At 71.9% G+C, this 56,629-nt stretch carries 49 protein-coding genes and 2 pseudogenes (2 of these 51 cut by a window edge); 24 read left to right on the forward strand and 27 right to left on the reverse strand.

From position 1 onward, the window contains the following. The 5 genes and pseudogenes from ACLU3S_RS01310 to ACLU3S_RS01330 form a co-directional block, all read right to left on the reverse strand. Positions 1 to 1,458, reverse strand: partial view of a sugar ABC transporter ATP-binding protein gene (locus ACLU3S_RS01310; RefSeq protein WP_413949797.1) — the 5' portion only. Its footprint begins 63 nt before the window's first position; only the first 1,458 of its 1,521 coding nucleotides appear in the window; it begins with the start codon at positions 1,456 to 1,458; the stop codon falls past the left edge of the window. Beyond that, a complete protein-coding gene (locus ACLU3S_RS01315) occupies positions 1,455 to 2,471 on the reverse strand; it encodes a LacI family DNA-binding transcriptional regulator (protein ID WP_413949798.1) in 1,017 nt (338 codons plus the stop codon). The genes ACLU3S_RS01310 and ACLU3S_RS01315 overlap by 4 nt, the downstream gene beginning before the upstream one ends. Positions 2,472 to 2,646: 175 nt before the next feature. After that, positions 2,647 to 2,838 (reverse strand): annotated as a pseudogene (gene narY, locus ACLU3S_RS01320) (nitrate reductase subunit beta); the annotation flags it as partial. 150 nt (positions 2,839 to 2,988) lie between these two features. Continuing rightward, a pseudogene (locus ACLU3S_RS01325) lies at positions 2,989 to 3,177 on the reverse strand (hypothetical protein); the annotation flags it as partial. Between the two features lie 54 nt (positions 3,178 to 3,231). Next, a complete protein-coding gene (locus ACLU3S_RS01330) occupies positions 3,232 to 3,972 on the reverse strand; it encodes a DUF2249 domain-containing protein (protein ID WP_413949799.1) in 741 nt (246 codons plus the stop codon). 109 nt (positions 3,973 to 4,081) lie between these two features. On the opposite strand from ACLU3S_RS01330, the gene fdxA reads away from it, so the two are divergent. From fdxA to ACLU3S_RS01345, 3 genes are read left to right on the forward strand one after another with little or no spacing between them, the layout of a single operon-like run. After that, entirely contained in the window at positions 4,082 to 4,408 is a 327-nt protein-coding gene (gene fdxA, locus ACLU3S_RS01335; RefSeq protein ID WP_413949800.1) for a ferredoxin, read from the forward strand. Positions 4,409 to 4,422: 14 nt separating this feature from the next. Continuing rightward, positions 4,423 to 5,073, forward strand: a complete 651-nt coding sequence (locus ACLU3S_RS01340; RefSeq protein WP_413949801.1) for a helix-turn-helix transcriptional regulator — start codon at positions 4,423 to 4,425, stop codon at positions 5,071 to 5,073. A 52-nt stretch (positions 5,074 to 5,125) separates the two neighbouring features. Then, positions 5,126 to 5,494 (forward strand): cupin domain-containing protein, encoded by a 369-nt coding sequence (locus ACLU3S_RS01345; protein WP_413949802.1) that lies wholly within the window; start codon positions 5,126 to 5,128, stop codon positions 5,492 to 5,494. Here ACLU3S_RS01345 and ACLU3S_RS01350 read toward each other — a convergent pair. From ACLU3S_RS01350 to ACLU3S_RS01380, 7 genes are all read right to left on the reverse strand, one after another. Further along, positions 5,475 to 5,768 carry a hypothetical protein gene (locus tag ACLU3S_RS01350; protein ID WP_413949803.1) on the reverse strand — a complete coding sequence of 98 codons (294 nt, stop codon included), beginning with the start codon at positions 5,766 to 5,768 and terminating at the stop codon, positions 5,475 to 5,477. The two genes, ACLU3S_RS01345 and ACLU3S_RS01350, sit on opposite strands and share 20 nt — an antisense overlap. A gap of 23 nt (positions 5,769 to 5,791) precedes the next feature. Further along, positions 5,792 to 6,535, reverse strand: coding sequence for a respiratory nitrate reductase subunit gamma (narI, locus tag ACLU3S_RS01355; protein WP_413949804.1), 744 nt, complete (start codon positions 6,533 to 6,535; stop codon positions 5,792 to 5,794). After that, positions 6,532 to 7,251, reverse strand: coding sequence for a nitrate reductase molybdenum cofactor assembly chaperone (gene narJ, locus ACLU3S_RS01360; RefSeq protein WP_413949805.1), 720 nt, complete (start codon positions 7,249 to 7,251; stop codon positions 6,532 to 6,534). Before narJ ends, narI begins: the two co-directional genes overlap by 4 nt. Then, the gene (narH, locus tag ACLU3S_RS01365) at positions 7,248 to 8,882 is read right to left on the reverse strand and encodes a nitrate reductase subunit beta (protein WP_413949806.1); all 1,635 of its coding nucleotides are present in this window, start codon (positions 8,880 to 8,882) and stop codon (positions 7,248 to 7,250) included. The genes narJ and narH overlap by 4 nt, the downstream gene beginning before the upstream one ends. Further along, positions 8,882 to 12,547: a nitrate reductase subunit alpha gene (locus tag ACLU3S_RS01370; protein ID WP_413949863.1), complete on the reverse strand. Its 3,666-nt coding sequence runs from the start codon at positions 12,545 to 12,547 to the stop codon at positions 8,882 to 8,884. The genes narH and ACLU3S_RS01370 overlap by 1 nt, the downstream gene beginning before the upstream one ends. A gap of 381 nt (positions 12,548 to 12,928) precedes the next feature. Next, positions 12,929 to 13,291, reverse strand: coding sequence for a hypothetical protein (locus tag ACLU3S_RS01375; RefSeq protein ID WP_413949807.1), 363 nt, complete (start codon positions 13,289 to 13,291; stop codon positions 12,929 to 12,931). 113 nt (positions 13,292 to 13,404) lie between these two features. After that, positions 13,405 to 14,619: a PP2C family protein-serine/threonine phosphatase gene (locus ACLU3S_RS01380; protein ID WP_413949808.1), complete on the reverse strand. Its 1,215-nt coding sequence runs from the start codon at positions 14,617 to 14,619 to the stop codon at positions 13,405 to 13,407. Between the two features lie 203 nt (positions 14,620 to 14,822). On the opposite strand from ACLU3S_RS01380, the gene ACLU3S_RS01385 reads away from it, so the two are divergent. Then, positions 14,823 to 15,230 carry an STAS domain-containing protein gene (locus ACLU3S_RS01385; RefSeq protein WP_413949809.1) on the forward strand — a complete coding sequence of 136 codons (408 nt, stop codon included), beginning with the start codon at positions 14,823 to 14,825 and terminating at the stop codon, positions 15,228 to 15,230. Here the strand turns inward: ACLU3S_RS01385 and ACLU3S_RS01390 are convergent. Then, a complete protein-coding gene (locus ACLU3S_RS01390; RefSeq protein ID WP_413949810.1) occupies positions 15,203 to 16,555 on the reverse strand; it encodes a PP2C family protein-serine/threonine phosphatase in 1,353 nt (450 codons plus the stop codon). The genes ACLU3S_RS01385 and ACLU3S_RS01390 overlap by 28 nt on opposite strands. A 378-nt stretch (positions 16,556 to 16,933) precedes the next feature. Between ACLU3S_RS01390 and ACLU3S_RS01395 the strand changes: the two genes are divergently transcribed. Beyond that, complete coding sequence (locus ACLU3S_RS01395; RefSeq protein WP_413949811.1) at positions 16,934 to 19,249, forward strand: PAS domain S-box protein; 2,316 nt, start codon at positions 16,934 to 16,936, stop codon at positions 19,247 to 19,249. Positions 19,250 to 19,521: 272 nt separating this feature from the next. Then, positions 19,522 to 20,169 carry a hypothetical protein gene (locus tag ACLU3S_RS01400; RefSeq protein ID WP_413949812.1) on the forward strand — a complete coding sequence of 216 codons (648 nt, stop codon included), beginning with the start codon at positions 19,522 to 19,524 and terminating at the stop codon, positions 20,167 to 20,169. Between the two features lie 19 nt (positions 20,170 to 20,188). Here ACLU3S_RS01400 and ACLU3S_RS01405 read toward each other — a convergent pair whose 3' ends face one another. The 3 genes from ACLU3S_RS01405 to ACLU3S_RS01415 form a co-directional block, all read right to left on the reverse strand. Then, positions 20,189 to 22,252 (reverse strand): prolyl oligopeptidase family serine peptidase, encoded by a 2,064-nt coding sequence (locus tag ACLU3S_RS01405; RefSeq protein ID WP_413949813.1) that lies wholly within the window; start codon positions 22,250 to 22,252, stop codon positions 20,189 to 20,191. A 200-nt stretch (positions 22,253 to 22,452) separates the two neighbouring features. Beyond that, complete coding sequence (gene lysA, locus ACLU3S_RS01410; RefSeq protein WP_413949814.1) at positions 22,453 to 23,841, reverse strand: diaminopimelate decarboxylase; 1,389 nt, start codon at positions 23,839 to 23,841, stop codon at positions 22,453 to 22,455. Positions 23,842 to 23,845: 4 nt separating this feature from the next. Next, on the reverse strand, positions 23,846 to 24,568 hold the full coding sequence (locus tag ACLU3S_RS01415; protein WP_413949815.1) for a helix-turn-helix domain-containing protein: 723 nt from the start codon (positions 24,566 to 24,568) through the stop codon (positions 23,846 to 23,848). A 128-nt stretch (positions 24,569 to 24,696) separates the two neighbouring features. On the opposite strand from ACLU3S_RS01415, the gene ACLU3S_RS01420 reads away from it, so the two are divergent. From ACLU3S_RS01420 to ACLU3S_RS01490, 15 genes are all read left to right on the forward strand, one after another. Next, the gene (locus ACLU3S_RS01420) at positions 24,697 to 25,665 is read left to right on the forward strand and encodes a MurR/RpiR family transcriptional regulator (RefSeq protein WP_413949816.1); all 969 of its coding nucleotides are present in this window, start codon (positions 24,697 to 24,699) and stop codon (positions 25,663 to 25,665) included. Between the two features lie 188 nt (positions 25,666 to 25,853). Then, positions 25,854 to 27,227 carry a M20/M25/M40 family metallo-hydrolase gene (locus ACLU3S_RS01425; protein ID WP_413949817.1) on the forward strand — a complete coding sequence of 458 codons (1,374 nt, stop codon included), beginning with the start codon at positions 25,854 to 25,856 and terminating at the stop codon, positions 27,225 to 27,227. Positions 27,228 to 27,704: 477 nt separating this feature from the next. After that, positions 27,705 to 29,549, forward strand: coding sequence for an ABC transporter substrate-binding protein (locus tag ACLU3S_RS01430; RefSeq protein ID WP_413949818.1), 1,845 nt, complete (start codon positions 27,705 to 27,707; stop codon positions 29,547 to 29,549). A 3-nt stretch (positions 29,550 to 29,552) separates the two neighbouring features. After that, complete coding sequence (locus ACLU3S_RS01435) at positions 29,553 to 30,611, forward strand: ABC transporter permease (RefSeq protein ID WP_413949819.1); 1,059 nt, start codon at positions 29,553 to 29,555, stop codon at positions 30,609 to 30,611. Beyond that, positions 30,608 to 31,573 (forward strand): ABC transporter permease, encoded by a 966-nt coding sequence (locus ACLU3S_RS01440; protein ID WP_413949820.1) that lies wholly within the window; start codon positions 30,608 to 30,610, stop codon positions 31,571 to 31,573. Before ACLU3S_RS01435 ends, ACLU3S_RS01440 begins: the two co-directional genes overlap by 4 nt. A 5-nt stretch (positions 31,574 to 31,578) precedes the next feature. Continuing rightward, on the forward strand, positions 31,579 to 32,619 hold the full coding sequence (locus ACLU3S_RS01445) for an ABC transporter ATP-binding protein (protein ID WP_413949821.1): 1,041 nt from the start codon (positions 31,579 to 31,581) through the stop codon (positions 32,617 to 32,619). Further along, the gene (locus ACLU3S_RS01450) at positions 32,616 to 33,644 is read left to right on the forward strand and encodes an ABC transporter ATP-binding protein (protein WP_413949822.1); all 1,029 of its coding nucleotides are present in this window, start codon (positions 32,616 to 32,618) and stop codon (positions 33,642 to 33,644) included. Before ACLU3S_RS01445 ends, ACLU3S_RS01450 begins: the two co-directional genes overlap by 4 nt. Further along, a complete protein-coding gene (locus tag ACLU3S_RS01455) occupies positions 33,641 to 34,495 on the forward strand; it encodes a hypothetical protein (protein WP_413949823.1) in 855 nt (284 codons plus the stop codon). Before ACLU3S_RS01450 ends, ACLU3S_RS01455 begins: the two co-directional genes overlap by 4 nt. Positions 34,496 to 34,525: 30 nt before the next feature. Then, positions 34,526 to 35,683, forward strand: a complete 1,158-nt coding sequence (gene menC / locus ACLU3S_RS01460) for an o-succinylbenzoate synthase (RefSeq protein ID WP_413949824.1) — start codon at positions 34,526 to 34,528, stop codon at positions 35,681 to 35,683. Next, positions 35,680 to 36,519, forward strand: a complete 840-nt coding sequence (locus ACLU3S_RS01465; RefSeq protein ID WP_413949825.1) for a M55 family metallopeptidase — start codon at positions 35,680 to 35,682, stop codon at positions 36,517 to 36,519. The genes menC and ACLU3S_RS01465 overlap by 4 nt, the downstream gene beginning before the upstream one ends. Continuing rightward, positions 36,512 to 37,681, forward strand: coding sequence for a M20/M25/M40 family metallo-hydrolase (locus tag ACLU3S_RS01470; protein WP_413949826.1), 1,170 nt, complete (start codon positions 36,512 to 36,514; stop codon positions 37,679 to 37,681). Before ACLU3S_RS01465 ends, ACLU3S_RS01470 begins: the two co-directional genes overlap by 8 nt. 98 nt (positions 37,682 to 37,779) lie before the next feature. Beyond that, on the forward strand, positions 37,780 to 38,709 hold the full coding sequence (locus tag ACLU3S_RS01475) for a S66 peptidase family protein (protein ID WP_413949827.1): 930 nt from the start codon (positions 37,780 to 37,782) through the stop codon (positions 38,707 to 38,709). 236 nt (positions 38,710 to 38,945) lie between these two features. After that, positions 38,946 to 39,209: a hypothetical protein gene (locus ACLU3S_RS01480; protein WP_413949828.1), complete on the forward strand. Its 264-nt coding sequence runs from the start codon at positions 38,946 to 38,948 to the stop codon at positions 39,207 to 39,209. Between the two features lie 301 nt (positions 39,210 to 39,510). After that, positions 39,511 to 40,140 carry a hypothetical protein gene (locus ACLU3S_RS01485; protein ID WP_413949829.1) on the forward strand — a complete coding sequence of 210 codons (630 nt, stop codon included), beginning with the start codon at positions 39,511 to 39,513 and terminating at the stop codon, positions 40,138 to 40,140. A 418-nt stretch (positions 40,141 to 40,558) separates the two neighbouring features. Beyond that, positions 40,559 to 42,721: a SpoIIE family protein phosphatase gene (locus tag ACLU3S_RS01490; protein WP_413949830.1), complete on the forward strand. Its 2,163-nt coding sequence runs from the start codon at positions 40,559 to 40,561 to the stop codon at positions 42,719 to 42,721. Between the two features lie 22 nt (positions 42,722 to 42,743). On the opposite strand, the gene ACLU3S_RS01495 is transcribed toward ACLU3S_RS01490, so the two are convergent. The 5 genes from ACLU3S_RS01495 to ACLU3S_RS01515 form a co-directional block, all read right to left on the reverse strand. Beyond that, positions 42,744 to 43,928, reverse strand: coding sequence for a type III polyketide synthase (locus ACLU3S_RS01495; RefSeq protein WP_413949831.1), 1,185 nt, complete (start codon positions 43,926 to 43,928; stop codon positions 42,744 to 42,746). A gap of 431 nt (positions 43,929 to 44,359) precedes the next feature. Beyond that, the gene (locus ACLU3S_RS01500) at positions 44,360 to 45,277 is read right to left on the reverse strand and encodes a DUF6891 domain-containing protein (protein WP_413949832.1); all 918 of its coding nucleotides are present in this window, start codon (positions 45,275 to 45,277) and stop codon (positions 44,360 to 44,362) included. Between the two features lie 142 nt (positions 45,278 to 45,419). Continuing rightward, positions 45,420 to 46,247 carry an SAM-dependent methyltransferase gene (locus ACLU3S_RS01505; protein ID WP_413949833.1) on the reverse strand — a complete coding sequence of 276 codons (828 nt, stop codon included), beginning with the start codon at positions 46,245 to 46,247 and terminating at the stop codon, positions 45,420 to 45,422. Positions 46,248 to 46,329: 82 nt separating this feature from the next. Next, entirely contained in the window at positions 46,330 to 46,578 is a 249-nt protein-coding gene (locus ACLU3S_RS01510; protein ID WP_413949834.1) for a DUF397 domain-containing protein, read from the reverse strand. Further along, positions 46,575 to 47,447 carry a helix-turn-helix domain-containing protein gene (locus ACLU3S_RS01515; RefSeq protein WP_413949835.1) on the reverse strand — a complete coding sequence of 291 codons (873 nt, stop codon included), beginning with the start codon at positions 47,445 to 47,447 and terminating at the stop codon, positions 46,575 to 46,577. Before ACLU3S_RS01515 ends, ACLU3S_RS01510 begins: the two co-directional genes overlap by 4 nt. A gap of 310 nt (positions 47,448 to 47,757) precedes the next feature. On the opposite strand from ACLU3S_RS01515, the gene ACLU3S_RS01520 reads away from it, so the two are divergent. Further along, complete coding sequence (locus tag ACLU3S_RS01520) at positions 47,758 to 48,084, forward strand: hypothetical protein (protein ID WP_413949836.1); 327 nt, start codon at positions 47,758 to 47,760, stop codon at positions 48,082 to 48,084. A gap of 266 nt (positions 48,085 to 48,350) precedes the next feature. Further along, positions 48,351 to 48,899 (forward strand): DUF4142 domain-containing protein, encoded by a 549-nt coding sequence (locus tag ACLU3S_RS01525; RefSeq protein ID WP_413949837.1) that lies wholly within the window; start codon positions 48,351 to 48,353, stop codon positions 48,897 to 48,899. Between the two features lie 8 nt (positions 48,900 to 48,907). On the opposite strand, the gene ACLU3S_RS01530 is transcribed toward ACLU3S_RS01525, so the two are convergent. Continuing rightward, positions 48,908 to 49,735: a ZIP family metal transporter gene (locus ACLU3S_RS01530; protein WP_413949838.1), complete on the reverse strand. Its 828-nt coding sequence runs from the start codon at positions 49,733 to 49,735 to the stop codon at positions 48,908 to 48,910. A 141-nt stretch (positions 49,736 to 49,876) separates the two neighbouring features. Then, positions 49,877 to 52,090 carry a SpoIIE family protein phosphatase gene (locus ACLU3S_RS01535; protein ID WP_413949839.1) on the reverse strand — a complete coding sequence of 738 codons (2,214 nt, stop codon included), beginning with the start codon at positions 52,088 to 52,090 and terminating at the stop codon, positions 49,877 to 49,879. Positions 52,091 to 52,599: 509 nt separating this feature from the next. Here ACLU3S_RS01535 and ACLU3S_RS01540 point away from each other — a divergent pair. Next, the gene (locus ACLU3S_RS01540) at positions 52,600 to 53,286 is read left to right on the forward strand and encodes a phosphatase PAP2 family protein (protein WP_413949840.1); all 687 of its coding nucleotides are present in this window, start codon (positions 52,600 to 52,602) and stop codon (positions 53,284 to 53,286) included. Between the two features lie 7 nt (positions 53,287 to 53,293). Here the strand turns inward: ACLU3S_RS01540 and ACLU3S_RS01545 are convergent, their stop codons facing one another. The 4 genes in view from ACLU3S_RS01545 to ACLU3S_RS01560 are tightly spaced (at most 6 nt apart) and all read right to left on the reverse strand, a layout consistent with a single transcriptional unit that may run on beyond the window. Continuing rightward, entirely contained in the window at positions 53,294 to 54,637 is a 1,344-nt protein-coding gene (locus ACLU3S_RS01545; protein ID WP_413949841.1) for a glutamate-1-semialdehyde 2,1-aminomutase, read from the reverse strand. A gap of 6 nt (positions 54,638 to 54,643) precedes the next feature. Further along, positions 54,644 to 55,195: a dTDP-4-dehydrorhamnose 3,5-epimerase gene (gene rfbC / locus ACLU3S_RS01550; protein ID WP_413949842.1), complete on the reverse strand. Its 552-nt coding sequence runs from the start codon at positions 55,193 to 55,195 to the stop codon at positions 54,644 to 54,646. Continuing rightward, positions 55,192 to 56,418 carry a polysaccharide pyruvyl transferase family protein gene (locus tag ACLU3S_RS01555; protein WP_413949843.1) on the reverse strand — a complete coding sequence of 409 codons (1,227 nt, stop codon included), beginning with the start codon at positions 56,416 to 56,418 and terminating at the stop codon, positions 55,192 to 55,194. Before ACLU3S_RS01555 ends, rfbC begins: the two co-directional genes overlap by 4 nt. Beyond that, a protein-coding gene (locus ACLU3S_RS01560; RefSeq protein ID WP_413949844.1) for a glycosyltransferase family 2 protein crosses the window boundary here: on the reverse strand, positions 56,415 to 56,629 show its 3' end. 733 nt of this gene lie beyond the right edge of the window; the window shows 215 of its 948 coding nt (coding positions 734–948); its start codon lies beyond the right edge, outside the window; its stop codon occupies positions 56,415 to 56,417. The genes ACLU3S_RS01555 and ACLU3S_RS01560 overlap by 4 nt, the downstream gene beginning before the upstream one ends.

Genomic DNA, 56,629 nt, shown 5'->3' on the forward strand with positions numbered 1-56,629 from the left:
GTCCTGGGTGGCCTCGTCCGCGTCGAGTTCGCCCGCGATGCGGCCCTGGGCCATCACCAGCACCCGGTCGCTCATGCCGAGCACCTCGGGCAGGTCGCTGGAGATCATCAGGACGGCGGCGCCCGCGGCCGTCAGTTCGTTGATGAGCTGGTAGATCTCGACCTTGGCGCCGACGTCGATCCCGCGCGTCGGCTCGTCGAGGATGAGGACCTTGGTGTCGGCGAGCAGCCACTTGCCGATGACGACTTTCTGCTGATTGCCTCCGGACAGGGTGCGCACCTGCTGGGCGAGCCCTGCCATGCGCACGCCCAGCTGTCCGGCGATCCGCTCGGCGGCCGCGCGCTGGCTCCTGCGGTCGACCAGCCCGGCACGGGTCGCCCTCCGCAGGGTCACCAGGCCGAGGTTCTCCTCCACCGACGCGTCCAGCACCAGCCCCTGACCCTTGCGGTCCTCGGGCACGAGCCCGATGCCGGCCGCCATGGCCGCGTTGACGTCGTGCCGGCGCAGCACGGTGCCGGCGACCTTGACGGTTCCCGCGTCGTAGGGGTCCGCGCCGAACACGGCCCGCACCACCTCCGTACGGCCCGCGCCGACCAGACCGGCGATGCCGACGACCTCGCCGGCGTGCACCTCGAAGCCGATGTCGTGGAAGACCCCGTCACGCGCCAGCCCCTCCACCGTCAGCAGGGCGGGGCCTGCGGCGGCCCGCTCACGGGGGTACTGCTGCTCGATGGAGCGGCCCACCATGAGCCGTACGAGCTCCTCCTGCGGCGTGCTCGCCGGGACCTGCCCGACGCTCCTGCCGTCACGGATCACGGTGACGCGGTCGCCCAACGCGGCGATCTCGTCGAGGTGATGGGTGATGAACACGATGCCCACGCCGTCCTCGCGCAGGGTGCGCACGATCGCGAAGAGCTTGTCGACCTCCTCGGAGGTGAGCACGGCGGTCGGCTCGTCCATGATGAGCACACGCGCGTTCAGGCTGAGGGCCTTCGCGATCTCCACCATCTGCAGGCGCGCGATGCCCAGATCACGCACCCGCGCGCGGGGCGACACCGGCACACCGACGCGCTCGAGCAGGACGGCCGCCTCCGCCTCCATGGTCCGGCGGTCGATCATGCCGAAGCGGCGCGGCTGACGGCCCAGGAAGATGTTCTCCGCGACCGTCAGATCGGGGACGAGGTTGAACTCCTGGTAGATCGTGGCTATTCCGAGACGCTCGGCGTCCTGCGCACCGTGGATGCGGACCTCTTCGCCGCCGACGAGGATGCGCCCGGCGTCCGGTGTGTGCGCGCCCGACAGCATCTTGATGAGCGTGCTCTTGCCGGCACCGTTCTCACCGAGCAGCGCATGCACCTCGCCCCGGCGCAGGTCGAAGTCGACGCCGTCGAGCGCGACCACCCCGGGGAAGGACTTGCTGATGCCCTCGATGCGCAGCAACTCCTCCGAATTGCTCACGACTGACTCCTGTTCGTTGCGGGGGACTCGCCGCACGAGCGGCGTACGACGAGCCGGGCGGGGAGGGTGACGGACTCGGGGGTGCGCCCCTCGATGCGGTCGACCAGTGCGCGCACGGCTGCGCGGCCCAGCTCGCCCGTGGGCTGGGCTATCGCGGTGATCGGCGGATCGGTGTGCACGAACCACGGGATGTCGTCGAACGCGACGAGCGCGATGTCGTCGGGCACGCGCAGTCCGCGCGCCCGTACGGCGTCCAGCGCGCCCAGCGCCATCAGGTTGTCGGCGGCGAACACGGCCTCGGGCGGCTCGGGCAGGTCCAGGAACGCCTCGGTGACCCGCCGGCCGCTTCCGGCCTGGAAGTCGCCCTGCCCGATGTACGCGTCGGGCAGATCCAGCCCGTGCTCGGCCAGCGCCTCGCGGAAGGCCTCGATCCGCTCCCGTCCGGTGGTGGTCGCCGCGGGCCCCGCGATGATGGCCAGCCTGCGGTGCCCGAGCCCGTACAGATGCGCGACGAGATCCCGTACGGCGCCGCGTCCGTCGGAACGCACCACCGGCACGTCCGTGCCCGCGATCCAGCGGTCCACGAAGACCATCGGCGTGCCCGCCCGTGCCGCGTCCGCCATCAGCGGGGAGCAGCCGTCGGTCGGAGAGACCAGCAGCCCGTCGATCCGGCGGTCCAGCAGCGTCCGTACGTGGTGGTCCTGGAGGTCGGGCCGCTCGTCGGCGTTGCCGATGATGACGCTGTAGCCCAGCAGACGGGCCTCCACCTCGACGGACCGGGCCAGCTCGGTGAAGTAGGGGTTGAGCACGTCGCTGATGACCAGGCCGAGCGTGCGGGTCTGGTCGGTGCGCAGCGAGCGGGCGACCGCGTTCGGGCGGTAGCCCAGCTTCTCGACGGCGGCCAGCACCCGCTCACGTGCGCGCGCGCTGACCGACGGATGGTCGTTCAGCACGCGCGAGACGGTGGCGACGGACACGTCCGCCGCGGCGGCCACGTCCTTGATGCTCGCCATCGCCGCTCCACCTCCTCGTGGATGTCGTGTAATCGATTACTCGATTGCGTAGAAAGGATTGGAATCGATTACAGGATTCGGAACAAGGTGTTCCGATGGTGACGTCCGTCACGTCATGAGCCTGCCGCGAACGCGGCGTCCGGTGCCGGGCCTCTGACGGCAACGGCCGGTGTGGCATGGCGGCGAGGCGCCGCAGCGCCCTGTCGACGGGAGCGGGGTCGCCGGCGGTGAAGAGCTGGGCGAGGTAGTCGACGGGGATGCGCAGGGCGTCGACGGCGGCGAAGAGGTTGCGGTGGTCCTCGGCGTCCTGGCCGGTGTCGCGGACGCAGTCGACGACCGGGGACAGGGGCGGGATGTACCAGACGATGGTCGCCGAGGTCGTCGTCCCAGCTCGCCGACCACGAGATCTTCATGTCCTTGCCGGTGACGAGGGACTGGGGACGGGCCACCGGGATGTGTTCCTGCAGCGTCGCGTTGGTCGGCGTCGCGTAGTCGTGGGTCCAGGGCTCGTAGCCACCACCTGGTCGGTACGGCGGCGCACGACGGTGACCTCGTCGCGCTGGTTGCCGGTCGGCCCCAGGCGGTGGAAGGCGTACGACAACTACGCGTATCCACCGATCAGACGGCTCGGTTTGATCAGCAGGCGGGTCAGCGAGTTGTGGATCCCGCCGCGTCGGCCGGTCGTCTCGGTGCGCGGCACGTCGATGAGCCCGCGTCGCCTCTCGGTGTTTCGCCCGTATCGGCGGTGGTGTTTTGTGCGTCAGTCATCCGTCGTCCGTCCGATGCGGATCTGCCATCGTTGCGGGCCGGTTTCCAGGTATTCCCAGGTGAAGTCGCCAGGGTAGGTGGCTTCGAACTCGCGGCGCAGCGGCTTGGGGTCGTGGTTGTTGATCAGGGTGAAGGCTTCGCCGGGTGCCAGGCGGGCGTAGCGGGCGAAGATGCGCGGGTGGCGCCGGCCGTGCGGGAGTTCGGTGGCGTTGATGACGGCGGGCTGATCGAGGTGGCCACCGTTGAGCAGGGTTGTCAAGTCCGCGGCCAGGGTGGGGAGGTCGGCGCCGGGTAGGGCGGCGAGTGCGGGCAGCAGCACCGTCTCTTCCACGGCGAGGTGGGTGGCCAGGACTGCTTCGATGCTCTGCGCGAGGGCGGCGGACGCGTCGGTGTCATCGGTTCGGGACAGGGCATCGATCCGGTCGTGGAGGGTGACTGCGGTGGTCCGCAGGGCCCTGATGAGGAGGCGGGTTTCGGGCGCGCCTGCCGCCGGGGCGTACAGGGCCTGGTCGGAGGCGGCCAGATGGCGGCGCACCTCGCCGGTGCAGAACTCCGTCACCGCCACCTGAGCCGCCTCGCGCGCACCGGCGCCCAGGTGCAACTCGGCCAGCAGCGCGACTTTCGCCCTGAGCGCGGCGAGCAACCGGTGGTGGCCGGCCCGGATCGCGGCTTGAGCCTGAACGGCGGGGTCGGTCTCGGTGGCATGGATGTAGATCTCGGTCGACGGCGTCACGGCTCTTTCCCTTCCGGCGTCCCACACCGACGGCCACCATTATTACATGTAGTATTTGTAAAAACCTTGCTGTGAGGGTGTACCGCCCGGTGCTGATGGGAGGCGGGCCGTGACGTATGTGATCGCGCAGCCGTGTGTCGATGTGAAGGACAAGGCGTGCATCGAGGAATGCCCGGTGGACTGCATCTACGAGGGGCAGCGCTCGCTGTACATCCACCCGGACGAGTGCGTGGACTGCGGGGCGTGCGAGCCGGTGTGTCCGGTGGAGGCGATCTTCTACGAGGACGACGTGCCATCCGAGTGGTCGGAGTACACGAAGGCGAACGTGGAGTTCTTCGATGAGCTCGGCTCGCCCGGCGGCGCGGCGAAGCTGGGCTTGATCGCGCGCGACCATCCGCTGGTCGCCGCGCTGCCGCCCCAGCAGGGAGACGGGTGATCGCGGTGGGCAGCATGCCGGAGCGTTCCCGCCGACGGGAGATCGCGCGTCTGCTGCGTGAGGCGGGAGGGCCGGTGGGCGTGGCTGAGGTGGCCGAGCGGCTCGGCGTTCATGCCAACACCGCGCGCTTCCACCTGGACGCTCTGGTCGCACAGGGGGCGGCCGAGCGGAGACTGGACGAGTCGTCGGGTCCAGGGCGCCCGCGCACCGTCTACACCCCGCGTCCGGGGATGGACCGTGGGGGCGTACGCCGCTACCGCCTGCTGGCTCAGATGTTGCTCAGCCGCCTGGTCTCGGCCGGGCCGGGTGCGGGCGAGGACGCCCGGGAGGCGGGCCGTACCTGGGGTCGCCATCTGGCTGAACCGCCGCCCCCATACCGGCGCCTGAGTATTGAGGAGGCGACGGCACGCCTCACCGCCCTCCTGGACGAACTGGGCTTCGCCCCCGAACCGGTCGGCGACGCGGTACCGGAGGCGATCCGGCTGCGGCACTGCCCGTTCCTGGAGCTGGCCGAGGAGTACGGGCCGATCGTCTGCCCGCTGCATCTGGGCCTGATGCAAGGCGCGTTGGAAGAACTCGGCGCACCTCTTGCCGCTGCCCGGTTGGAGCCGTTCGCCGAGCCTGACGCCTGTCTGGCCCACCTGCAACGCGCGGACGCCGCATAACCCCAGCCGTGCCCGCGAGCCACGCGCACGCACATCCCGAAGGGAGAACCTGATGCACATCGCCGAGATCGCCACCGCACCCCGCCACCGCGCCCCCGTCCCTGGCGGGCCGACGGCAGCACTGCTCACGACGCCCGGTACATCCGACCAGCTCGCCGTTCTGCACGTGGAGATTCCTGCGGGAGGCGGCATGCCCGAACACGACCATGGCTCCTCCCAGATCGTGCTCATCCCGCTGGCCGGATCGGTTGAGGTCCACCATGACGGGCAGGTGCGGACGCTGTCGGCCGGCATGGCCGCTCATATCGGTACCGGCGAGCGGGTCCGCTTGGCCAACCCGGGAAGCGAGCCGGCCTCTCTCATGGTCGTGGCCGGCCCGCCGGAGTTCGCCGGGCGCGTGACTACCTGGCCCGCCGCCTGATGACCTGCAGCCGGCTGGTCGCGGTCGGCGGCCGGCGCGCAGAAAGGTGATGCGGGCGATGAACCCGATCGGTGCCGCGATCTCGGCCGCCGTCATCTTTCGACCCCGCCGCACTGCTGACGGTCGCCAAGGTACCGGCGCGCAGGGCGATGAGTGTCTGGCCCAGGGTGTGTTCCTGGCCGCCGTAGACGGTCTCGGCGCCGCGGCCGGTGGAGGAAGCGGCGGCTCGTTCCAGAAGTTCGCGGGCGCGGACGTCGAGGGAGAGCTTCTGCATGGATGGTGTGCCGCTTCCTCTTGTCAGTAGCGGACGCCGATGCGGCGCCAGCGGCGTCCGCTGGCACCAGGTTCGGTGGGATGGGCCGCTGTACGGGAGCGGTAGAGGACGAACGGGCGCCACAGGTACCACAGCGGGATGCTCCAGGCGTGCACCAGCCGGGTGAAGGGCCACACGGCGAGGATGGCCCAGGCGGCGGTAGCGTGGATCTGGTAGATGAGCGGGGCGTGGGAGATCACGTCGACGTCCGGATCGCCGGCGAACAGGCCTCGGAACCACAGCCCGACGCTCTGCCGGTAGTCGTAACCGGATCCCAGGAGGTTGACGCCCATCGTGGGGATGATGCCCAGCACGATCACGATCGCCAGCAGGATCAGCGCGAGCCAGTCGACCGGGCTCGTGGTGGCCCGCACCCGGGGCACCGTGGTGCGGCGGAAGGCGAGGATCACCACCCCGAAAATGACGGCGAGCGCGGCGACGGTGCCGCCGATCGAGGAGAACCAGCGGTAGGTGTCCTCCGGGATGCCCAGCCATCGGGTGAACGATTCGGGGACGAGGATGCCCAACACGTGTCCGGCAATGGCGGCGAAGGTGCCGTAGTGGAAGAGCGGCCCGCCCCATTTCAGCAGGCGGCGCTCCTGGAGCTGGCTGGAGCGGCTGGTCCAGCCGAACTGGTCGTAGCGCCAGCGCCAGACGTGGCCGACGACGAAGACGGCGAGGGCGAGGTAGGGCAGGATGACCCACCACCACAGGTCCCAGGAGCTCATCGGCTCTCCTTGGCGCTCAGGAATGCTCTCGTGGTCGGGTAAGGGAGCAACACCGGTTGCCGGGGCGCGGGGTGGGGATCCAGTCCGGTCTGTTCTGGTGGGCCGAAGGGTTGCAGGCCGACCTGTTCGCCTGGTGGTCCCTGGACGGCCAGCCGGTGCCAGGCGTCGCGCTCGCGCCGGGTTGGTCCGGGCAGGCGTCCGCAGAGCGTGTCGAGGACACCGGCGTACCAAGTGGAGTGCTCGTGGAGGGCCTGGCGGAGCAGTTCGAGGCCGGCCTGGCACTGCAGCAGGATGCGGCGGCCGGGTGCGGGGGCGAGGGCGGCGAATTCCAGGATCAGTGGCAGGAAGTCCGGCAGCTCCGCTTCGGGCGGTTCGTGGCCGGCCTGTCGGTAGGCGTGTTTGAGGGCGAGCAGGGCCATGCCGCGGGCACGGGTGTCGCCGTGCCGGTAGTAGGTCAGGTGCAGGCTGCGGCGGCGGGTGTGATCGAAGGTGTCCACGTACTGCTGGGCGGCCTCGGTGGGGGGCAGGCGTCGCAGGTGGTCGCAGGCGGCGGTGAGCCGGTTGCGGTCGGCGGAGTTGGCAAGGGCGGGCAGTGCGGCGGCGACGTCGTCGAGGCAGGCGAGCATCCGCTCGTCCGGGTAGCGCAGCAGGACCGAGGCGATGCGGTGCACCAGCGGTGTGTCGGCCGCCGTCTGTCGGATACCGCGGGGGCTCACCGGCTGCCCCCGTCGCCGCCGAAGAGGCCGGGGGCGGGGCCATTGCCGTTCCAGCCGAGGAGGTTGAAACGCACCTGCCCGTCGCTGTCGCGGAACTGGCTGCCGCCACCTGGTGGGGCCAGACCCGGCAGGGGTGGCGGAGCGGCCGTTCGCCGGTCCTCGCTATGGGCGGCGAGATCGGCTACCCCGCCGGGGTAGTCGAGAGAGCAGTGCTGGGCCATCAGGGCGCCGGATCCCTCGGCATGCACCCTGGGGATGACGTAGCGGTCGTCGTACTTGGCGATGGCCAGCAGCCGGTACAGGTCCTCGATGTCGGCGGCGCTCGCACCGACCGAGTCGAGCAGTACCTGGTCGGGCTGGTCGCCGAGCTGCTGAGCGCGCATGTGGGCGCGCATGGTGGTCAGCTTGCGCAGCACTCCTTCGACGATCGTGGTGTCCCCGGCCGTGAAGAGGTTGGCCAGGTACTCCACGGGGATACGCAGGGCGTCGATGGCGGCGAACACGCGGTCGGGGTCGTCGTCGTGGTAACCGGTGGCGTGCACCGCGTCGGTGACCGGGGAGAGCGGCGGGACGTACCAGACCATGGGCATGGTGCGGTACTCCGGGTGCAGCGGCAGCGCCACCCGATGCTTCTTGATCAGCGCGTACACCGGGGACCGCCGGGCGGCCACGATCCAGTCGTGAGCGATGCCGACACGTTCGGCCGCCGCTTGCACCTCGGGGTCCTCTGGGTCGAGGAAGACGGACAGCTGGGCCTCGTACAGGTCCTTGTCGTCCTTGACCGAGGCGGCCTGAAGGACGGCGTCGGCGTCGTAGAGCATGACGCCGAGGTGGCGCAGTCGGCCCACGCAGGTCTCGGAGCAGATCGTGGGCTGCCCGGCCTCGATGCGCGGGTAGCAGAAGGTGCACTTCTCGGCCTTGCCTGTGCGGTGGTTGAAGTAGACCTTCTTGTAGGGGCAGCCGGAGACGCAGAATCGCCAGCCGCGGCAGCGGTCCTGGTCGACCAGGACGATGCCGTCCTCCTCCCGCTTGTACATGGCCCCCGAGGGGCAGGAGGCGACGCACGAGGGGTTGAGGCAGTGCTCGCAGATTCGGGGCAGGTAGAACATGAACGTGTGCTCGAACTCCATCCGCACCCGCTCCGAAAGGCCCTCCAGGTTGGGGTCAGTGGTGGCGTACTCGGCGGCTCCGGCGAGGTCGTCGTCCCAGTTCGGGCCGTGCACGGGCCGCATGTCCCGGCCGGTCAGCTGGGACTTGGGCCGGGCGCTGGTGAAGCTGTCGGACAGCGGTGCGGTGGTCAGGCTCTGGTAGTCGTAGGTCCACGGTTCGTAGAAGTCGTCGAGCGAGGGCAGGTCGGGGTTGTAGAAGATGGTGGCCAGTTTGCGCAGCCGGCCGCCGGCCTTGAGCTTCAGCCTGCCCCGGCGGTTGAGGGTCCAGCCGCCCTTCCACTTCTCCTGGTCCTCGTAGCGGCGCGGGTAGCCGGCGCCCGGCTTGGTCTCGACGTTGTTGAACCAGACGTACTCCGATCCGGGCCGGTTGGTCCAGGTCTGCTTGCAGGTGACCGAGCAGGTGTGGCAGCCGATGCACTTGTCGAGGTTCATCACCATCGCCACCTGCGCCATGACCCTCATCAGAAGTCCACCTCCTGGCTGCGCCGCCGGATGACGGTGATCTCGTCACGTTGGTTGCCGGTGGGGCCGATGTAGTTGAAGCCGTAGGAGAACTGGGCGTAGCCGCCGATGAGATGAGTCGGTTTGATCAGCAGGCGGGTGAGGGAGTTGTCGCCGCCGCCGTGCAGCCCGGAGGTCTCCGTCTTCGGCACGTTCAGGTGCCGGTCCATGGTGTGGTACATGTACACCGTGCCTTCCGGCATGCGGTGGGTGACCACCGCGCGGCAGGCGACCACGCCGTTGCGGTTGTACGCCTCGATCCAGTCGTTGTCCGCCACGCCGATCTTCTCCGCGTCCTTCGGGCTCATCCAGATCACCGGCCCGCCGCGGAAGAGGGTCAGCATGTGCAGGTTCTCCTGGTACTCGGAGTGGATCGACCACTTCGAGTGCGGGGTCAGGTAACGCACCACGAGTTCAGGGTGACCATCCGGTGAGCGGATCGGGTCGCCGAAGTGCGCCAGCATGTTCAGCGGCGGCCGGTAGACGGGGAGCTGTTCGCCGAACTCGGCCATCCAGTCGTGGTCGAGGAAGAAGTGCTGGCGGCCGGTGAGGGTGTGCCAGGGCTTGAGGCGTTCGACGTTGACGGTGAACGGGGAGTAGCGGCGGCCGCCGGACTCGGTACCCGACCACTCCGCGGAGGTGATCACCGCGCGGGGCTGGGTGCGGGTGTCCTCGAAGGTGATCCGGTCGCCGGAGCGTTCCTCGGCCAGGTCGGCCAGGTCCACGCCGGTGCGCTCCTCCAGCGCGCGCAACGATCGAACGGCCAGGCGGCCGTTGGTGGTCCCGGACAGGGCGAGGATCGCCTCGCAGAACTGGTCGTCGCGGGCGATCGAGGGACGCCCGTCGGCGATGCCGCCGCGGACGGTGCCGTTGCGGGAGCGCAGGTAGTCGATCTCCTGGTCGGGTTTCCAGGTGAGGCCCTTGGTGGTGGTGCCAAGCGTGTCGAGCAGTGGTCCGACGGCGGCCATCTTCTCGGCGACCTTGGTGTAGTCCCGATCCACCACGATCAGTTTCGGCATGGTGCGGCCAGGTACCGGCTCGCACTCGCCGGCCTTCCAGTCGAGGAATCGGCCGTGCGGCTGCGCCATCTCGTCCGCCGTGTCGTGAGCGAGCGGGGCCGCGATGACGTCCCGGCGCACCCCGAGGTGGGTTTCGGCCAGGCGGGAGAACTCGGCGGCGACGGTGTGGAAGATGTCGAAGTCGGTGCGGGTCTGCCACGGGGGTGCGATGGCCGGGTTGAAGGCGTGCACGAAGGGGTGCATGTCGGTGGAGGACAGGTCGTACTTCTCGTACCAGGTCGCCGCAGGCAGCACGACGTCGGAGAACAGGCAGGTGCTGGTCATGCGGAAGTCGACCGCAACCGACAGGTCGAGCTTGCCGACTGGGGCCTGCTCGCGCCAGGTGACGTCCCTGGGCCGCAGTTCCGGCGGGGTCTCGGCGGCGGTCACCGCGTCGTCGGTGCCGAGCAGGTGCCGCAGCATGTACTCGTGGCCCTTCATCGACGAGGCGAACAGGTTCGCCCGCCAGATGAGCAGGACGCGGGGGAAGTTCGCGGGATCGTCGGGGTCCTCGGCGGCGAACCTGAGCCGTCCTGCCTTCAGTTCGTCGACGACGTGGTCGGAGACCTCCTTTCCCGCACGTTCGGCTTCGTCGCACACGTCCAGCGGGTTGCGGTCGAACGCCGGGTGGGAGGGCATCCAGCCCAGCCGGGCGGCCAGCGCGTTGCAGTCCGGCAGGGTGCGTCCCGCCAGCCGGCCCTGCCCGAGGGGGCTGGCCAGGGTGTCGGCGGGGAACGCCTCGTAGCGCCACTGGTCGGTGGCCAGCCAGAACAGCGGGGTGCCCACCATGTGTCGGGTGGGCCGCTGCCAGTCCAGGCCGAACGCGAGATGGGACCAGCCCGTCAGTGGGCGCACCTTCTCCTGGCCGACGTAGTGCGCCCAGCCGCCGCCGTTGACGCCCTGGCTGCCCGTCAGCATCACCAGGGAGAGGAAGGCCCGGTAGATCTGGTCCGAGTGGAACCAGTGGTTGGTGCCCGCTCCCATCGCGATCATCGAACGGCCGCCGGTGCGCTCGGCGTTGCGCGCGAACTCCCGCGCCACCCGGGCGGCTGCCTTCGCCGGCACAGAGGTGATCGCCTCCTGCCAGGCCGGTGTGTACGGGCTGTCCGCGTCGTCGTAACCGCTCGGCCACCGGCCGGGCAGGCCCGCGCGGGCCACCCCGTACTGGGCGAGCACCAGATCGAACACGGTGGTCACCAGATGGCCTGCGACCCGGGCCGCCGGCACGCCGCGCCGTAGCACTCCCCCCGACTCGCCGGGGCCGGCGTCGAAGCGGGGCAGGTCCACCGCCACCGCCTCGCCGCCGGGGCGCTGGTGCAGGGACAACAACGGGTCGACGCCGTCCAGGCGCAGGTTCCACCGCGGCTCCTGGGCATCCTCCGGGAACGCCCAACGAAAGCCCAGCGAGCCGTTCGGCACGACGGGTTCACCGGTACGCGCGTCCAGCAGCACGGTCTTGAACTCGGCCGCCTCCGTCTCCTGGCCGGGCAGGTCGGCGGCGGTGAGGAACTTGTCCGGGACGTACGCCCTCCCGTTCTCCCCGTCGCGTTCGCGCAGCCGCACCAGGAACGGCAGGTCCGTGTAGGTCTTGGCGTACTCGGTGAAGTACGGCACCTGCCGATCGCGGTAGAACTCGCTCAGGATCACGTGGCCCATGGCCATCGCCAGCGCGCCGTCGGTACCGGGGACCGCTGCGAGCCAGTCGTCGGCGAACTTGGTGTGATCCCCGTAGTCCGGGGAGACCACTACCACCTTCTGCCCCCTGTAACGGGCCTCGGTCATGAAGTGCGCGTCCGGAGTCCGGGTGATCGGCAGATTCGTGCCCCACACGATCAGGTAGCCGGCGTTCCACCAGTCGCCGGACTCCGGCACGTCCGTCTGGTCACCGAACACCTGGGGTGAGGCCATGGGCAGGTCGGCGTACCAGTCGTAGAAGGAGGAGATCGTGCCGCCGATCATCGACAGGTAGCGGGTACCCGCCCCGTACGAGGCCATCGACATCGCCGGGATCGGGGAGAAACCCACGATGCGGTCGGGACCGAACCGCTTGACCGTGTGCACCTGCGCCGCCGCAACCAGTTCCGTGACCTCGCGCCAGGTGCACCGCACGAAGCCGCCCTTGCCGCGCGCCCGCTTGTACGCCGTGCACCGCTCGGGATCCGAGGTCAGCCACTCCCACGCCTCCACCGGGTCGGGGTGTTGCTCCTTCGCCCGCCGCCACAACTGGAGGAGCGGACCGCGCACATACGGGTAGCGGATGCGAGTGGGCGAGTAGGTGTACCAGGAGAACGACGCCCCGCGCGGGCAGCCCCGCGGCTCATACTCCGGCGAGTCCGGGCCGACCGAGGGGTAGTCGGTCGCTTGCGTCTCCCAGGTGATCAGGCCGTCCTTGACGAACACCCGCCACGAGCACGACCCGGTGCAGTTCACGCCGTGCGTGGAGCGCACCTCCCGGTCGTGGCGCCACCGCTCGCGGTAGAACTCCTCCGCCTCCCGGCCGCCCTCGCGGTACAGCATCCTCCGGTCGGGTGACTGCGTACCGGGGAAGAAGTACTGCGCGGTACGCATCAGCCGTTCCGCCGCGGCATCGGCCCGGTCGGTGCTCACACCATTCGCCTCCTCGGATGCTGCAGTTGCCTACTGGTGCCCTGCATCCCCCGGTGCCTCGCGTGGCCGGCCGTGGGGGCGGTGGGCACCATGCTCTGCCGACGGCCGAGCCGAACGGGTCCGACACGCCGTCAGCCCATATACATGGCAGGCCAGAAGCCCGACGGGCCGAAGTGCGGTGGCCGGTGTGCAGGCCAGGCGTCGGGGCGGCGCGCTCGCGGCCTTGCCGGTGGGCTGGACCGCCGCCGTGGCCACCGAGCCACCCCCTTCTCACGCCAGCCTGCACACCTGCGGGCCCCGCTGCGGACGGGGTACAGGGTTCACGTCGGGATCCGGACACGGTCAGTCTTGGGGGCGACTGCCTGGACCACAACCGGCCAATCGCACAAACTGTCTCACGTACATGGCGTCACTCGGCTCCTGGCCCCTGGGTGCGTCGAGCGCGGTGAAGGGTGCGGCGAGCATCCCGGCGAAGACCGTCGCCCACACCGCCTGCGCCGCCCGCGCCTCGTCGGCGCCGGCCGCGGTCATCCAGCGCCAGCCTGCCGCCTCGCCCAGTTCCCGGGCCGCCACCCCGTACATGCCGACCGGGAAGACCATGCTCCACAGGCTCGTCTCGTAGTGCGGCGGTACGCGGTGCAGCACGTGCCGCCACACGCCCAGGGCGAGCAGGAGCGGGATCAGCCAGGTGCAGAACGACCACACGACGGCCGAAAACGGGGTGCCTCGATCGGCGATCCGGCGGCTCGGGACCTCGGTCGCCGCTCCCGTCGGGGGCCTCGGCCCGCACCTCTTCGACGCGTCGGCGCAGTGCCGCGTCACTGGTACTGCGGGCGCCATTCGAAGAGCACGATGGTCGCGTCGTCCCGCAGCCGGTCGCACTGGTATTCGAGGACCGCTTCGATGAGGAGCCGCAGCACCTCGGCCGGGCGCTGTCCGGCGGCGTTCGAGCGGATGATGAAGTCGGTGAACCGGTCGAGACCGAACTCGGCTCCGTCCGCGCCGCGCGCCTCCACGACACCGTCGGTGTACAGCAGGACGCAGTCACCCGGTTCCAGTTTCGACTCGTGGACCTTCCGGGCCCCCGGGGCGAATGGGCCGGCCAGGCCGAGCGGCGGCTGCGGGGGGCTGTCCAGCGCCCCGGCGAGCACCCGCTCGGCACGGATCAGCAGCGGCGGCGGGTGTCCGCAGTTGACCCAGCGCAGCACCCCGGCCTCGGCGTCGAGCAGGCACAGCACGCCGGTGCAGAACTGGTCGGGCAGCCACTGGGCGAGCGCCTCGTCGACGGCGCTGACTGCGTCGGCCAGCCCCCCTCCGCCGCGGCGCGCGTTGCGCGCCGCCGCCATGGCGACCGACGTGGTCAGACCGGCGGTCAGATCGTGCCCCATGGAGTCGAGGATCATGGTGTGCAGCACGTTCTTGACCACCGAGTGGTCGAAGGCGTCCCCGGCGACGTCGTACGCCGGTTCCAGGACCGCGGTCGACACGCACCGGGTGCTGCCGACGGTGTGGGGCGGCAGGAAGGCCCGCAGCATCTCGGCGGGCAGCCGCATGGTCGCGGTGCGGGTGCGCGCGGCGAGCCAGTCGCTGTAGGCGCGCTTGGAGGTGATCAGCATGGCGAGCAGGTGGGCCAGTATCCGGCTGCGGCGCATCCGCACCACGTCGAGCGAGGCGGTTCGCACGGCCAGCACGCCCAGCCGCTCCGAACCGTCGACCAGCGGCATCCAGACGATCAGGCCGTCCTCGGCCTCGGCCACCCGCGGGGCGACCGTGCGGTACGCCCAGCCGGCCGACGAGCGGTTCACCACAAGCGGCTCCAGGCTCTCGTCGAGCGGGACGAGCAGTCGCTGTTGCAGGTCGACGAGGTAGATCGCCACGGCATCCAGACCGAGCACCGAGGCGCACCGGTTCGCCAGGGCCGGCAGCTCCACGGGCAGGGCCGTCTGGGCCTCGATGATGAGATCCTCCAGCCCGTGCTCGTCGACGGCGGTGTCCGGACCGGGGAACTGGTGCGGCGCGTCCGACACGGGCATCACCCCTTCCGTGCCCAGTCTCACACCGCACCTGTGCTCCCTCATGTCAGGCACGAACGCGACGGGGGTCGGGACGGCGGCCGGCCGGCCGGGCGGGATCGGGCAGACGCGCTGCCGGGGATCCGGCTGGATAAAATGAATGCGCCACTGGCACACGCCGGCGCCGCAACACGGCAGGCCCGTACTCGTGAAGAGGGTTGGCCATGCGAACGAACATCATCCGGCACGAGAGCATGATGGCCAGCTACTACGTGGTGAACGGCTGGACCGTTGTCGAGGTCGACGGGGATCTGGACGCCCACACGGCCCCCATGGTCCGTGACGCGGTGATCAGGCTTCTCCACGAGGGACACCGCCACTTCGTCCTCGACCTCGGCTTCGTCCCCTTCATGGATTCCATGGGCCTGGGCGTGATCGTGGCGGTCACGAAGCGCATCCGTGAACACGACGGCTCGCTGCGCATCGCGTGCGTCTCCCCCCGGATGCTCAAGATCTTCGACCTCAGCGGCATGCGAGAGAGCTACGACATCTACCCGTCGGTGGAGGAGGCGACCCGAACCGCTCCCGCGCTCGGCGGCCTCGCTCACTGGCCGCACCCCGCGCCCGGCTGAGGAGCGTCCAGGGCGCGGAGGGCGAGGACGGCGACATCGTCCTCGGACACCTGCCGGCTGTGGGTGATCAGGGCGTCGCACAGCTCCTCCAGCGGAGCCCCGGCCAGGGAACCCGCCTGCGCGGCCAGCTGCGCCAGGCCGGTGTCGATGTCCTGGCCGCGGCGCTCGACCAGCCCGTCGGTGAAGAGCAGCAGCGTGGCACCGGGCGGGATGGGATGCGTGTGGCTGAAGCGTGGGACGGAGGGGTCGATGCCCACGGGGATCCCGTGGCGGGCGGGGGCCAGGTAGCCGGTGGTGCCGTCCGCCCCGATGAGCAGCGGGGGCGGGTGCCCGGCGTTGCTCCAGCAGAAGGCGTGTCCGTCACCGGTCCGTTCGAGGCGGCCGAGCACGAGGGTGGCGGTCGGCGGGTCCTCGAACATCGTCAGGGCGTGGTCCAGGCGCGACACGACCACGCCGGGCGGCTCGCACCGGTCGAAGGCGAGTGCCCGGAGCATGTTGCGGATCTGGCTCATCAGCGGGGCGGCCTCGACGTCGTGGCCGGTCACGTCGCCCACCACCACGCAGGTCGCACCGTCGGGCAGGACCATGGCGTCGTACCAGTCCCCGCCCAGCCGGAGCAGCTCGGACGCGGGCTCGTAGCGGGCCTCGGCCAGCAACGGCGCCAGGTCCGGGAGCACGGGCAGCATGCGGCGCTGGAAGTGCTCGGCGGCGCGAGTTGCGTGTGCGTACAGTCGGGCGTTCTCGATGCTGACGCTCGCGGCACTGGCCAGCGCGGTCAGCAGCTGCTGGTCGTCGTCGTCGAACGGCGTACCGTCCGTCTTGTCGGCGAGGTAGAGATCGCCGTACACGGTCCCGCGCACCATCAGCGGAACGCCGAGCAGGGTGCGCATGACCGGGTGCCCGGGCGGAAACCCGGCGGACCGAGGGTGCCGGGCCACGTCCGCCACCCGCAGCGGCCGCCGGTCGTCCACCAGGCTGTGCAGCAGGCCGTGGCCCTGGGGCAGGCCCATGGCAGCGCACAGCTGCGGATCGTCGATGCCCACGGTGAGCAGGTCCATCACCTCGCCGCTCTCCGAGAGCACGCCCAGGGCCCCGTAGCGGGCGCCGACGAGGTCGGCGGCCGCCTCCACGATGTGGTGCAGCACGCTGCGGGTGTCCGTGTCCCGGCTCATCGCCGCGACCGTGCCGAGCAGCTGCCGCAGCCGTCGGGGGTCGAGAACCAGCGGCGACACATGGGCGGTCACTCCGTCCCGGGTCGCGTGCCACGCCTCGCCGACCGGACGGGATTCCGATCGCGGGCCATCGTTGGACGGATCGTGCACCATGGCGAGATTCCTCCCGGCGCCTCCCGACGCCGTCATCATCGCGCGTTCCCTGTCACCCTACGCGCTCGGCCGGTCATGGGCAGGCCCCCGCGCCAGGGCGTACGGCGCGGCGGTCAGCGTGTCCGAGCCGGCCGGGCCGGCCGTGGCCGCCGTGGACCGGCCCGCGGCACCACCCCACGAGGCCGCCCACCACCAGGCGCGATCACATGACGTGACCAAGCACGACCAGGCGGACGCGGGCAGGGAACGGTCACCGGCGTCGTCGTGTGCGGACAACTTCGGGCACTGGGGGTCCACTACACGACTTGTCGCGGCGGGACCGCGAGCCGTGCGTTGGGATGACCTGTCTCAACGTGAGCCCGGGGGGCGATGACGAGCATGAACGACCTGATCGAACCGGCACCGTCCAATCCCGTCGGCACGGTGGATCCGGGCCCGTGCCCGTGCGGCGCGCGGGCCCTCGGTGGCGTTCCCGGTGCCGCCGAGGAGAGGTTCCGGGGGCTGCTGGAGGCGGCGCCGGACGCCATGGTCATCGTCGACGACACCGGCACCATCCGCCTCGTCAACGCCCAGACCGAAGCCCTCTTCGGCTACCAGCGCGAAGAACTCCTCGGCCACCCCGTCGAACTCCTCGTCCCCGGCCGCTTCCGCGCCCACCACACCCACCACCGCAACGGCTACGCCCACAACCAGCAGGTCCGCCCCATGGGCGCCGGACTCGACCTGTACGGACTACGCAAAGACGGCACCGAGTTCCCCGTCGAAATCAGCCTCAGCCCCCTGGAGACCACCGACGGCCTCCTCGTCTCCGCCGCCGTACGCGACGTCAGCGAACGCAAAGCCGCCGAGGAGAGGTTCCGGGGGCTGCTGGAGGCGGCGCCGGACGCCATGGTCATCGTCGACGACACCGGCACCATCCGCCTCGTCAACGCCCAGACCGAAGCCCTCTTCGGCTACCAGCGCGAAGAACTCCTCGGCCACCCCGTCGAACTCCTCGTCCCCGGCCGCTTCCGCGCCCACCACACCCACCACCGCAACGGCTACGCCCACAACCAGCAGGTCCGCCCCATGGGCGCCGGACTCGACCTGTACGGACTACGCAAAGACGGCACCGAGTTCCCCGTCGAAATCAGCCTCAGCCCCCTGGAGACCACCGACGGCCTCCTCGTCTCCGCCGCCGTACGCGACGTCAGCGAACGCAAAGCCGCCGAGGAGCGCATCACCGAACTCGCCGCGCTGGTCGAGTCCTCGCAGGACGCGATCCTCGCGAAGACCCTCGACGGCCGCATCACGTACTGGAACGCGGCGGCGCAGCGGCTGTACGGGTTCACGGCGGAGGAGGTCCTGGGACAGCACGTCTCCGTGCTGGCACCCGCCCCCAGGAAGCACGAGATCACCGCGCTCCTGGAGCGGCTGCGCCAGGGCGAGAAGGTCGAGCACTTCGAGACGTTGCGGCTCACCCGCTCGGGGGACTTGCTGGACGTCGACGTCACCCTGTGGCCGACCCGCGCGGCGGACGGGGCGGTCGTCGGGGCGTGCGCGATCGTCCGGGACATCAGCGACCGCAAGCGCGCCGAGGCGGAGCTGACGGAACTGTACGAGCAGCAGCGGCACATCGCCCTGACCCTGCAGCGCAGTCTGATGGGCACGCCGCCCGCCATCCCCGGCCTCGCCACCGCCAGCCGCTACCGGCCCGCGACCCAGGGGGCCGGAGTCGGCGGCGACTGGTTCGACCTCGTCCCGCTGGGCGCCGGCCGGGTGGGTGTGCTGATCGGTGATGTGATGGGCCGGGGTCTCGAGGCCGCGGCCGTGATGGGACAACTCCGGTCAGCCGCACACGCGTTGGCCAAGACCGGGCTCCCGCCGCGGCAGCTGATGCAGGCGATGGACACCGTCGTCGCCGACCTCGATGTCCCCGACCAGCTGGTCACCTGCTGCTATCTGGTCATCGCCGCCGACACGGGCGAGGTGACCGTGTGTTCCGCCGGCCACCTGCCGGTCCTCGTCGCCGTCCCCGGCACACGCACCCGGACGCTTCCGGCACCCGTGAACGCCCCCCTCGGTGTCGGAGGGGTGATCTACGAGCAGTGCTGCAGCACCCTCGAGCCCGGCGCCACCCTCGTGCTCTACACCGACGGCCTGATAGAGACCCCCGGAACCGACATCGAGGACCAGCTCGCTCAGCTCGTCGCCACCCTGGACGAGCTGCCGACCACGGCTCCCGAGCTGGAGGCGGCCGCCGATCATGTCCTGTCGGCGCTGCTGCCCGACGCGGACGGCCACGACGATGTCACGTTGCTGCTGACACAACTGCCCGCCGCCCCGCTGGACACGGCCACCACACACCTGCCCTCCGCGCCGGCGTCCGTGCCGGCCGGCCGCGAGTTCCTCGCCAAGTCACTGAGCTCGTGGGGCTGTGCGGGTGCGGCGGACGACGCGCTCCTCCTGCTCTCCGAGGTCCTCACCAACGCCGTGCAGCACGCCCAGGGCCCCATCGGCGTACACGTGTGCCGCACGGACACGGATCTCACCGTGGAGATCAGCGACCGCAGCCCCACCCTGCCCCAGCCGCGCCTCGCGGCGGAGGACGAGGAGTCCGGGCGCGGCCTGCTCCTCGTGCGGGCCCTCGCCGACGACTGGGGTGTACGGCCGATGGACCAGGGCAAGACGACGTGGTTCAGCCTCAAGCTGTGAGCCACGCCGGGAGCCGGCGAGGTCGGTGAGCGCACCGGCCCGCACCGTCACCCGGCTGTTGTGCGGCATGTCCGCCGAGACCTGACGGCCTCACCACCGCTTCGTCGTGAAGCAGTTGCGAACCCGAAAGGGTCGCAGGAGGAGCAATAAGGGCCGCGGTCTCCGTACTATGCCTACTCTGAAGCCTGATAGCAGCTGCAATCGGCTGTCGCACAACCCTGTCGCAGACGGCGCCTTCCCACGCCGGCGCACATCGAGGAAGAGTGAGTTCCATGCCCGAGAACACCGTCTCCACCTCCGAGCTCGCCTCGCAGTACATCGCGCAGGTGAGCAGTGACCTCGAGAGCAACGTCAAGGAACAGGACCGCCTCCGCGAGGAAATCAGCGCGCTGGAAGCGCAGTTGGCCGCCCTGCAGCGCGACCACGCGGTGCTGGTGAACGTGCAGCAGGCGCTCGGCACAGCCGCGGCGCCCGCTCGGCCCACGGCCGGCGCCGACAGCGTCGCCGTGCCTTCTCCCCGCAAGCCCGCGGCCAAGTCGAAGGCGGCGAAGCAGGCGCGTGCCCGCAAGTCCCCCGCCGCGCCGAGCCGCACCACGGCCAAGAAGGCCGCGGCCGGTTCCCCCCAGGCCAAGGACACCGCCGCGAAGGCCGCGGCCAAGCCCACCCTCGTCGAACTCGTCCGCAGCCACCTCGCCGAGCAGAACGAGCCCCGCTCCGCGGCAGAAGTCACCAGCGCACTCGGCAAGTCCCACCCCGAACGCGGCATCAAGACCACCGTGGTGCGGACCGCCCTCGAAGGACTCGTGGCCAGGAACCTCGCCCAGCGCACCAAGCAGGGCTCCTCGGTCTTCTACACCTCCCCCGACGCGCCCGGGCAGAGCGCCAGGGGAGAAGAGAAGCAGCCCTCCCCCGCGGAGTAACACACCGGGGCGCCCGGCATCACAGGGCGTCGGCGTCCACAAGGACGTCGGGGGCGATGTGGGCGCCGAAGACTTCGCGGTAGAGGGCGACCTCGGCCAGCAGGGAGCGGCGGACGCTGTCGGCCCGGCGGAAGCCGTGGCCCTCGCCCTCGAAGAGCAGGAAGCGGTGCCACACTCCGCGTGCGGCCAGGTTGTCGACGATGCGCGTGGCCTGGTCCGGGCGGCAGATGAAATCGTCCGCGCCCTGGAGCATCACCAGCGGCGCGGTGATGCGGTCGGCGTTCGCGGCGGGTGAGACCTTGTCGAATCGGGCCCGGTCCTGCGGGAGGACGCCGACGAGGGTGTCCACGTAGCGGGACTCGAAGTCGTGGGTCTGCTCGGCCCGCCACTGTGCCGGTTCGCTGATCGGGTACAGGACCGTGCCCGCGCAGAAGACGTCGGTGTGGGTCAGGCAGGCCAGGGTGGTCCAGCCGCCGGCCGAGCCGCCGCGCACTGCCGTACGGGCGGGATCGGCCAGGCCCTCGGCGGCCAGTGCGCGCGCGACGGTGACGCAGTCGTCGACGTCCACCACCCCCCACTGGCCGCGCAGCCGGTCGCGGTAGGCCCTGCCGTAGCCGGTGGAGCCGCCGTAGTCGACGTCCGCGACGGTGAAGCCGCGGCTCGTGAAGAAGGAGTACTCCAAGTCGGCGGTGACGCCGGTGGAACTCGTCGGGCCGCCGTGCACCTGGACCAGCAGCGGCGGCAGTTCGCCCTCCGGTGCGGTGGCGGTGGGGTGGGTGGGCCGGTGCAGCACGAAGTGCACGGGCCGGCCCTGCGCGTCGTACACGGTGCGGCGCTCGGGCCGGGGATGCCAGGCGGCCAGCGGATCCTCGGACGTGGGCCTGGTGCGCCGGGCCGGGCCGGAGCCGGGTGCCAGGGGCACCGACAGCAGGGCCGAGCCGAGGGCCGGGTCGGCGGCCCGGACCAGGATGCGTGCGCCGTCGGACCAGAGGTCGCCCTGGAACCTGCTCCAGCCCTCGGCGAGTTCGGTCAGTGCGCCGTCCTCGGGCGACCAGCAGGACAGCCGCTGCGGGCCGTTGCCGTGCGGCAGCACCACGCCGTACGGCGTGACGGCGAACCAGCTCGCGCCGACCCGCCAGATGGCGCCGGCGCACTCCTCCTGGAGGGGAAGGACGTTGGTGATCGCGGCGGCCGTCGGCCGGTCGGTGGCCAGGTCGACGCGGTGCAGGTTCCACCAGCCGTCCGGGTCGGCCATTGCGTAGAGGGTGTCGGGGTCCGCCCACGCGGCCTGGGAGACGGAGACCTCGGTGCCGTCGTGGCTGCCGCCGAGCAGGCGGACGGGCTCGACCGCGACGCCGTCGTGAAGGTCGGCGACCATCAATTCCGAGCTGTCCCACGGCATATGGGGGTGATCCCAGCCGATCCAGGCGAGCCGCCGGCCGTCCGGGGACAGACGGTGCCCGCAGAGGAAGTGGTGCGAGCGGGCCACCACGCGCAGCGCGCCGGGGTCGTCAGCGGCGGCACCGGACAGCGGTACGGCGACGATCTCGCGCACGGTGCGGACGGCAGGGTCGGCGTCGTGCGGTCCGGTGGCGGTCCGGGTGGTCTCCCGTACGCACCACACCTCGGTCCCGTCGGGGCCGGTCACCGGGTCGGCCCAGCAGGTCTCCCGGCCTTGCGGGTCGGCGGGGGTGAGCGGAACGGGTACCGGGAACGCGCCCTCCTCGGCGGCCCCGAGGGGGGACACCTCGGCGCGGTACAGCCGCTGGTCGCGGTGGTCGGTGAAGACCAGCAGGTGCCCGGCGCCGGCCGAGTCGGCCGGGCGTACCCAGTACGGTTTGCCGCCGTAGCCGAGGGAGCGGTTGCGCACGGAGACGCCGGGGGCGAGCACCGCGACGGGCTCCTCGTGTCCGGGGGCGTTGCGCAGCAGCCGTACGGTCGCGGTGGCCGGGTCGGAGGCGCACCACCAGTTCTCGTCGCCGGCTCCGGAGGGCCAGGAGGTGGATCCGGAGGCGTCGGCGACCGCTTCGGCCGTGATCGGGGACGGCCAGGTGCCGTAGGGCAGGTGAGCCGCGGTGGACATGGGCTGACTCCGAGTGCGAGAGGGTGGGGTGGGCGGCGGTGCGGGCGGGGGTTCGGCGCGGGATGGCACCGCCCCTGGGTGGACGGTCCCGGGTCCGGCGTGCCCGCTCGCGGGTCATCGCGCGGGCACGCCGTGAGGGACAGGTGTCCCCGGATCGGGCTCGTGGGCGGCGGACGCCCGGCGGACGGGTACGGCCGGGGTCACGCGGCGGCCAGCTGCACCGGCTCGCCGTGGGCGTCGCGGCGGCGCAGGTCGGCCGGGGTCTCCCGGCGGACCATGAGGCGGGCGCGGCCGTCGCGCACGGCGACGACGGCGGGCCGGGGCTGGGCGTTGTAGTTGCTGGCCATGGCGTGGTGGTAGGCGCCGGTGGCCGGGACGGCCAGCAGGTCTCCCGTGGTCACGCCGGCCGGCAGGGCGATGTCGGGCACGACCACGTCGCCGCTCTCGCAGTGGCGGCCGACGACCACGGCGTGCACCGGACTGCCCTCGGCCGGGCGGTTGGCGGTCCACGCGGTGTAGCGGGCGAGGTAGAGGGAGGGTCGCAGGGCGTCGCTCATGCCGCCGTCGACGGAGACGAACCGGCGGCGCAGCCCGTCCTTCACGGCGCCGATGCGGTAGAGCGTCACCCCGGCGGTGCCGATCATCGACCGGCCGGGCTCGACGGCGAGCCGTATCGCCGTGCCCGGCAGCACCCGGTCCAGGCCGGCTCGCAGGGCGGCCGTGAACGCGGCCGGGTCCAGGCGGGGCTGGCCCGGCAGGTAGGGGATGCCGGCGCCGCCGCCGAGGTCGATCTCGGACACCGTGATGCCGTGCCGCTCGGCGAGCAGGGCGACGAAGGCGGCGACCCGTTCGGCGGCGAGGGTCAGCCCCTCGGTGGCGGTGATCTGGGAGCCTATGTGGGAGTGCACTCCCGCGAGCCGCAGCGAGGGACGCGCCGCGACGGCCAGCACGGCCCGCTCGGCGTGGCCGCCGCGGACCGGGAAGCCGAACTTGACGTCGTCGCCGCCGGTGGCCATGTAGTCGTGGGTCTCGGCGGCGACGCCGGGGGCGATGCGGACGTAGACGTCCTGCACCCGGTCGGCCGCGGCCGCCGCGTCCGCCAGCCGGTCGATCTCCTCCAGGCAGTCGACGACCACGACGCCGACGCCGTGCGCGACGGCCGCCTCCAGTTCGGCGACGGACTTGTTGTTGCCGTGGAAGACGATCCGGGCGGCGTCGAAGCCGGTGTCCACGGCGAGCTGGAGTTCGCCGCCGCTGCACACGTCCAGGTGCAGGCCCTCGGAGTCGACCCAGCGGACCATCTCCGCGCACAGGAAGGCCTTGGAGGCATAGTGCACCCGGTCCGCGCCGGACTCGCGCCACAGCCGGGCACGGTGGCGGAAGTCGGCCTCGTCCACCACGTACAGCGCCGTGCCGCAGGCGTCGGCCAGGTCGTCCAGGGCGACACCTCCGACGTGCAGCCGGCCCTCGACGGTGCGGGCGGTCAGCGGCCACACCTCGGGGGCCGTCTCGGGTGAGGCGGCCGCGGCCAGACCGTCGGGCAGCGGGGTCCCTGCGCACGGTGCGGGCAGGGAGGGAGCGGTGGACACGGGGCTACTCCTCGGTGAGGACGACGAGCATGAGCAGGTCGTCGCCGGCGTCGGTGAAATGGTGTTCGTCCATGGCGGCGAAGTGGCAGCTGTCGCCGGGGCGCAGCAGCCGTACGGTGCCCGCCACCGCCACCCGGCAGGAGCCGGCGAGGACGATCGCGAACTCCTCGCCCGGGTGGCTGGTCGGGTGGTCGTGGTCGCCGAGGTCGGCGTGGAGCAGTCGGGCGCCGAGGCGCCGCGCGCCCGGGGCCGTCAGGTCCCATATGCCGTGGTGGCCGTCGGCCTGCGCGAGCAGCGGGGCCGGGGCGAACCGCGGCGGAAAGCCCGGGGCGGCGACGGTGCCCGGCCGGGTGCCGCCGAGGAGTTCGGCGGGTGTGGAACCGAGGGCGTCGGCGATCTGGCAGAGGGTGCGGACCGTGGGGTTGGCGGCGCCCGACTCCATCTGCGAGACGTACGCCGGTGAGACGCCGGCCCGCGCGGCCACCGCGCTGAGGGTGAGGCCGGCGGCCCGGCGCACCCGGGCGACGGAGGCCGCGAGCAGGTCCCCGGTGTCGGGGCTGCCGTGGGCCGCGGCGGGGCCGGATCCGGTGGAGTCGCCCTTTCCTGCCCCTCCGCCCGGTTCGGCGCCCTGTTGTCCGGGATCGTCCCGGGAACGACGCGAAATCTCTTCTGGGGCGGGGGAATCCGCCGGAGAGTTTTCCGCTCCGGTGACTCTTGACGAGGTCATGCGGCGACAGTAAGACTCACGCATCGCTTAGATCAAGCAATCTGACACCGCCGTTTAACTGTCAGCAGAGACGCAGTTCATCACCCGGACTCCCGGGTGTGGGCTGCCCTGAGTGGGAGGGGTGAGCAGTGACCGGTCCGCTGGCGCCGACGCCGACCCTCGAGCTGCTGCGTGCGGCGGCCGAGCTGTGCGGGCCCGCCGCGCAGCGCTTGTTCGCGGTGCTGGCGCAGGACTATCCGGCCTCGCTGGAGCGCCGTCCCGGTCAGTTGTTGCGCGCGGCCGACGCGAGCGCCGCGGACCTGGACGGACTGCTGGCGGCGGCGGGGGTGGCCTCCACCGACGACCTGCGTCAACTGGCGGCGCGGGAGGTCGGTCTGCGGCTGGCCGAGCCGGATCTGCGGTTCACCAGCCGTGAGCCTCAGTCCGAGCCGCGCGAGCGGTCGGCCCTGCGCCGGATGATCACTGCGGAGGAGGGCAACCTCCGCCGTACGCTGGCGGACCTGCAGGCCAACGGGGCCCTGGAGGTGGCGGCCGCGGCCCTGTTGCGGGCGCGGCGGCGATGGGTGCTGGGCGACCTGAAGTCGGCCGGGTACGCCTCGCTGCTGACCAGCGACCTCACCAGCAGCATGCGGGACGTGTTCCTGGTGCAGCCGGCGACGGGCGCGGCGGTCAACGCCATCAGCGACGCGCACGCGGACGACGCCCTGGTCGTGTTCAGCTTCCGCAACTACAGCCGCCTGACGGTGGACGTGGCCCGCGAGTTCCACGCACTGGGCGCCTCGGTGATCGCGCTGACCGACAGCTACACCAGCCCGGTGTGCTCCTTCGCCTCGCACGTCCTGGCGGTGGACACGCGCAGCGAGTCGCCCCACCACTCGCCGACGGCGGTGGCGGCGGCGGCCCATGTGCTGGCGGCCCTGGCCGCCGCCGGGGCGAAGGGCGCCGCCCGCCGCAGCCGGCGCCGCGCGGAGCTCTTCCGCTCCCTGGGCAGTTACGGCCTCGGCCGTCCGGCGTCCGGCGCGACCGCCGGAACCTTAGGAGACGTCGGCGCTGACCCCGGCCTCCCGGGACCCGCCGGCGACGCCCCAGGCACGTGAACCCCGGACCCCGCCGACTCCCCCACCTCCTCGGCGACGGCACCCTCCCCCCGCGGTGACCGTCCACCTGCCTTGTCCTTGTCCCGTCCCACCCGTTCCCCGCCTCCGCGAGTCCGTCTCACGGAGCCATCGGCCGCAGAGGGCTCGCCTCGCCCCCTGCTGCCGGGAAGGCACCTGGTCCCCTCCGCATGAACGATCCCTCCCACCGTCAGGGCAGCGTCGCTCTCTCCGCCGCCGAGGACACCGCCCTGACCTCCGAAGTCACCGAGCTGTGCGCCCGGTTGATCCGTTTCGACACCAGCAACTACGGCGCAGGCGACTCGCGCGGCGAGCGGGAGGCGGCCGAGTGGACCGCCGAACTGCTCTCCGACTCCGGTTACGAGCCGGTCGTGCTGGAGTCGGCCCCGCGCCGGGCCAGCACGGTGGTCCGTATCCCCGGCGAGGACCGCGGCGCCCCCGCCCTGCTGGTCCACGGCCATCTGGACGTGGTCCCGGCCGAGCCGGCCGACTGGAGCTTCGACCCGTTCTGCGGGGAGATCCGCGACGGGGCCGTCCTCGGCCGCGGGGCGCTGGACATGAAGGACATGGACGCGATGATGCTGGCGATCGCCCGCTCGTGGGCGCGCCGGGGCGTGCGTCCGCCGCGCGACGTCGTGATGGCGTTCGTCGCCGACGAGGAGGACACGGGAGAGCTGGGCGCGGGCTTCCTGGTCGAAAAGCATCCGGAGCTCTTCGAGGGGGTGGCCACCGCGATCGGCGAGTCCGGGGGCTACTCGCTCCACCTGCCCGACGCGAGCAGGCTCTACCCGATCGCCGTCGGGGAGCGCGGCAGCGCCTGGATGGACCTGACCGCGCGCGGCGCGGCGGGCCACGGCTCCCGTCCCGGTCCCGACAACGCTGTCGCCACCCTGGCGGCGACGCTCGCGGCGCTCGCCGCGCACCGCTGGCCGGTCAGGATCGTGCCGGCGGTGGCCGCCCTGCTGGAGGGGCTCTCGGCCCATCTGGGCGTCACGGTCGACCCGGCGGATCCCGCGTCGCTGGCGCAGCTGGGCGAGGCGGCGAAGCTGGTCGAGGCCACGGTCGCCAACACGCTCAACCCGACCATGCTGAAGGCGGGTTACAAGCACAACGTCATCCCGAGCGAGGCGACCGCCTCAGTGGACGGCCGTATCCTGCCCGGCACGGAGGAGGACTTCTTCGCGACCGTGGACGCGCTGCTCGGCGAGAAGGTCTCCCGCTCCTTCCACAGCTTCGCCGCCCCGGTCTTCGCCGACCACGAATCCCGTGAGTTCGCGGCGATGGCGGCGGCGCTGCGGCGGGCCGACCCGGAGGCGCTGGTGCTGCCGTTCATCATGTCCGGCGGCACCGACGCCAAGGCGTTCGCCCGGCTCGGCATCCAGTGCTACGGCTTCGGCCCGGGCCTGACCCCGCCCGGCTTCGACGCCTGGCGGTATGTGCACGGCGTCGACGAGCAGGTCCTGGTGAGCAGCCTGGAGTTCGGCGTGCGGGTCCTGGAGGACTTCCTGCGCACCGACCCGCTCGCCGTTCGCCCGGACCGGTGAACGCTCGCCGTTCGCCCGGACCGGTGAACGCTCGCCGTTCGCCCGGACCGGTGAACGCTCGCCGTTCGCCCGGACCGGTGACCCGGCGCCGTTCGCACGGACCCGTCGCCGCCGGCCGTTCGCACGGGCCCGGGACCGGGCGTCAGGGCATCGCTCGACGACCTGTCCCTGCCGCCTGAACCACCCGCCGCATCACCACTCGGCCAACACCCACCGCCCTCCTCCCCTCGGACAAACCGCCGCACGTCCACGCCACCCACCGCCTCGGACGGCCTTCACCACCGCCTCCGCGCCGACTCCCCACCGCACCGCTCACCGCAGCCCATCCGTCCACCCACTCACGCGCACCAATAGCTGCGTCATGCATCGATCCACCGCCCGCACGGACCGCACCCGGGTCCGCAGCGCAGCGGCACTCGTATCCCCCGCTCGTCCCTTCGCGGCCCCGACCGCCGACACCTCTTGGAGAAGTCCACGATGACCACGTCCACCCCCGTGCGCAGAACCGGCCGCAAGGCCGCCGCACTGGCCGCGTCCCTGCTGATCGGCACCGCCGCGGGCCTCGCCGCCGCGCCGGCCGCCTCCGCCGACGACGGCAGCGGGACGCTGCGGATGCCGATCACGGGCATCGGCATCGACTCCCTCAACCCGTTCCTCGCCTACTTCGCGGGCAGCCTGGACGTGTTCTCGGGCATCTACCCCGCCCTGGACCGGGTGCAGCAGGACGGCACCGTCAAGCCGTACCTCGCCGACTCCTGGACGACCTCCAGCGACAAGCTGACCTGGACCTTCAAGATCCACAAGGGTCTGAAGTGGAGTGACGGCAAGCCGATCACCGCCGAGGACGCCGCCTGGACGTTCAACCTGATCATGACGAACTCCACCGCGGCGACCGCCAACGGCTCGCTGGTGAGCAACTTCGCCTCGGTCAGCGCGCCGGACGACACCACACTGGTCGTCAAGACCAAGAAGCCGCAGGCCACGATGCTCTCGGTCAGCATCCCGGTGTCGGGCATCCCGATCGTGCCGAAGCACATATGGGAATCGCACGTCAAGGACCTGAAGAACTACAAGAACGACAGCTTCCCGATCGTCGGGTACGGCCCGTGGACGCTGACGGACTACAAGCCCGAGCAGTACGCCAAGTTCGACGCGAACAAGCACTTCCTGCTGGGCGCGCCCAAGTACGACCACATGATCCAGCAGGCGTTCAAGAACACGGACGCCGCCGTGGCCGCCCTGCGTTCGGGCCAGCTCGACTACGTCAGCGGCCTCAACCCCACCCAGTTCCAGGCGCTCAAGGGCCAGCCCGGCATCAAGGCCTACGAGCAGGTCGGCAACCGCTGGAACGGCATCGAGGTCAACGGCGGCGCCCGCACCCGTGACGGCAAGAAGATCGGCACGGGCCACCCGGCGCTCGGCGATGCCAAGCTGCGCGAGGCGCTGGCGCTCGCCATCGACCGGCCGACGATCGTGAAGAAGGTCCGCGACGGCCTGGCGCAGGTCGGCGCCAGCTACCTGCCGCCGTCGCTGCCGCAGTTCGCGTGGCAGCCCTCGGACGCGGAGAAGTTCGGCTACGACCCGGCCAAGGCCAACTCGGTGCTGGACCAGGCGGGTTACAAGAAGGGCTCGGACGGGATCCGCGTCGACCCGAAGTCCAAGCGCAAGCTGGAGTTCCGCCTCGGCATCCACTCCGACGACGACGGGGACGCCAAGGTCTCCACGTACCTGTCGGGCTGGTTCAAGCAGATCGGCATCAAGGTCGACATCCAGTCGATGAGCTCCGCCAAGCTCAACGCCGACCTGGCCAAGGGCGACTGGGACATCCTGATGGACTCCTGGTCGACCGGGCCGGACCCGACGTACCTGCTGGGCATCCAGACCTGCGCGGCGCTGCCCGACAGCAAGGGCGAAGGCGGCAGCACCGACTCGTTCTTCTGCGACAAGAACTACGACGACCTGTTCCTGCGGCAGCAGAGCGCCTTCGACGTCAAGGAGCGCGCCGGCCTCCTCCGGCAGATGCAGGCGATCCTGTACAAGGCCAACGAGAACATCATGATCTACAACGCCAACGGCCTCGCCGCGTACCGCAGCGACCGGGTGAGCGGCATCGTGAGCGGCACGGCGGACTCCACCGGGGCCTACCCGGCGCAGGTCTCCTTCGACCAGTACCTCAACGCGGCCCCGGCGAAGGCGTCGTCCTCCTCCTCGGGCGGCAGCTCCGGCACGGTGATCGGCGTCTCGGCGGCCGTGGTCGTCGTCCTGGCCGCCGGCGGTGTGTTCCTGGCGCGACGCCGCTCCTCCTCCGACGACCGCGAGTAGACCGTGGCAGAGACCATCGACGTCACCGGCGCCGTCGCGGCCGAGCCCGCCGGCGCCCCGGACGGCGGGCGGCGCAAGAGCTCCGGGTTCGCCCGCTACCTGGTCACGAAGCTGGTGGCGGCGGCGATCAGCTTCCTGGTCACGCTCGTCATCGGCTTCGTCCTGTTCAGTCTGATGCCGGCCGACCCCGTCCAGTCCATCACCCGCGGCCGTCCCACCAGCGACGCGCAGATGGCCCAGCTGCGCCATCAGCTGGGCCTGGACCAGTCGGTGCCCGAACGCTTCTTCCACTTCGTGACCGACACCCTGACCGGGCACCTCGGCACCTCCTGGGAGTTCCAGCAGCCGGTCAGCTCGCTCATCGGCGACCGGCTGTGGCCGACCCTGCTGCTGATGGGCACCGCCACCGTGATCTCGGTGCTGCTCGGCCTCTGGCTGGGCGTCAGGTCCGGCTGGCGCCACGGCAGTTGGCTGGACCGCATCGCCACCGGCGCCTCGCTGACGCTGTGGTCGGTGCCGACCTTCTGGCTCGGCATGATCCTGCTGATCACCTTCAGCGTGGGCATCGGCCCGTTCCCCGGATTCCTCCCGGCGGGCGGCATGAGCGACCCGGCGATCACCGGCGGCCTGGACCACGTCGTCGACGTGGCCAAGCATCTGGTCCTGCCCTGCCTGACCATGGTCCTGGTGGTGTTCGCCCAGTACGTGGCCGTCATGCGCTCCTCGATCATCGACGAGCTGGGCAGCCCGTATCTGCTCACCGCGCGGGCCAAGGGGCTGCGCGACGACGACGTACGGCGCAGGCACGCCGTGCCCAACGCCCTGCTGCCCTCGGTCACCATGATCTTCATGCACCTGGGCACGGTGCTCGGCGGTGCCATCACCGTGGAGACCGTCTACTCGTGGCCGGGCCTGGGCCAGCTCAGCTACCAGGCCCTGAAGGTGCCCGATCTGCCGCTGCTGCAGGGCACGTTCATCGTCTTCAGCGCGTCGGTGATCCTCATGAACCTGCTCGCCGACGTGATCTACCGCTTCCTCGACCCCCGGGTGCGTGCCCAGTGACCAACCACGAACCCCTTACCCAGGCGGACCCGCCGGCCGCCGCCCCGCCGCCGGCGGGCGCAGAACCCGCGGCGTCGGCCGCACCGCCCGCGGCGAAGCCGCGCCGCAACGGATTCACCGGCTTCGTACGGTCCTTCGTGCGCATCCGCTCCGGCGTGGCGGGCGTCGGCATCCTGGTCGTGTTCGGCCTGCTCGCCCTGTGCGCGCCGCTGTTCATCTCCGACAACGACCTCGACGTCATCAAGGTGGACGGCCCCTCGCTGCACTCCCCCACCGACGGCTACCCGCTCGGCACCGACCAGGCGGGGCGCTCCATCCTGCTGCTGGTCATCTGGGGAGCCCGCTCCTCGCTGTCCATCGGGCTGATGGCGACCCTGCTGACGGTGGTGCTCGGCAGCGCCGTCGGCCTGGTCGCCGGGCACTACGGCGGCTGGATCGGCAAGGCGCTGATGCACCTCACCGACTGGTTCATCGCGCTGCCCAGCCTGCCGCTCGCCATCTCGCTGTCGGCGGTGATCGGGCAGGGAACCGCCTCCATCACCATCGCCATCGCGGTCACCAGCTGGTCGTCGACGGCCCGCCTGGTGCGGGCGCAGACCCTCGCCGTGGAGGCCAAGCCGTTCATCGAGCGGGCCAGGGCGCTGGGAGCGGGCGGGCCGCAGGTGATGCTGCGGCACGTCCTGCCGAACGTCACCCCGCTGATCCTGGTCTCCTCCACGCTGACCGTGGCCTCGGCGATCCTGTCCGAGGCGACCCTGACCTTCCTCGGTCTGGGCGACCCGACCGGCATCTCCTGGGGCGCGATGCTGAACTCGGCGCTGAGCGGCGGCGCCGTCACCTCCGGCGCCTGGTGGTACCTGTACCCGCCGGGCATCGCCATCCTGATCGTCGTCCTCGGCTTCACCCTGACCGGCCGCGCCGTGGAGACCATTCTCAACCCGAGGTCGGTGAAGACACGTTGAACGCGATGCTGGAGGTCAGGGACCTCAAGGTCACCTATCGCGGCGGCGGGCGCACGGTGCCCGCCGTGCGCGGGGTGGACCTCACGCTGGACGCCGGGCAGACGCTCGGCCTGGCCGGCGAGTCCGGCTCGGGCAAGTCCACCCTGGCGATGAGCCTGCTGCGGCTGCTGCCGTCCGCCGCCGAGGTCACCGGCCAGGTGCTGTACCAGGGCGAGGACCTGCTCACCGCCAAGTGGAGCCGGATGCGGGCGGTGCGCTGGGCGGAGGCCTCCGTGGTCTTCCAGGGCGCGATGACCGCCCTCAACCCCGTGCACACCATCGGCGACCAGCTGATCGAGCCGATCCTGCTGCACGGCCGCAGGGCCGGCGAGGAGGGCGGCCGGATCACCGACAAGCAGGCCCGTGCCCGCGCGGCCGAACTGCTGGAGTCGGTGGGCGTCCCGGCACGGCGGATGCGCAGCTACCCGCACGAGTTCTCCGGCGGGCAGCGCCAGCGCATCATGATCGCGATGGCGCTGGCCTGCCGCCCGAACCTGATCATCGCCGACGAGCCCACCACGGCGCTGGACGTGATGGTGCAGGCCCAGATCCTGGACCTGCTCTCGGACCTGGTGCGCGACGAGGGCATCGGCGTCATCATGATCAGCCACGATCTGTCCGTCCTCGGCCAGATGTGCGACCGGCTGGCGGTGATGTACGCCGGCGAGCTGGTGGAGTCGGGGCCCTCCCGGCAACTCCTGGACGACCCCCGGCACCCCTACACCCGGGCGCTGTCCCGGGCCTTCCCCACCATCGGCGACCCCGCCTCCCGCAGGGCGCCGGCCGGACTGCCCGGCGACCCGCCCGACCCCGCCGCGCTGGGCGCCGGCTGCCCCTTCGCGGCCCGCTGCCCCGACGTGCACGAGGTCTGCGACAGCAGCCCCGTGACGCTGTGGCCGGCCGGGCCCGGACGGCAGTCGGCGTGCCTACGGGTGCTGCCCGGTTTCCCGAACGTCGCCACGGCCCCGGACGTGCCCGAACCGTCCGCCGAAGGAGCCCGCTCATGACCGTCACCACCACCGGCACGGTCACCGGACCTGCCGCGGCCGCCGCGCCCGCGCTGGAGGTCCGCGACCTGCACATCACCTACCCGCCCCGGGCCGGCCGCGGTCCCGCCCGCGCGGTGGACGGCGTCGACCTGCAGCTGGGCCGCGGCGAGATCCTCGCCCTGATCGGCGAGTCCGGCTGCGGCAAGTCCACCCTGGCGCGCGCCCTGACCGGGCTGGTCAAGCCCACGTCGGGCGAGGTGCTCTGCGACGGCGTGCCGCTGCGCTACACCAGCGCCGCGCTGAAGGCGCACCGCCGCAAGGTCCAGTTCGTCCTCCAGGATCCCGGCGGCGCCCTGAACCCGCGGCAAAACGTGTTCGACGCGGTCGCCGAGGGTCCGCGGCTGCATCGGATGAAGGACGGCCTCGAGCAGCGCGTGCACTCCGCCCTGTCGCAGGCCGGGCTGCGCCCTCCCGAGCAGTTCCTCACGCGCTTCCCGCACGAGATGTCCGGCGGGCAGCAGCAGCGCGTCGTGATCGCGGGCGCGCTGGCGCTGGAGCCCTCGGTGATCGTCGCCGACGAGCCGGTGGCCTCGCTGGACGCCTCCGTCCGCGGCGAGATCCTCAAGCTCGTGCTCGACCTGCGCCGCGACCTCGGCCTGTCCTCCCTGGTGGTCAGTCACGACCTGGGACTGGCCTGGAACATCGCCGACCGGGTGGCGGTGATGTACCTGGGCCGGATCGTCGAGGTGGGCACCGTGGAGGAGGTCCTGCTCGCACCGAAGCACCCGTACACCAAGGCGCTGCTGTCGGTCGTCTCGACGGAGGGCGGGCGCGGTGAGCGGCCGCAGCTCCTCCAGGGCGAGCCGCCCGACCCGACGGCCGTTCCCGAGGGCTGCCGCTTCCATCCGCGCTGCCCGATGTGGGCCGGCCTCGACGCGGCCGGCCGTGCGGGGGCGGGCTGCGACCGGCGGACGCTGCCGGTTCTCGCGGCCCAGGCCCCGGCGGGCGGGCAGGCCGCGTGTCACCTCGCGGACGCGTCGTGACCTCGACGGCGACACCGAGGCCCGCGGCCGGTACCCGGCAGGGCCCGCCGCTGGTCGTACGCGACGTGGACGGCCCGCTGGAGATGGCCGACTGCGTGGCGCTGTACGAGCGGGTCATGGGGCTGCGCCCCGGCGACGGCAGTCTCAACGCGCGCCTGCTGACCGCGCTGCAGGACAACAGCGGCCTGGTCGTCGGCGCCTACCTCGGCGAGGCGCTGGTGGGGTTCACCTACAGCTTCCTCGCCCGCGAGCGGGGCGCCGACGGGCAGGCCGGGCGCCTGTACCAGTACTCCCAGCTGGCCGTGGTGGCGCACGAACGGCAGGGCCTCGGCATCGGGCGGCTGCTCAAGCTCGGGCAGCGCGACCGCTGCCTCGCCGAGGGGACGACGCTGATCCGCTGGGCGTACGACCCGATGCAGACCCGCAACGCCCACTTCAACCTGGACGTGCTCGGCGCGGTGGTGGACGCGGTCAAGCCCGCCATGTACGGCACGTCGGGCTTCGGTGCCGCCGCCGGCGAGTCCACCGACCGCTTCATCGTCTCCTGGCATTTGGACGCCCCGGCACGGCCCGCCCTTCCCGCTCCCGTCGCACCGACGGGCGGCTGGAGCGTCGGCCAGGTGTACGACGACGGCGAGGACCGGATCGTGGTCCTGCCCGACGACTGGCACCGGCTGCGTGCCCAGGCCGGCCCGGGGCACGCCGCCCGGCTGCGCGGCAACCTCACCGACACCTTCGCCCGGCTGCTCGCCGACCGCACGGCCGTCTCCTGCGTACGGCTGCCGGGCGGGCTCGCCGCGTACCGCTTCATCCCCCGTGCCGCCGCGTCCGGCACGGCCTCTCGCCCCTGACCGGGGCCCCGCACGGTAGGACGACCCCACATGACCGTCACCCTTGCCGAGATCGAGCTGGCGCTGGTCCGGCTCGACCTCGTCCACTCCTTCGAGACCAGTTCGCACCGCAAGTCGTACCTGGAACACATCATCGTCCGCGCGACCGCCGAGGACGGCAGCGTCGGCTGGGGCGAGTGCGCCTCGCCGAGCGACCCCTACTACTGCGGCGAGTCCACCTGGAGCTGCTGGCAGGTCCTGGGCGAGTACCTCGCCCCGATGCTGCTCGGCCGGCCCTGGGACCACCCCGACGACGCGGCCCGGCTCACCGCCAAGGTGAGCGGCAACCACTTCGCCCGCGCCGGCCTCGACATGGCCTGCTGGGACCTGTACGGACAGCGGCGGGGCGAGCCGCTGGCCGACGTGCTCGGCGCGGGCGCCGACGCGGTGGCCGCCGGGGTCAGCCTCGGCATCGAGCCGACGATCGACGCGCTGCTCGCGCAGGTCTCCCGGCACGTCGCCGACGGCTACCGCCGCATCAAGCTGAAGATCCGCCCCGGCTGGGACCTCGAACCCGTCCGCGCCGTCCAGGACGCCTTCCCCGGCGTCGCCCTCCAGGTCGACGCCAACACCGCCTATCACCCGGAACAGGACGGCGTGCTCGCGGAGTTGGACGGACGCGGCCTGCTGATGATCGAGCAGCCGTACGCCGCCTCCGACCTGCTCTCCCACGCCCGGCTCGCCGCCCGTCTGGACACCCCGGTCTGCCTGGACGAGTCGATCACCGCCCCGGACGTGCTGCGCACCGCACTGCACCTGGGCGCGGCCGACATCGTCAACATCAAGGTGTCCCGGCTCGGTGGGCTCGGCCCGGCCAAGACGGTGCACGACCTGTGCCTGGACGCCGGGGTGCCGGTGTGGTGCGGCGGCATGCACGAGTTCGGCATCGGCAGGGCCGCCAACCTGGCGCTCGCCGGACTGCCCGGCTTCACCCTGCCCTCGGACGTCTCCGGCTCCGACAAGTACTACCGGCGGGACATCGTCGCGCCGCCGATCCGCGCCGTGGACGGCATGGTCGCCGTGCCCCGCTCCCGGCCCGGCATCGGCCTCGACGTGGACCTCGACCAGCTCGGCCGGCACACGATGCGCACCTGGACCATCCGTCCCCGCGCCCGTCTCACCACCACTCCTGAGGAGAAAGCGGCATGAAGGTCCTGATCTCCGCCGACATGGAGGGCGTCACCGGCGTCACCTTCCCGGACGACTGCGAGCCGGGTCACGCCCGTTGGGAGTACAGCCGGCAGTTCCTCACCGCCGACGTCAACGCCGCGATCGCCGGTTTCGCCGCCGCCGGCGCCACCGAGATCCTCGTCAACGAGGCCCACGCCGACCAGCGCAACCTGCTCCTCGACCGGCTCGACAAGAGGGCCACGCTGCTGATCGGCACGCACAAGCCGCTCGGCATGATGGAGGGCGTCGACCGCTCCCCCGACGCGGTCGCCTTCGTCGGCTACCACACGGGTGCCGGCCAGCCGGGCGTCCTCGCCCACACCTACCTGCCCAACACCATCACGGCCGTGCGGATCAACGGCGAGCCGGCCTCCGAGGGCCGGATGAACGCCCTGCTCGCCGACGAGTACGGCGTCCCGGTCGTCCTGGTCACCGGCGACGACCTGTGCTGCGAGGACGCCCGCGGCTGGGCGCCGCACGCCGCCCACGCCGTGGTCAAGACCTGCGTGGACCGCTACTCGGCGATCTGCCTGCCCCCCGAGGTGAGCGCCGCCCGCATCACCGAGGCCGCCCGCGATGGCCTCACGGCCCTGCCCGCCGCCACCCGGCCGGCGCCACCGCCCGCCGAGGGCTACACCTACGAGGTGTCCTTCGACGCCGCCCACCTGGCGCCCGCGGCGAGCTACATCCCCGGCGTCGTCCAGACCGACCCGCTGACCGTGCGGTTCACGCTGCCGACGATGTACGAGGCGATCCGCTGCTTCCGCGCCCTGACCCGGGTCGTCACCTCGGCCGTGGAGAACTGCTATGGCTGAGCCCCTCGAACTGCTCGCCCTGGCCCGCACGTTCGGCGACCCGGTGCTGGAACGCTGGGAACATCTGGTCGCGCTGGAGACCCCGTCCGGCGACGCGGATCTGGCGGCCGTGTTCGGCAAGGAACTCGCCGTCGGCCTCGCCGCCACCGCCGACCGCATCGAGCGGCCGCCGGGACCGGGCGGCGACCACCTGGTGGCCCACTGGGACGCCCACGAGACGGCGGGCGACGCGGGAGCCGGCCCGGCCGCGGGGCACACGCTGCTCGTGGCCCACAGCGACACCGTCTTCCCGGCCGGGACGGTTGCCCGGCGACCGTTCGCCCTGGCGGAGGACGGGGACACGGTCACCGGCCCCGGGGTCTTCGACATGAAGGGCTCCCTGGTCGCGGTCGAACTGGCCATGGACCTGCTGTCCCGCACCGGCGCCACCCCCAGGCGTCCGGTACGCCTCGTCGTGGTCAACGACGAGGAGATCGGCAGCCCCGACGGCAGCCGCCTGGTGGCCCGGCACGCCGAGGGCGCCCACGCGGTGCTCGGCCTCGAACCGCCGCTGCCCGGCGGTGCGTTGAAGATCGGGCGGCGCGGAGTGGCCCGGGTACGGCTCAGTGTGCGGGGGGTCAGCGCCCACGCCGGCCTCGACGCCGCGCTCGGCGTGTCCGCGATCGACGAACTCGTGGACCAGCTCACCGGGCTGCGAGCCACGGCGGCGTCCTTCCCCGACGCCGCGCTGAACGTCGGCACGATCAGCGGCGGCACCCGCGCCAACGTCGTGGCCGACCGCGCCGAGGCGGAGATCGGCCTGCGCTACGCCACGGCCGAGAGCGAACGAGCCCTGCTGTCCGCCCTGTTGGAACCGACACCGGTGAGGGAGCGGGCCACCGTGTCCGGCGAGACGCTGTCCCACCGCCCGGCCTGGCCGATGGACCCCGCCAACCCTCTGGCGGCCGAACTGACCGCACTCGCCGCCGTCCTGGGCCTGGAGCTGCCCCTGGGCTCCTCCGGCGGGGCGGGCGACACCAACCTCACCGGCGCGCTCGGCATCCCTACGGTCGACGGCCTGGGCCCTGCCGGCGCGGGCGCCCATGGCGAGGCCGAACACGCCTCGCTGGCCTCCCTCTTGGAGCGGGCGGCCCTCATCGCCGCGTTCCTGGCCGCTCGCTGACCGCCGCCTCCGGGACGGCGCCCCCGGCGCCGCTCCCGTGCCGCACGCCGGATCCGGAACGTCCGCACGACTGCCCGCTCTCTCACCCAAGGAGTCACATGCCCACCCTGCCCCCCGAGGGGCTCGTCCGCCCCGCCGCCCCCAAGCCCGGTGACCGTGTCGCCGTCATCGCCGCCAGCGGGCCGCCCAACCAGGAGAACCTGGAGGTCGGCCTGGAGTCGCTGCGCGGGCTCGGCCTCCAGCCCGAAGTGTTCGCCTCCGCGCGCGCGGACGGCGAGTACCTCGCCGGTGACGACGCGCTGCGCGCCCGCGACCTGACCGCCGCGCTCACCGATCCGGCGTTCACGGCCGTCTTCTGCGCGGCCGGCGGCTACGGTGCCCAGCGCACCCTGGAACTGGTCGACTGGGACGCCATCGGCACGCCCACCCCGCGCACCGTCATCGGCTTCTCCGACGTGACGGCGCTGCTGGAGGCGGTGGCGGTGAAGCTGGGCTGGACGGGGCTGTTCGGACCGATGCCCGCCATCCGCGGCTTCCACCCGGGCCGGGCCGACTTCGACGGGCTCGCCGCGCTGCTCACCGACCCGGCGTCCGTCAAGGAACTGCGCTTCCCCGGCTCCCGCCCCTTGGTCGGCGGCGCCGCGGAGGGCGTCACCCTGGGCGGCACGGTCACCCTGCTCGCCTGCTCCCTGGGCACCGACACCTCGCTGCCCGCGCGCGGCGGCATCGTGCTGCTGGAGGACGTGGACGAGGAGACGTTCCGGCTCGACCGGTTCCTCACCCAGCTGCGCCGCGGTGGGTACTTCGACGGCGCGGCCGGCATCGTCTGCGGCACCTTCACGGACTGCGGCACGCGCGAGCGGGTCGAGGAACTGCTGCACGACCGGCTCGGCGACCTCGGCATCCCGGTCCTGACCGGCGCGGACATCGGCCACGGCGTGCCGCAGCAGACGTTCCCCATCGGCACCCGGGCCAGGCTCGACGCGGACGCGGGCGTTCTCACGTTCCTGAACCCCGTGCTCGCCTGAGCCATCACGACGGGACCACCGCCCCAAGACCCCGCCTGAGCGCGGACCTCGTCCGCCACGACCGGCTCTCCGGGGCCCCGGGCCACCGGACCCGGCCGGTCCGCGCTCAGGCGGTGCCCACGGCGGAGGCCACGGGGGCCACCCACGTCGGGCAGCCGTCTCCGGGGCCGGGACCGCGGACGCCCCCGGCCGGAATGCCTGGACTTCGCACCAGGGAGCACGTCAGGCTTCCGCTCATGGACAGGGCCACCAGCAGCGACCCCGCAGAGCCAGTCGTCCTGGACGGCAGGCTTCTGATGTCGGACCCGGATCGCGGACTCCGGTTCGCCGAGTCCGCCCATCAGGTCCTGGCCGACCTGGTCCGGGAAGGCGCCGCCCTCGGCTGGGTCGAGCCACCGACACGCCAAGAGGTGACCGAACTCCTTGACCGGGTCATCACGTCGTCCCAGGCCGGCGACGGGGCACTGAGAGCCGCCGGCGGGCCTCGACCGGTCGGGTGATGCGGGCGTGGGCATCGGCGTGGCTGCCCCGCCTAACACGACCCACCTCACGTCGCCCGCAGCGACACGCCGTAGCGAAGTAGTGAATGGATGTCAGAAGATCAACCCAACGGCCTAATAGTATGTCAATCGCCCTTTTCCGCTTAAAGAGTGACGCTCCATCAGTTATTGAAACAGCGCCATAAATGCCCTGATCGGAGCTCTGGTCCCGATCTCCCGACATGACCGGCATGACAGCCATGACTACGTTCGTTCACGGGTCGGCTGACAGGCCGGCATCCCTGAGTCAGGAGACAGCGATATGAAGCTCCGTTCCACCGTGATCACCGCCGCTGTTTCGGCCGCCGCAGCTCTGGCCGCGACCGGCATCACCTACGCCTCGGCCACCTCCACTCCGGTGCCTCAGCAGGCCCCGGCGCCTCAGCAGGCCCCGGTGCCTCAGCAGGGCCCGGCCGCCGCCCCCGCGCCCCGGGGCGGTGACTCCGGGCAGAACAACAACAGCAACAACAACGGCAGCAGCAACAACAGCAACAGCAAGGGCAACGAAGGCAACACCAGCAAGGGCAGTGAGGGCAACGGCAACGGCAAGGGCAACCAGGGCAACGGGGGCCGGGAGGACAACGAGTACAACGGAGGCCGAGGAGAGAAGGAGGGCCGCGTCCTGGTGAACGAGCGGTCGTACTCGTCCCACCTCGGCGACTGCATCGCCGTGCTCAGCGGGCTGGGCGCGAACAGCCTGAACGTCCGCAACGACACCCGCAAGACCGTCGAGGTCTTCCGCGGGCCGGTCTGTGACAACGGCGCACCCGTCGCCGTCGTGGGACCCCACAGCTCCAGCTACGGCGTGCACCCGGGGACCACCGACGGTATCGACGTCGACAACGGCGTGGTGGCCAGCTTCCGCCTGATCAAGCGGCACCACGGGGACTAGGACACGATCGAGCGCACGCTGTGGAGCCCCGGCCCGCCGGAATCGGGCCGGAGCTCCAGCTCGGACCATTCCCCGGCAGTCGCCCGGCGCAGCGAGGCCGCCTCGAAGAGCCCGTCGACCGGGTGATCCGCAGCGTGATCACGAAGCCTGCTCCGGTGAAGATCCTCGACATGTTCCGCGGGCCCTCGCGACAGGGAACGGCCGCCCCGGCGATCCCGCTCAGCCGACAGCGGAGCCGCCGGCGCCGGCGTCGGCGTCTCAGTGGCGCTCCTCACGGTCTGCCTTCGCCGCATGATCCGCTGATGTGGGCGAAGCGACTCCCGGTGTTATTCAATGAGGTGTGCAGGGATCTCGGGTCCCCATGGCGCGGGTCCGAGAACGGCCCCGGTGATGCGCCGGGGATTGCTGAGAGAGCCGCATGGACTCCACCCCCTCCTCCTCGTCACCTTCGGCGTTCGACCTGGTCAGCAGCGCCCTGGGGCGCTACATCCCGCGCCGCGGAGCGGCCCCGGGCGCCGGATCCGGCGACGCGAAGGGTGAGCGCACCGCCGGCCGGTACGCGCCCGACAACGCGGTGGTCGGCCCCCAGGACCAGATTCTCGGCGCGCTCGCCCTGGACAAGGATCTGAGGATCACTCGCTGCAATCTCGACGCCCCGGTCTTCGCGGGCCTGCACGCCGCGCCGGGGAGCCGTTTCGTCGATCTCCTGCCCCCCGGGGACATACCGACGGTCACGCGGCGGCTGCGGCAGGTCCTGGAGACCGGTGAGGCGCACGTCGCCCGGATCCAGCGGCTGCGGCGCGGCGACGGCTCGGAGCTCGTGGTCTCGCTGAGCATCCTGCCCGCCGCGACGCCCCAGGAGGGCCTGACCGTCTCCCTGATCGCCATGGCCAGGCGGCTGCACCTGTTCGCCTCGGAGAACGCGATCGGCACCTCGCTGGACATCGGCGAGACCGCGCAGTCGCTGGCGCAGTCCCTGCTGGCCTGGGGAGACGTGGCCGCCGTCGACCTCGACTTCGCCGTGTGGACGGGCGAGGGAGTCACCGGGCAGTCGCACGAGCGCATCCGGCTGCGGCGAGCGGCCCTGGTGCCCGACCGGGCGTGGCCCGAGGGCTACGTGACTCCGGGCAACGATCTCCCCAGCGATGCCAGTCGCCTGCTGGCCCAGGCGGTACGGCGGGACGACGCCCCGCAGGCCATCGTGATACCCGACCGGGAGGCGGTGGAGCGGGTCTTCGGCAGTCCGCGCGTGATACGCGCCCTGGTGCCCAGTGACCGGCCGGCCGGCGTGGTGTGCATACCGCTGGTTCTGGACGCCTCACCGCCCGTCGTGCTGGGCGTGGCGGAGGTCTGGCGGCGGGCGGACTGCCCCTTCCGCGACAGCGAACTGTTCGACCTGCAGGAACTGGTGGCCAGGACCGCCCATCACGTCGACCTCGCCCGTCAGCACCAGCGCGAGCACACCCAGGTGCTGGCGCTGCAGCGCCGGCTGCTGCCCCGGACCGGCGGCGACACCATCGAGATCGCCAGCGTCTACCAGCCCGCCACCCCCGACAGCGCCGGCGTCGGCGGCGACTGGGTGAACAGCTTTCCGCTGCCGGACGGCCGTACCGCGCTGGTGGTCGGCGACGTCGTCGGGCACGGCCTGGGAGCCGCGGCGACCATGGGACAGCTGAGCACGGAGGCCCGCGCGCTGCTGTCCGCGGGACTCGCGCCCGACGAGGTCCTGGAGCACCTGGACGCGACCGTGACGCTGCTGGACGACGCGGAGTCCGGGCTGGCGGCCGGTTACAGCGCCCTCGGGTCCACCTGCTGCATCGCCCTGTACGACCCGGTCAGCCACCGCGTGGCGCTGTCCAGCGCCGGCCACCTCCCCCCGGTCCTGGTCTCCCCGGACGGGCACGCGGACCCGCTCGCGGTCCGCCCTCATCCCGGCCTGGGCGCCGAGTTCGCGCTCCGGGAACCCTTCGACGTACACACGTTCGACGCACCGCCGGGCTCCCTGCTCGCCCTCTACACCGACGGCCTGGTGGAGGATCCGGCCGTGCCGATCGACGAGGGCATCGGCAGACTGGGGGACGCCGTGTCCGCGGTCCACCCCTGGGACGGCCTGCAGCAGGCCGCACGGGACGTGGTGTCCACGCTCGCGCCCCCGCACCAGCGCGACGACGTGACCCTCCTGCTCGCGCGGATGATCGGCTACCGCAAGGGGGACACCGCGACCTGGCGGCTGCCCGCCCGGTACGACGCCCCCTCCCGTGCCCGCGCGCTGGTCTCCGCGCTGCTGCGGCGCTGGCGCGTCAGGGACGCCACCCGGGACAAGGTCCTGCTCCTGGTCAGCGAGCTCGTCACCAACGCGGTGCGCTTCGCCACCGGCCCCATCACGGTCCGGGTGGTCAGGACCGGTCACGGACTGCTCTGTGAAGTCGGCGACACCAGCAACGGCAGACCACGGCTGAGCGGGGGCTCCCTCCTCGCCGACGGCGGTCGTGGCCTGCGTGTCGTGCACACGCTGACCTCCCGGTGGGGGGTGCGGTGGACGGACACCGGCAAGGTGGTGTGGGCGAGAGTCGCGCGGTGACGCGCCGGGGCGAGAGCTCGCGCTACAGCCACTCGCCTTCCAGGGCGGTGGCGGTCAGGCCCGGTGCCGCCGCGTACAGGACGGCGCGGCTGCCCGGCTTCTGCCCGGCGTCGTGCGCCCGCCGCATGATGTCGAACACAGCGGCGCCGCCGCGGTTGCCGGTGGTGTAGCTCTCCCGGCTATAGTCCAACAGTCCCGACGGCCAGGTGTCGGGCATCGTCTGCTCCATGTACTCCAGCACCCGCGTCCCGCCGGGGTGAGCGAGGAGCACGTCGGGGTGCCAGGACTCGGGGTCGTCCTGGTAGCGGACGCGCAGCCACTCCCACATCGCGGCGACCGTCTCCTGTACGGCGCGCGGACCGCGCCGGTCCATCACGAAGTGGGTGCCGTCCGCCCGCGTGTCCAGGCGGTGGAGGTCCTGGGTGCCGGGCAGGGTGTGGTGCCAGGCGGAGTCCAGCCGCAGCACGGACTCGCGCCTCGGGCGGCCCGTGACCACCGCGGCGACCGCGGTGTCCGCGAACAGCAGCCGGACGATCAGGGACTCGAGGGTGTCGTCCGCGGGCTGGTAGGTCGTGCTCAGCGCCTCCGCGATGACGACCAGGACCACCCGGTCCGGGTCGGCGGCCACAAGATCCGCCGCCAGCGCCAGGGAGCGGGTCCCCGCGATGCAGGCCCACTGCGTGGCGGGCAGCAGCATCGCGTCGTCGCGGAGCGCGAGCTTGTTGGCCAGGGCGACGTCCAGACCCGGCAGCGCCGGGGTGGTGGAGTTGCTGGTGATCAGGCAGTCGACGTCCGCCGCGTCCAGCCCGGCGATCTGCAGGGCCCCGCGCGCCGCACGCTCCCCGTAGGACTGCACGGCCTCCCATGCCGGCGCGGTGCGCTCCTGGACGGTCTGCGGCGCGGGTATCGCCTCGAGCGCGGCGATCGCGCGGTCCACGTCCTGCGGGGTGAACCCCTCGCGTGCCAGCGCCTCTTGGGCCGGCCCGGTGCCGACGGCCTGCAGCCCGCCGCCGTTGCCGGGCGCGACGGCGGTCTCCAACGGCAGCATCCACCCGCGGGCTTCGATGCCCGTGCTGGCCGCGATGCCGTCGATCCTCGGCGCCCATGCCGCGTCCGGGTGCCGGTCGCGCACCTCGGCCACGATCTCGCTGGTCTTCACGGCATGTGCGCCGTGTATCACTGCAGGAGCGCAAAGGTAAGCGGCCATAGTGGGGGCACCTTTCCGGGGGAATCAGGGGGACATCGCGAGCGCTGTGTCCTGGGCCACTTTGTGAGCGGAAGCCCAAGGACATGCCGATAGGCCCGACTTCGGGAGTCGGCGTCGGTTTCGAGCATGGACGTGATTGGACATTTGCGCTGTGATGCAGACAACTTAAGCGGCATTTTGAGCGCGTGACACGACACACATCGGTGGAGCAGGGGCCCTGGAGGGCTCACGCGGCTCTTACCTGACGTGCCGTCAGCGGGACGGGACACTCCGCGAAAGGCCGCGCAGGAGCGCGCCGGAAGGACGAAGCGGGAGCCGCCCGAGTGGGTCGTGCAGGCCGGAACCGGCGCGGCCGGCAACGCGGCCGAGTGCAGCCGGGCAGCCGTCACGCTCTCGCGCTCGGCATGCGGAAGTGATCTCTCGCGTGTCTCCTAGCCGACGAGCCGGCGGCGCCAGTCCAGCGGGGCGACGGTGATGGCCCGGCTGGGGTCGCCGTCCCACTCGGTGGGGAGGTCGGCCGCATCGAGGGCGGCCACGACCTCGCGTCCGATGGCCGCGGTGGTCTCGGCCGAGCCGTCGAAGCCACCGTGGAGGAGCGTCAGTCCATGGCCGGCCGCGGCGGCATCCGTGCACTGGGTGTGGAAGTAGACGTACCCGCGGGCGTCGGGCTCGCCCGCGCCGCCGATCTCGGCCTGGCCGCAGTTGCGGCAGCAGGTGAAGTTCTCGCGGGCCGTGACACCGGCCTGCCGCAGGGCGGTGAAGGCGCGGGTGAGCCGCTCGGGATCGGTCTCGCCCTGCCACGTGGCCTGTTCCGCGACGCGCTCCAGCCACAGCCGGTCGGCCAGGGCCGCCGCCTGCTGACGCGAGACGGGTCGGCGGTCCTCGGTGACCAGGTACTCCTCGGCGAGCTCGGCCAGTTCGGCACGGGAGGCGTAGCCGCCGATCAGGACCTCGCGGACGCGCTGTTCCAACTCCTCGCGCTCGGCTTCGTCGAGGTCGAGCGCAGGCGCCTCCTGGGCGGGGCCCATGTCCAGCGGCGACCACGCCAGGCCGTCGTCCCATCCGGCTTCCTGGCGTGCCCAGCCGGTGACGGCCGCAGCGACGACCTCCGGACTGCCGGTTGTCACCTCGAAGTGGCGGTCGGCGGCACCGTCGCGGTGCTCCAACGTGTAGTCACCGCCGGCCTGGTGCCAGACCTGGGCGAAGACGTCCGGCAGGTCCGGTATCCGCTGGACCACCAGGAACCGGTCACCGTCGGCGCCGATGCGCCGGACCAGTCCGGCCAGTTCCCCGGCGGACACACGGACGTGCCGCTCCCCGTTCTCCGTCCTCACCACGATCTCGAGCATGCGCACACTCTGCCACGTGCCTCTGACAGCGGACTTCCCGATCCGCGACGCGGCTGCGCCGCGGCAGCCGGGTCCGGCTTCGGCACCCACCGCCTCCGGACCCGCTGGTAAAGCGCCTACGTGTGTGTCAGCCGTGCGGCCGTCAGGGCTTGATGCCCACGCCGGTCCACAGGCTGACCTGGGCGTCCGTGGGCGGTTCGGCCGCGGTGGCGTCTTCGGTCACGGGGTCGGGACGCCAGCGGTGACCCACCGTGATGCCGGGGTCGAGGAGTTCCAGACCGTCGAAGAAGCGGGCGACGTCGGCGCGGGAGCGGAACTGCACGGGCGTTCCCGCGTTCACGTAGATGTCGGTGACCTTCTGCCAGGTGGACGGATCGAAGTCGGGGGTGCAGTGGCTCAGCGCCAGGGCACTGCCGGAGGGCAGTGCGCCGAGCAGACGGTTGACGATCCCGTACGGGTCCTGCTGGTCGGTGATGAAGTGCATCAGCGCGTTGAGGGACAGCGCCACCGGCTCGTTCAGGTTCAGCACCTCGGAGAGGACGGGGGCGTCCAGCAGCGAGTCGGGGTCCTTGACGTCGGCCTCGATGTAGGTCGTGCGGCCCTGGACCGTGCTGCGCATCAGGCGCTCGGCGTACTTCAGGACGAGAGGGTCGTTGTCGGCGTAGACGACCCGGGCGTCGGGGACGACGGCCTGGGCCACCTGGTGCAGGTTCGGCTCGGTGGGGATGCCGGTGCCGATGTCCAGCCACTGGCGGATGCCGTAGTCGCGCGCGAGAACCCGGGTCGCGCGGTGCATGAAGGACCGGTTCTCACGGGCGCACACGAAGATACCGGGATAGACGGCCGCGACGTTCTCGGCCGCCTGCTTGTCCACCTCGAAGTGGTCTTTGCCGCCCAGGTAGTAGTCGTACATGCGTGCGGAATGAGGCCTGCTGGTGTCGATGTCCCGTGAGGCCGGCGTGCTGCTCATGCTCTTCCCTTCCCTAGTTGCGTGGCATGCAGAGCGGGTGCAGGCGGCCTCGTGCGCCGCCTTCTCCCGATCGCGCTGAGGTTCAGCCGGCCGTCAGATGATCGGCGAGGCCCTTCTTGACTCCTTCGAGGAACGCGCTGATCTCCTCGGTGGTGTAGATCAGCGCGGGGCCCGAGGGGTCCGTCGACTGGCGCAGTGCTACGCGGCCGTCGGCGAGTTGCTTCGTCTCCACGCACTGGCCCCCGTTGGGTCCGCTCCACGGGCACTCCCAGCCGTGCTCACCGAGGTCGGACGCGGGCATCCCGTTGTAGACACTGCCATGGCTGGTCATGAGTACTCCTTGCGCATGCGTTGCAACAGCGCTCTGCTCTCCGCGGAGGAGGTCAGCAGCGACATCCGGTTGTGTGCTTCCAGATGGGCGGCGACATCCGAGCGCTGGTCCAGGTACATGGAGGCGGTGAGGACCTCGCTGTAGACGACGTCGGGCAACTCCGGCTCCTCGAACCGGAAGTAGGTGAAGGGGGCGCACGCGCCGACATGGGCGCCGGCGGAGAAGGGGACGACGTCGATGCTGACGTGCGCCAGCTCCGAGACGTCGAGGAGCCGGTCGATCTGCGCCCGCATCACCTCCGCCCCGCCGACGACGCGGTGCAGGACGGCCTCCTCCATCACCACCCACAGCGTGGGCGCGTCCTCGCTCTGCAGCAGTTGCTGCCGGCGCAACCGAGCCTGCACGCGCCGCTCCAGATCTTCCTCGCCGTCGTTGGGAAAGCCGCCGCGCAGGACGGCGCGCGCGTAGTCGTACGTCTGCAGCAGCCCGGTGACGTAGTGCGGCTCATAGGTACGCAGTGTCCTGGCGCTGGTCTCCAGGCTGACGTAGGCGGAGAACCAGCTCGGCAGCACGTCACGGTAGTCGTGCCACCAGCCCGGCTCGTTGGCCCGCTCGGCCATCGCGACGAACTCGTCGATCTCCTGCCGGTCGGCTCCGTAGGCCTCCAGCAGCCGCTCCACGTACAGGGGCCGGAGAGCGACCTCCGCCTTCTCCAGGCGCCGGATGGTCAGCGGCTTCACCCGCAGGGCACTGGCGGCGTCCTCCAGCGACACATCGGCGCCCTGCCGCCTCTCCCGCAGCCGGCGGCCGAGGATCATCCGAAGAACCGTCGGCGCGCTGTTGCCCGCCCCGGAACGACCCTCCATCACACCAACCCCAATCTCTGATGATCCATCACCGTACTCTGCCGGAAAGGGAGTTGGTGATGACACCAGTTGGATACCGCCCGGGTGAAATTATCAGGGAAGCAGTTGCAGGGTGAAGTCGGCTGCGCGCATAGTTACATGGGTAAGCAGTCCCACCGAGCGCTCAGGCCCCCACCGTCAACAGCAGCTCAGCTATGCGGAGTTGATGCCACCAAACGTTCGAGGGCAGAGCGCCGAATCGAACAGACCTGTCGGGAAGGCATGCCGCCGCTCCACCTGCTCGCGGCCCGGCCTCGGATGGAAGGCAACCACCATGTCCCCCCACACACCGCTCCTCACCTCGACGTCCAAGGCCGCGGCCACCGTCTCCTCGCGCGGGGCGGCCGCGACCTCGACGGGCCTGATGCACCGCTCCCACCCCTGGCTCGGCCACATGGTGACGGACTCCGCGACAGGACGGCGGGGAATCCTCCGCGCCATCGCCCCGGAGGGCACGGCGCCGACGCCCGTCGCCTGGCTGGCCCCGCGGCGAGGCGGCGTCGAATGGACGACGGCGCCCGAGAACCTCACCGATCCCACACCGATCACACCGGCCGGCCGGGGCGAACGGCGTGAGGGAGTGGAGCGCCTCCACCCGTAGCCCCGTCCCGCCGGCGATGAGTACCCGGCCACACCCACGGGTTGCCCGCCCCGCATGTCGAGTGATCGGTGAACCAGGCACCCGCGAGCAGCGTGAACGTGCCTGGTCGGCCGTCGGGTTCCGGCGGCGTCACGCCGGTTCCCGCATCGGGCCCGGGTTGCCGACCCACTCGCCCCGGTGAACCATGGATTGAGTGTCGTTTGCCGCTATGTGAGCGATGAGGGGGATTTCGTCGGGGCTCGCACGTGCGACCCGTGGAGGGATTCATGTACGCCACTCCGTCCCGCGCCCGTTCCGCCGCCGTTTGCGCCGCCACCCTGTGCGCCGTGGGTGCCATGGCCCTTCCGGCCGTCGCTGCGCCGTCGCCCTCGTCGGCGGGCGTCTCCCCGTTGGACCGGCAGTTGCTGACCGCGGCCCACCAGGGCAACTTGTGGGAGATCACGACCGGTCAGCAGGCTCGGAGCGGTGCGACCACCGCCTGCGTCAAGCGGGTGGGCGCCGACCTCGTCCGCGACCACCGCACCCTCGACGCCGGTGTCACCAGGACGGCGGCTCGGCTCGGCGTGACACTGCCGTCCGGGCAGACAGCCGCGCAGCTGAGGCAGACCGCCGCCCTGAAGTCCCTGTCCGGCAAGGCCGCGTACGACGCCGCGTGGCTCAAGGCCCAGTACCCCGGCCACGTGCAGACCCTCGCGCTCATCGACAAGGAGATCGCCTCGGGCACCAACCCGACGGTGAAGTCCCTGGCCAAGAGCGCGCGACCGGTGGTCGCACGCCACATTCGGATGGTCGACCACGGCGTGTGCCACGCGTAGTCCGGGCGTCAGGCGCCGGCGGCCGTGACCACGGCGTCCGTGGCGAAGCCGAGCAGAAGGCCCAGGAGGACGCACCAAGTGGTGAGCGTCTTCAGCCCGGTTCTGCGGGCGACGGCCAGCAGCTCGATGACCACGTAGAGGATGGAGCCGGCGGCCAGGCCGAGGAACGCGATCGACAGGGTGTCGTTGACCAGGTGCTGGCCGACGAGTGTGCCGAGGAAGGTGGGACCGCCACCGATCAGGCCGAGCAGAAGGAGCGAGGACCAGGACGGGCGTTCGCCCTCGGCGGCCAGAGGGGCGACGATGCCGAATCCCTCGGTGGCGTTGTGCAGGCCGAAACCGATGATCAGCAGCACCGCGAGGGACAGCTCGCCCTGAGCCGCGGAGTTGCCGATGGCCAGGCCCTCGGCGAAGTTGTGCAGACCGATGCCGGTGGCGATCATCAGGGCCAGCGAAGCGGCCTGGCTGCGCGTTCGCGGTGCCAGCTCCGCACTGACGGCCGCACCGGGCCCGGACTGCCGCGATCCGGCGGCACGGCGGCGGGCGATCCAGGCGTCGTAATGGACGAGTCCGGCCAGCCCTGTGGCCAGGCCGACGGCCAGCGTGGCGGCTCCGGACGCGACCGTGGCCCAGTCGTGCTTGCTCAGCGCCTCGTCGGTCGGCTCCCAGGCATGGGTGAGGACGTCCCAGACGAGGAAGACCAGGATGCCGATGGCCACGGCATTGAGCCCGGCACGGAGACGTGGGGTGGGCGTGCGGAGGCGGCCGAGCGGGAGGCCGAGGTAGATGGTGAAGCCTGCGATGGCGCCGAGCAGGGTGATGTTGGCGCTGGACATGGGGACTCTCCGGTCTGACGTGCGCAAAGAAGCCCCCAGAAGGTAAGCCAGGTAAGCCTTACCTAACAATCCCAGGAGGGTTGGTTCCGGAAATCTTGGCCAATTCATTGCCTCGCTGTGCTGCGCCGTCAGGTGCGCGGATCAGCCCTGCGGCGCCGGCTCGCCGGCGGTGACGACCAGAGCGGCCTGGTCGTCCTCCACCTCCCGGCCGTCCATGAAGACCCGGACGTCTTCGGCCAGGGTGCGGACGATGTCGGCCGCGGCCGGCCGGCACGGGGCGCAGGCCAGGGCCTTGGCCAGTCGCATGTCGCCGTACTGCTCGCCGGCGGCGCTCCGGCACTCGGTGATGCCGTCGGTGTACAGCAGCAGGCTCTCGGTGGGGCGGAGGGTGAGGTGGCGGGCGGTGAGTCCGGGTGGGTCTCCGATGCCGAGCAGCGCGCCGGACGCCTCGACCGCGTGGGCCACGTGGCCGGTGTCCAGCAGCAGGGGCAGCGTGTGACCGGCCCGGACGAGGTGGACGGTGAGTCCGTCGGCGGCCGGTGCGAGATGGCCGTAGACCAGGGTCACGAAGCCGTTGTCCTGGAGTGCGTTGCGGTCGTTCAGGGCCTTGTCGACGGCCTCGACGACGTGGACGGGGTCGTCGAACAGCGGTGCGACGGCGCGGGCGGTGTGCCGGACCAGGGCGGTCGTGGTGGCGGCCATGGGGCCGCGACCGCAGACGTCGCCGAGGATGAAGGCCCAGCTGCCGTCGCCCCGGGCGAAGACGTCGTAGAAGTCCCCTCCTATCTCCAGCCCCTCGCCGGCCGGGTGGTAGAAGGCCGCGAGCTGGGCGCCGGGAATGTCGGGCAGGTCGGGCAGCAGCAGGCCGGTCTGCAGGTCACGGGCGAGGGCGGCCCGACGCGCGTACTGACGTGCGCTGTGCGCGGCCGAGGCGGCGCGGCGCGCGAGTTCCTCCGCCAGGGCGACCCGGTGACCGTCGAAGAAGTGTCCGTCGGTGTACAGCAGGGTCAGTGCGCCGAAGGGCCGCCGGCCGCGGTCCACCAGGGGGACGCAGACGTAGCCGGTGACGCCCAGTTCGCGCCAGGGGCCGGGCCCGTTCGGGGTGCGGCGGGCCTCCTCCGTCAGGCCGGAGGCCAGGACGCGGGCGACGGCGTCGTCCTCCGCGCCGCGTCCGGGCGCGTGGGAGGCGAGCAGGCCGCGGGCCTCCTCGCTCGGACCGACGCTCGCCACCCGGCGCACGCCTCCTGCCTCCACGACGTCGACCGTGGCCAGCGGGGCCAGGGCCGGGCTGGCCAGGTCCGCGAGGCGCAGCAGCGTCTCCTTCTCGCTCAGTCGGCCGGCCAGGGCGGTGCTGGCGGTCAGCAGGAAGGACACGTCGTCCCGGGCCGCCTTCTCCCGCGCGTCCGCCGCCCGCCGGGCCTGTTCGGCGCGGTGGCACTCGATGGCGAGGGCGGCGATGTCGGTGAAGACGCGGGCCACCGCGAGGTCGGTGTCCTGCGGGGCTCGGCGGGTGCGGTGGTACATCGCGAACGTGCCCAGGAGCCGGCCGTCGCGGGCGAGGATCGGCGTCGACCAGCAGGCGGCGAGTCCCGCCTTGTCCGCGAGGTGGCGGAAGTCCCGCCACAGGGGGTCGGTGGCGATGTCGCTGACGATCACGTCGCGGCGCCCGTGGGCGGCGGTGCCGCACGAGCCCACGCCGTCACCGGTGGCGACGCCGTCAATGGCGCGGTTGTAGAAGTCGGGGAGGCTGGGGGCCGCGCCGTGGCGCAGATGACGGCCGTCCTCGTCGGCCAGCAGGACCGAGACGATCACCTCGGGGGACAGTTCCTCGATCGTTCTGCACATGCCGTCCAGCACGTCCGGCAGCGGCGCCTGGCGGGCGATCTGCTCCAGCAGCGCGCGCTGCTCGGCGATGAGCCGCCGGGCCTGCTTGGCCTGGGTGGTCTCCACGCCGAGCAGCCGTACGCCGACGATGGTGCCCTCGTCGTCGCGGCGGGCATCGTAGGTGAAGTCGAAGTACGCCTCGCGGGCGTCCTCACCGGTGCCGATGACGACCAGGGCGTCACGGCCGACCTGCCGCTCCCCCGTCCGGTACACCCTGTCGAGGAGCTCGATGTATCCCTGGTCGGTCAGCTCGGGCATGACCTCGACCAGCGGCACACCGGTCCGTTCCGGCCGCCCGGCACCGAGGTTCGCGAAAAAGGCCGGGTTCGCCGCCTCGAGCACGTGCGTGGGTCCGTACAGGGACGCGAACAGCGCGGTCGACGTGCCGAAGAGCAGCGACAGGTCGTCCATGCCGCGCACCTCCTGGCACCCGCGGCCCTCGCCCGTCGATCGTCGTTCTCGCTCAGCCATCGCGTGGCTCCCCTCGCCGGGCGCCTACCCCGGATGTCGGGCAGGCCATCATCCGCCACTACATTCGGCAAATACCTTGTAAAGGCTCGTATGCACCGATACGTACCGATTCAAGCCTACGGAGGCGGCCGGGCACGAGGTCGTCGCATGCACACCGGATCCCGCCGCCGCCCGCTCCCGCTCCGCGCGCACCTGGACACCGACCGTGTCGGCCCGCCCCGTCAGCGGTCCGCGTCCTCCCCCTCGCATCGCCGCGGCCGGAGTTGTTCCGGCGACGCCCGGATGTCTGCGCGGAATGTTGGCTAGGGTGGCACGCGGAGACTGATCCCGATGTCCTTGGCCAGAGGGGGGTCGGACAGGACGGGGGGGCTGGCGTTGGATCGCCTGGCGGAAGCGGACCTGGAGGCCGGCCCGGCCCGGTGTCTGCGTGACGGGTTTCTCGTCCTGCCGCCCGTACGTGCCGTCGGCGCCGTGGAGGCAGCCGCGGGTGCACCGCACGTGGTGGGCGGGTGACCGGCCGGCCGGTGCGCGCGGTGCTGCCCGAGTCGCTGCGCGCGGGGCTCGGGCTGATCGCGGCGTTCGCCGCCCTGGTGGTCGTCGTGCTCGGGGTCCGGTACGCCGGCCACGGCGAGCCCGGCAGGGTGGACCGGTGGCTCGTCCCGCCGACGGCGGACAGCGTGCGGCCGCCCTGGCGGCACGTCGCCGATGCCCTGGACTTCTTGGGGGAGCCGGCCGGATCGACCGTGTTGATCACGGCCGTCGTGGCAGGCTGCCTGCTGCTACGGCGTCCTCGCGCGGCGGCGCTCGTCGTCGCCGGCGTCGGCATGACCGTGGCAACGGCGACGCTGCTCAAGCACCTGGTGGGACGCACCATCCACGGCGGGGGCAACCTGTCCTATCCGAGCGGGCACACCGCTTTCCTCACCGCCCTCGGCTTCATCGCGGCGCTCCTCGCCACCGGCCGGCTCGGCCTGAGCGGGACGGCCGGCACATCCCTCGTGTTCGCCGCGGCACTGGTGGCCGGTGCCGTCATGGGCTGGGCGGAGGTCGGCCTGGGCGCGCACTATCCGACCGACGCCCTCGGCGGCTGGTGCACCGCGCTGGCGGTGGTTCCGGTGACCGCGTGGCTGGTCGACCGGATCGCCGACCGGCCGGCCGCCCGGACGGCCGGCGCCGGTCGGCGCGGGCCTCGCTGACGTCACGTCACACCAGGCGCCGGAACACCGGCTTCACCGGTCGTCCGGCCAGCCAGGGGGTGGGGTCGCCGGCGTCCAGCGCCTTCCGGTACACCGCACACGCCTGGGCCACCACGTCGACGGTGTGGTCGATGTCCTCGTCGCTCAGCGCGCTGCTCACCACGAACGACGGGGCCAGCACCCCACCCGCGAGGAGCCGGCGCAGGAACAGGGTGCGGTACTGCTGCGACGGCCGGCCCTTCTCGTCGAGGGTGGCGAAGACCAGGTTGCTGGCCCGGCCCCGGAGGACGACGTGCTCGCCGACGTCCATGCTCCTCGCGGCGTCGCGGACGCCGGCGGCCAGCCTCTCACCGAGGGCGTGCAGCCGCGCGGTGACGCCCTCCTCGACGTACGTGGTCTGCACGGCCATCGCGGCTGCCAGGGAGTGCGTTTCCGCGCCGTGCGTGGTGGACAGCAGGAACACCCGGTCGCCGGAGTGGCGCAGCCCGCCCCACTCCATCAGCTCGCGGCGCCCGGCCAGCGCGGAGACGGCGAACCCGTTGCCCAGCGCCTTGCCGAACGTGGAGAGGTCGGGGACGACGCCGTACAGGCCCTGGGCGCCCGCCTCGGACCAGCGGAAGCCGGTGATCATCTCATCGAAGATCAGCAGGCAGCCGTGCCGGTCGGCAAGCTCGCGCAGGCCGGCGAGGTACCCGGGCGGCGGCTCGGTCTGGGTGGCGGGTTCGAGGATGAGGCAGGCGATGTCGTCCTGGTGCCGGATGAGCAACTCCTCCGTGGCGGCCAGGTCCCCGTACGGGAAGGACACGGTGAGCTCGGTGGTCGCCGCGGGAATGCCGGCGGACATCGGTGTGGTGCCGATGAACCAGTCGTCGACGGAGAAGAAGGCGTGGTCGGCGCAGATGGCCACCCGCGGGCGCCCGGTGACGGCACGGGCGAGGCGCACCGCGGCGGTGGTGACGTCGGAGCCGTTCTTCGCGAACTTGACCATGTCCGCGGTCGGCACCGTGGCCAGGAAGCGTTCCGCGGCCTGGACCTCCACGATGGACGGCCGGACGAAGTTGCTGCCGCGGTCGAGTTCCCGCCGCACCGCCTCGATCACGCGCGGGTGTGCGTGGCCGAGGCTGACCGACCGCAGGCCCGAGCCGTACTCGACGTAGCGGTTGCCGTCGATGTCCCACACGTGCGCGCCGCGGCCGTGGCTGATGACCGGGGCCAGGTCCTCGGGATACTGGTCGTCGCCCTTGGCGTAGGTGTGCGCGCCCCCGGGGATCATGGCGTGCAGCCGCTCGTTCGCCGCCCGCGACCGAGGCAGCCGGAACCCCGCGGTGTCTGCTGTGTCTTCGATGGGCACGCCGGTTCAACTCACCTTCAGCTGCAGGGCCTCGGCGAGGCTCGGCGCCTCGCGGTCCCGCTTTGACATCGATGCGACCGGCAGCGGCCAGGGAATGGCGAGCTCCGGGTCGTCGAAGGCGATCGTCACGTCCTCGGCCGGGTCGTGCGGCCGGTCGATCCGGTACGAGGTGTCCGCGGTTTCGGTGAGCGCCTGGAAGCCGTGCGCACACCCCGCCGGGATGTACAGGGTCGTCTGCGTCTCGTCGGACAGTTCGAAGAAGGCGCGGCCCAGGTAGGTCGGCGAGTCCTTCCGCAGGTCCACGACGACGTCGAAGATCCTTCCGTACGAGCACCGGACCAGCTTGGCCTCGCCGGCGCCGGAGCGCAGGTGCAGGCCGCGCAGCACGCCCCGGGCCGAACGGGACACGCTGTCCTGGACGAAGGCGCCGGGGTCGAGGCCCACGGAGCGGACCACGCCGGCGTCGAAGGTGCGGCAGAAGAAGCCGCGTTCGTCGGTGTGCGGCGTCGGCTCGAACAGGTACGCGCCGGCGATCTGCGGTACTTCGGTCGCCTTCATGGAGTCTCCCGCAGGGCGTGGGCGGAGCCAGGGAACAGGGTCGCGGTCAAGGCGGCGAACTGGCGCTCGAGTTGCCGGGCGGCGGCCAGGTTGCGCTCGGCGAGGGTCTGCCGCAGCTCGGCCGATCGCCTCTCCAGCTCACGGAACTGCTCGAGCAGACGGTCGGCGTCGACCTCACGCGCCGGGTGGCAGTAGGCGCCGAGGCCCATCGCGTCCATGAGCGCGTCGCTCTTGGCCGCATAGCTGAGTGCGAGCACCGGTGTGCCCGTCTTCAGGGCGCAGATCAGGTTGTGGTAGCGGATCGCCACCACCGAGTCGGCAGCCGCCATCTCCTTCATCAGGTCGGCCAGTGAGGCCGGCTCGGCGGCGGTGACCAGCAGCGAGTCCGCCGCGTCGAGGATCGCGGCGACCACCGGCGCATCGCACTCGTCGCCGGTGAGCAGCCGGACCGGCCTGCCCTCCTCGACCAGCGCGCGGACGAACCGGATGGTCCCGTCGAGGTAGCGCCGGTATATCTCCTCGGCCCGGGCGCGGTCGCCGTTGCCGCCGTGGAAGTCCATGACACCGACGCAGACCGGACCGGGCGCGCCCGCCGGCGCGCCCGCCGGCGGCGCCGGCAGGGCGAACGCGAGGTCCGGGTAGACCTCGTCGCGTGCGGTGTCCACGCCCATCGCGCGCATGGCCTCCCGGGACTGGGCGTCCCGGTACGACCGGTACGCGGCCAGCCGCGCCGACCAGCGCACCAGGGCCCGGGTCGGCCGGTCGCCGATCGTCGCGGCGCCGACGCTGACCAGTGCGACCCGGGTGCCGAACAGCCGGCCGCTCGCACAGAGCAGGAAGAGGGAGTACGGAAATCCCCACGGCCGCAGCGGCAGTGTGGCCTCCAGGACGCCCATGCCGGGCACGATCACGACGTCGTGCCGGCGTACCCAGGCGGCGGTGCGGAAGGCGTCGACGAGTTTGCCCAGGGCCTTCGCCGCGATCGCGCCCGCGCGTGAGGCGGTCCGGTACTCCGCGCGGTTCCAGTGCAGCCGCGTGGCGGGGATTCCGAACCGGGTCGCGACGGCCTCGGGTCCCCCGCACAGCGCGTCCACGACCGCCTCCGGGTGCTCGGCACGCAGGTACCCGAGTACGGCCTCGAGCGAGCCGTCGTTGCCGAGGTTGCCGGAGCCGAGCAGGCCGAACACCCCGACGCGCACCGGGGCATGGTCCGCGGTCGTCAAGCCTGCCTCCCCCCGCGGCCGGCGACGAGGGCGTCGACGGAGACGGTGAGCAGGGCCGGGTCGACCGGGTCGCGGTCCTCGACCCGTTCCCCGGCGCCCGGCCGGACCCGGCTGGTCATCCAGGCGGCGAGGTGCCGGTAGCACGCGCGCCGGTCGGCCGCGGACAGCGGAGCCCGGCGGATCGCCGAGGCGAAGCCCCAGACGTACTCGG

This window comes from Streptomyces sp. AF1A (assembly GCF_047340315.1).
Lineage (GTDB): Bacteria > Actinomycetota > Actinomycetes > Streptomycetales > Streptomycetaceae > Streptomyces.

What these genes read in the sequence shown, in the direction of transcription:
- ACLU3S_RS01315 (WP_413949798.1), bottom strand. Translation starts at nt 2,471, where the DNA reads ATGGCGAGCATCAAGGACGTGGCCGCCGCGGCGGACGTGTCCGTCGCC.
- ACLU3S_RS01340 (WP_413949801.1), top strand. Translation starts at nt 4,423, where the DNA reads ATGCCGGAGCGTTCCCGCCGACGGGAGATCGCGCGTCTGCTGCGTGAG.
- ACLU3S_RS01345 (WP_413949802.1), top strand. Translation starts at nt 5,126, where the DNA reads ATGCACATCGCCGAGATCGCCACCGCACCCCGCCACCGCGCCCCCGTC.
- ACLU3S_RS01350 (WP_413949803.1), bottom strand. Translation starts at nt 5,768, where the DNA reads ATGCAGAAGCTCTCCCTCGACGTCCGCGCCCGCGAACTTCTGGAACGA.
- narI (WP_413949804.1), bottom strand. Translation starts at nt 6,535, where the DNA reads ATGAGCTCCTGGGACCTGTGGTGGTGGGTCATCCTGCCCTACCTCGCC.
- narH (WP_413949806.1), bottom strand. Translation starts at nt 8,882, where the DNA reads ATGAGGGTCATGGCGCAGGTGGCGATGGTGATGAACCTCGACAAGTGC.
- ACLU3S_RS01370 (WP_413949863.1), bottom strand. Translation starts at nt 12,547, where the DNA reads ATGCGTACCGCGCAGTACTTCTTCCCCGGTACGCAGTCACCCGACCGG.
- ACLU3S_RS01380 (WP_413949808.1), bottom strand. Translation starts at nt 14,619, where the DNA reads ATGCCCGTGTCGGACGCGCCGCACCAGTTCCCCGGTCCGGACACCGCC.
- ACLU3S_RS01385 (WP_413949809.1), top strand. Translation starts at nt 14,823, where the DNA reads ATGCGAACGAACATCATCCGGCACGAGAGCATGATGGCCAGCTACTAC.
- ACLU3S_RS01390 (WP_413949810.1), bottom strand. Translation starts at nt 16,555, where the DNA reads ATGGTGCACGATCCGTCCAACGATGGCCCGCGATCGGAATCCCGTCCG.
- ACLU3S_RS01395 (WP_413949811.1), top strand. Translation starts at nt 16,934, where the DNA reads ATGAACGACCTGATCGAACCGGCACCGTCCAATCCCGTCGGCACGGTG.
- ACLU3S_RS01400 (WP_413949812.1), top strand. Translation starts at nt 19,522, where the DNA reads ATGCCCGAGAACACCGTCTCCACCTCCGAGCTCGCCTCGCAGTACATC.
- ACLU3S_RS01405 (WP_413949813.1), bottom strand. Translation starts at nt 22,252, where the DNA reads ATGTCCACCGCGGCTCACCTGCCCTACGGCACCTGGCCGTCCCCGATC.
- ACLU3S_RS01415 (WP_413949815.1), bottom strand. Translation starts at nt 24,568, where the DNA reads ATGACCTCGTCAAGAGTCACCGGAGCGGAAAACTCTCCGGCGGATTCC.
- ACLU3S_RS01425 (WP_413949817.1), top strand. Translation starts at nt 25,854, where the DNA reads ATGAACGATCCCTCCCACCGTCAGGGCAGCGTCGCTCTCTCCGCCGCC.
- ACLU3S_RS01430 (WP_413949818.1), top strand. Translation starts at nt 27,705, where the DNA reads ATGACCACGTCCACCCCCGTGCGCAGAACCGGCCGCAAGGCCGCCGCA.
- ACLU3S_RS01445 (WP_413949821.1), top strand. Translation starts at nt 31,579, where the DNA reads ATGCTGGAGGTCAGGGACCTCAAGGTCACCTATCGCGGCGGCGGGCGC.
- ACLU3S_RS01450 (WP_413949822.1), top strand. Translation starts at nt 32,616, where the DNA reads ATGACCGTCACCACCACCGGCACGGTCACCGGACCTGCCGCGGCCGCC.
- menC (WP_413949824.1), top strand. Translation starts at nt 34,526, where the DNA reads ATGACCGTCACCCTTGCCGAGATCGAGCTGGCGCTGGTCCGGCTCGAC.
- ACLU3S_RS01465 (WP_413949825.1), top strand. Translation starts at nt 35,680, where the DNA reads ATGAAGGTCCTGATCTCCGCCGACATGGAGGGCGTCACCGGCGTCACC.
- ACLU3S_RS01470 (WP_413949826.1), top strand. Translation starts at nt 36,512, where the DNA reads ATGGCTGAGCCCCTCGAACTGCTCGCCCTGGCCCGCACGTTCGGCGAC.
- ACLU3S_RS01475 (WP_413949827.1), top strand. Translation starts at nt 37,780, where the DNA reads ATGCCCACCCTGCCCCCCGAGGGGCTCGTCCGCCCCGCCGCCCCCAAG.
- ACLU3S_RS01480 (WP_413949828.1), top strand. Translation starts at nt 38,946, where the DNA reads ATGGACAGGGCCACCAGCAGCGACCCCGCAGAGCCAGTCGTCCTGGAC.
- ACLU3S_RS01485 (WP_413949829.1), top strand. Translation starts at nt 39,511, where the DNA reads ATGAAGCTCCGTTCCACCGTGATCACCGCCGCTGTTTCGGCCGCCGCA.
- ACLU3S_RS01490 (WP_413949830.1), top strand. Translation starts at nt 40,559, where the DNA reads ATGGACTCCACCCCCTCCTCCTCGTCACCTTCGGCGTTCGACCTGGTC.
- ACLU3S_RS01495 (WP_413949831.1), bottom strand. Translation starts at nt 43,928, where the DNA reads ATGGCCGCTTACCTTTGCGCTCCTGCAGTGATACACGGCGCACATGCC.
- ACLU3S_RS01500 (WP_413949832.1), bottom strand. Translation starts at nt 45,277, where the DNA reads ATGCTCGAGATCGTGGTGAGGACGGAGAACGGGGAGCGGCACGTCCGT.
- ACLU3S_RS01505 (WP_413949833.1), bottom strand. Translation starts at nt 46,247, where the DNA reads ATGAGCAGCACGCCGGCCTCACGGGACATCGACACCAGCAGGCCTCAT.
- ACLU3S_RS01510 (WP_413949834.1), bottom strand. Translation starts at nt 46,578, where the DNA reads ATGACCAGCCATGGCAGTGTCTACAACGGGATGCCCGCGTCCGACCTC.
- ACLU3S_RS01520 (WP_413949836.1), top strand. Translation starts at nt 47,758, where the DNA reads ATGTCCCCCCACACACCGCTCCTCACCTCGACGTCCAAGGCCGCGGCC.
- ACLU3S_RS01525 (WP_413949837.1), top strand. Translation starts at nt 48,351, where the DNA reads ATGTACGCCACTCCGTCCCGCGCCCGTTCCGCCGCCGTTTGCGCCGCC.
- ACLU3S_RS01530 (WP_413949838.1), bottom strand. Translation starts at nt 49,735, where the DNA reads ATGTCCAGCGCCAACATCACCCTGCTCGGCGCCATCGCAGGCTTCACC.
- ACLU3S_RS01535 (WP_413949839.1), bottom strand. Translation starts at nt 52,090, where the DNA reads ATGGCTGAGCGAGAACGACGATCGACGGGCGAGGGCCGCGGGTGCCAG.
- rfbC (WP_413949842.1), bottom strand. Translation starts at nt 55,195, where the DNA reads ATGAAGGCGACCGAAGTACCGCAGATCGCCGGCGCGTACCTGTTCGAG.